A 53464-nucleotide genomic window follows, 5' to 3' on the forward strand; every position below is an offset into this window, starting at 1 on the left:
TCAGCCATATTAAAGGCTATGACTGCAAGTTCATAACATTCTTGTACTGAGGAGGGGGTCAAGGCGATGATCGGATGGTCGCCATGGGTGCCCCACCTGGCTTGCATAACGTCTGCTTGGGCAGGAGCTGTTGGTAGTCCCGTACTGGGTCCCCCTCTTTGTACGTTGACCACAACACAGGGAACTTCCGTAGCAATGGCATAGCCCAAATTCTCCTGTTTTAGGGAAAAGCCTGGCCCGCTGGTGGCTGTTAAGCTTTTAAGCCCTGTCAAGGAGGCTCCGATGATCGCTGCCATACTTGCTATCTCATCTTCCATCTGGATAAAGGTACCCCCGACCAAGGGCAATCTCTCAGCCATTATTTCGGCGATTTCCGTCGAGGGAGTGATTGGGTATCCTGCGTAAAATAGGACTCCGGCCGCTAAAGCCCCTTCAGCAACCGCTTCATTACCTTGCATTAATCTAGCTTTATTCATCCTTTGTCACCTCGATATTGATGGCAAAGTCAGGGCAAAGCCGTTCACAAATCTTACAGGCTATGCACTGTTCTGGCTTAGCAACTTTAACCCTCCCTACTTCGTCACTTTCCAGCACTTTTTTAGGACAAAATACTATACATATTCCACACTTCTTACACCAATCTTGATTGATTAAAACGGTAGCAGTCGGTATCGCTAGTACCAAAACCTAAACCTCTCCTTATGCTTGCTGGGCACAAATCCAAAATTAAATACTCTGAGCATTGTCACTTTTCTCAATACCAGCAATTACTAATAATAATGTTGCTTGCACAGCCTGAACACATTTCTTAGCACTATACCCTGCGGTATTGGGCCTTGCCCATTTCGTAAAGATTGTACCCCTGGCTGTCTATAATTATCATAGCCGGGAAATCCTTAACTCTAAGGCGGTAGACTGCTTCTGTCCCAAGTTCAGGGTAGGCGATAACTTCGGACGAAATAATGTGTTTGGACATTAATGCTCCTGCGCCGCCAACGGCTCCAAGGTAGACCGCTCCGTACTCTTTCATCGCTGCGATTGCTTCCGGCGAGCACTGCCCTTTACCGATCATTCCGGTCAAGCCTATGGCAAATAAAGCAGGGGAATACGCATCCATTCTGCCGCTGGTCGTTGGTCCGGCAGAACCGATAACTTGTCCGGGTTTAGAGGGAGTCGGCTCCACAAAATAAATGATCTGGTCTTTAACATTGAAAGGAAGTTCTTCTCCGGAGGCTAAAGCTTCCACCATTTTTTTATGCGCGGCGTCCTGTCCGGTATAAATAATACCGCAGATGAGAACACTGTCTCCCACTTTAAGTTGCATAATTTTTTCTTTGGTCAGCGGAGTTTCGATCCGAATAACATCTGCCATCATTCATTTCTCCCTTCTAAATCTTGCTTCTTTATGTCGGGTTGCATGGCAGCTGATGTTTACAGCTACGGGCAGGCTGGAAATCTGGGTGGGGTAGACTTTAAGGTTAACCGCCAAAGCCGTGGTAGTTCCTCCGAAACCTTTTGGAGCCACGGTTAATGCTTCTTCAATGCGAGCCTTCTTAAAACTGGCCATAATGTCTTCACCCAAGTCATAGTTAGCCTCGATGCAGAGTTTCTCTACTGTTTGAATAATTTCATCTACATGGATTTTTTCACCTTCCATCCCCCATTCTTTTAACTTTTATATTAGTTTAATCCCGTACGGACGCTGGATATTGCGTCTACCCCTTAAACCAGTTCCAATACTTAAATATCATGCAATTCTTGTGCCTGCGGCAGAATTTTTTCCTGGGATATCTGAAGAAAAAATTCAACTAAACTGTGTTCAATCCGAAAGTAAGAGATACCTCCCCAAAGTGAAGAGGTACCCAAAGAACCCTTGTCAATCGGCTTACTGTAGAAGCCTCCCTGTACCTAAAAATACCTATGCGCATCTCCCCGGGAATTCCTTACTGGCACATTAGACCTTTAATTTTCCTTTAAATCCCAAAAAAATCATGCAGTAGGCAGAAAAATCATCCGGCCCTGTTCTTCACAACAAACGGAACTCCTCCAACTTTCGATAGAGAGTACTTCGGGCAATTCCTAATTCCAAGGCAGCTCGCTTTCGGTTGCCACCGTGCTTCTGCATTATCTGGATAATCGCATTTATTTCGGCCTCTTTAATGGATGTCCCTGCAACAGGCGGTTCATTCCCACCCGTCCCATACATACCAGCCGGCAGGTGTTCCAGTTTAATAATTGTCCCCGTCAGCAAATTTAAAGCGCGTTCAATCGTATTTTGCAGCTCGCGCACATTCCCTGGCCAGGCATAGCTTTTCAACGCTTCCAAAGCCGGCTGATCAATGCTAACCTCGGTTTTTCCCAGAAATTTTCCCAGTCTCCCGGCAAAATATAAAGCTAAAATAGCAATATCGCTTTTCCGTTCTCGCAGAGATGGCAAACTTAAATTAATAACATTTAACCTATAGAATAAGTCTACCCGGAAATTCCCTTTCTCTACTTCACCCTGTAAATTTCGATTGGTCGCGGTTATAATGCGCACATCCACAGGAATAACATCTTGACCACCCAGTCTGGTAATCTTCTTTTCCTCGATCACCCGCAGTAAATGCGCCTGCAATTCTAAAGGCATATCGCCTATTTCATCAAGAAAAATAGTACCTCCGTCAGCTAATTCAAATTTCCCTGGGTTTCCGCCCCTGCGGGCACCCGTAAAGGCACCTTCAACATAGCCAAACAATTCACTGCCTATCAATTCGCGGGGAATGGCCGCGCAGTTAAGCGCAACAAAAGGAAAGCGCGCCCTGTAACTTTCGTTATGAATTGCTTGGGCGAACACCTCTTTTCCAGTACCACTCTCCCCTGTTAATAAAATATGGCTGGCGGAAAGCGCAACTTTTCTGGCTGTGTTAATCACTTTAGTTATACTCGGATGAGAACCTACTATATCTTTAAACGTTAATTGCGCCTTAGCGCCGCCAATCTGTTTAACCAGCCTGTTGACCCGTCCTGTTTCCGAAAAAGCGAGTACGCTCCCTCTTTGTCCGCTTTTTAAAACCCGTAAGGTACGGATCGTTAAAGTACATTTAACCCAATTTTGGTTAACCTTGAATTGGATCAATTCATCATTAACAGGTTGATATCTTTTGATTAAGGTAATAATTCTCTCGAATCCAGGAATCATTTTTTTTAATTTTTCCAAAGTAATTAAATTCCATTCGACTCCATCCAACCCCAAAAGCTTGACGGCTACCTGGTTCATGTGGGTTACCTTTTCAGTCTCATTAAGAACCATCACACCTTCTGATAACGACTCCATGATCGCTTCTTTGAAATTGCTTTCTTGCTGCAAACGGAACTGATTTTCAATCGTATTGGCCGCCGCAACCACCATCCCCAAGGTATGCGGATGAGCTTTCCGATAATCGCCGGTCATATTTAAACAACCTATAACCTGCCCAAGATAATCGCGAATAGGAGCTCCGGAACAAGTTGCATTATGAGCGGACAAACTCCAGTGCTGCGGGCCTATAATCTGAACTGGCTGACCAGTAGCCAATGGAGTGCCCACACCATTTGTTCCCAGCAACTCTTCTGCCCAACATGCTTCCACCGTAAAATTAGAAAGCTTGCCAAATTCAAAGGCAGAAGCATCCCCATGGGCTTCCAAAATGTAACCGTCCTTGTCGGCAAAAACCGCCATAAAATCAGACCCTTTCACTAGATAGGCAAGCTTCTCCATAACTTGGTTGGTAATTACCAGCAACTCTTCCTGTTTCTCTCTTCGCTCCCTTAATTCCTTAGCCGAAGCCAAGTAAGGATTAGTCTTTAGAAAAGGATTTACATTCTGCTCCCGACAGCGAAGCCACGATTCCTTAATTATGGGAGGCAGATCGTTCGCCAGTGTACCTGTCGTAACAGCCTGTTTCCATTGTTGGCGCAACTCCTGCCATTGTTTATCCATCATACCACTCCCTCAAACCCTAGAATTCCTACCGAAGTTTTCCCGGTCATAAAGACCTTAGCAAAAAATATCTGTTTTTAAAACATTTACTGCCATATGCTTAGCATACCAAATTCGCAAGTAATGCTTCACGATAGACCAAGTGGACTAAAGCTTCACCATAGGTAAATAACTTTTGTCCTACAGGGAATAAATCCCATGATTTATTAGGAATTGAAAGATTTCAATGGATTGGGGGGCAAGGGAATTTCAATCTGTTACAGATGTTTACGATATTTTATTCACCGAATAATAAGATAATTCTGCACTTTATCCACCTTTTTGTCAAGAAGCCACTCCCCATTTCTCGGACTAGTGAATTCCCTACCAACTCCTTTCTAAGAGCCACGTTCGTCCCCGCCCAATGGTTTTTGCTAAACGTGAGAGCCAGCTACTCCACGGAGTAGCTGGCTCTCACGTTTAGCGTGTTTAACCAATTTTCCACCCATAACACGCCCAATATTTCTTTATGATAATTTTTCTATTAAGTTGTATAGTCATCGATCTGCATCCCATTGCTCTCCCAAATTTGATCAATCCAAATCTATTTCCACAATGACCGCCATACCCATTCCCCCTCCGGAGCAAAGCGTAGCCAACCCTGTTCGCAATTTTCTTTTGGCCATTTCATGGAGCAAAGTCACCACAATTCTAATTCCACTGGCTCCTACTGGGTGGCCCAGCGCAATTCCGCTCCCATTAACATTGGTGATGTTGCGATCCAGCCCCAGTTCCTTTTCCACTGCCAAGTACTGGGCAGCAAAAGCTTCATTAACTTCCCATAAATCGATATCTTTCAAACTCAGACCGGCTTTTTGCAAAGCCTTGTGGGTTGCCGGCACGGGACCGATCCCCATGTAATCCGGATCAACCCCGGCTACCGCATAGGAAATCAGCTTAGCCAAGGGCTTGATTCCTAAGCTTTGCGCTTTGCTCCTTGACATTATCAGCACTCCAGCGGAACCATCATTTATTCCGGAAGAATTTCCAGCGGTTACCGTCCCTTCTTTTTGAAAAGCAGGCGACGCTTTGGCCAATTTCTCCAAGGTTACGTCTGCCCGCGGATGTTCATCCGTATCCACAACTACCCCGGCACTTTTGCGCTTTGGTACCGTAACAGCCACTATTTCGTCCTTGAACCTACCGTCCTTGATAGCGCTAACAGCACGTCTCTGGCTTAACAGGGCCAATTCGTCCTGCGCCTCCCGACTTATGTTGTATCTCTGAGCAACATTCTCGGCCGTTATACCCATTCCCGCCCCGGTTCCCAGTTGAGTAAGCCCATCCCACATAGCATCACGCATTTCAATATGTTTCATTTGGGCACCCCAGCGCACTTCATCAACTGTGAAAGGAACAGTGCTCATACTTTCTGTGCCCCCGACCAATATAACGTCAGCATCGCCGCACCTAATCGCCTGTGCTCCAAAGGCCAAGCCGGTCATAGCGGAAGTACAAGTCCGGTGGATTGTTACAGCCGGCACCTCGACCGGAATGCCTGCCTGGAGGGCTGCTACCCTGGCCAAATTCGTCTCATCTTTAGTTCGTTGATAACAACAGCCCCAGATCACATCATCTATGATCCCGGGATCAATCCCTGTCCGGCGAATTAATTCCTGCATAACCGGCACTGTCAGAGACGGTGCCCTCATTTCCTTAAAAGCCCCTCCGAAACTTCCGATCGGAGTACGCACGGCAGCTACAATCACGACATCATCCATGTCCGTTCCTCCTCGAATAATAAAATTAGTTCCTGCCCCACACACAATCGTCTAAGGCCTGCTCCCAATCAATTTGTACCACTGCTTCCCCTTCCAAACACCCCTGCCTCCTTGTTAACGCAAACGGACTTAAGCCTCAGACGCTTGGCAGCTGACATTTTTTCCACAACCTCAGCCACAACATTCTCCCCTAAAACACCGGAGCCTTAAAGTGAGTGAAATTTACCGTTTCTCTGGATCGTAAACCTCAATTTGCACACCATGCGCAGACTTAGGATGAATAAAATTCGCCGTACCAAAATTTCCAGCAGCCGGTTTGTCCAACACAAAGATTGCCCCAGCCTCAGTCATGCGTCCCATATCTTCCTGAACATTATCCGACTTCAAAGAAACCAAGAATACCCCTTCTCCTTTGGAGTTTAGAAATTTGGCGATTGCAGTACTATCCGTCAGCGAAGCAATTAAATGGATCAAGACGCCGCCAACATCAAAGACCACTCCTTTTAACCCAGGAAAGGCAAAATCTTCCTCGCCTAAAACTTTAACCGGTTTAGCGCCAAGCATACCTTCGTATTTTTTAACAGCGGCATCAAGATCTTTGACAGCAATATTCAAACCATAAACACTTTTAATCATCAGAATACCTCCCACATATCTTATATTTAATCCTTACTTAAACTTTTCGATCAAAATATTCACAACAACCCTACGTTCTAAATTCCTTTAAAGGTTGGCTTGCGTTTTTCTAAAAAAGCTGCAGTTCCTTCTTTAAAATCGGCGCTGCCGGCTAGCATTCCCAGCCCTTGTGCCTCAAGATGATACATCAGTTTTCCATCACAACTCGTCCCAGCTGTTAGAGCCTTAATTGTTTTGAGCACCAAAGGCGGTCTTTGAACCAACTTAGCAGCCCAAGAACGGGCTTCAGTCAAAACTTGCTCGAAAGGCAGGGCTTTATTAACCAAACCGATTACCTGTGCCTCCTGACCATTGACAGGGTCTCCAAAACACAACAACTCCTTAGCCTTAAGCGGATTAATCATTTGCGGCAACTTAACAGTACCGCCTCCGGCCGGAATAGCCCCGATCTTAACCTCGGGCAGGCCGATGAGAGCATTTTCAGCAACAATACGGAAATCACAAGCCAACATCAGCTCACATCCTCCACCCAAGGCATAGCCGCGTACAGCCGCAATTACCGGTTTGCTTAAATCTTCTAATTTTTCAAAGCATTTTTGATATTTTCGGCTAAAATTATACCCATCGAATGTCGAATTAACCTTGTTAACCTCGGTAATATCCGCTCCTGTGCAGAAATACTTTTCCCCTCCGCAAATGATCAAGCATTTAACCGACTCAGATTTTTCCGACTCAGCGATAACCAGATCCAGATCGTCCAACATCTGCTGGTTAATAGCATTCATTTGGGCGGTCCTGTTCAGAGTGATTTCCAAGACTCCCCCGTCCAACGAGGTAAGCAAAGTTTCATAGTTCATACTCTTTCTCCCCTTTCAACGGCTGATCCCTAATACTTATAAAAGCCCTGCCCGGTCTTGCGCCCCAGCTGACCAGCGTTAACCATTTGCTTAAGCAGAGGGGCAGCCTTAAACTTAGGCCCGAATTCCTCTTCCAGAATCCCTAAAACAAAGACAACAACATCAATACCCACCAAATCCATCAGGGCACAGGGGCCCAAGGGTACATTGGTGCTGTAGACCATGCCATCGTCCACGTCTTTGCAGTTATTACCGTCCTGAACAGTGTAGGCAGCTTCATTGAGATAAGCATTGAGAATCCTACTGCTAATAAATCCGGCATAATCCAAGGCCACAAACGGAACCTTCCCCAGGATCTTGATAAACTCTATAGACGCACTAATCGTTTCTTCCGAGGTAAGCCTACCCTTGATCAGTTCGACCCCTTTCATAACCGGAACAGGATTCATGAAATGCATCCCTATCACATTACGGGGACGCTTAGTGACCGCGGCAATAGCGGTAATAGGCAGTGAAGAGGTGTTGCTTGCCAAAATGGCTTGTTCAGGAGCCAGCCGATCTAAATCCCGGAAGATTTTCGCTTTCAGATCAAGCTGTTCCGGAACAGCCTCAATAACCAAGTCCGAATCAGAAACAACTTCCAGAGAACTGCCAAGGGTAATACGGGCGAGAACATTTTTCCCCTCGCCGGCACTAATGCTTCCTTTCTTCTCCAATCTGAGCAAGCTTTGCTCTATAACTTGACGGGCACGAGCAAGCACCGACTCGTTGACGTCCAGCAGGTTCACACTATGCCCGGTCTGCGCCGCAACCTGCGCAATTCCGGCACCCATTGTACCGGCACCCACCACGGCAACCCTTGTTATTGTCATAAAATGTCCCCCTTTTTCAATGTTCTGTTGGCTTATTTTCTTTCAATAATGAACTTTCACCTAATCGCAAAATTCAGAATTCTTGGTGCCTAATATTGTTTTAACAAAGCACTAGCTATGATTTGCCTCTGAATCTGGTTCGTACCCTCGTAAATCTGAGTAATTTTGGCATCTCGCATTAACTTTTCCATCGGGTAATCTTTCATATAACCATAGCCGCCGAAAATCTGAAGTGCATCTACCGTCACCTTCATAGCCGTATCACTGGCCATACATTTACAAGTGGCGCTCAAAAGACTGTCAACATTACCCTCATCAATTTTTACCGCCGCCTGCCAGACAAGCAACCTGGAAGCCATGATGGCCATAACCATGTCGACCAGCATGAATTGGATAGCCTGGTGCTCAGCAATCGGTTTGCCGAACTGGATCCGCTGCTTAGCATATTTTACGGCCTCATCCAACGCTCGTTGGGCAACCCCGACAGCACCGGCAGCAATTGTCGGCCGGGTGATGTCCAGAGTGTGCATAGCAATTTTGAAACCGTCTCCTTCATTACCCAAACGATTTTCGCTGGGAACCCGTACTTCTTCAAATAAAACTTCACCAATGTGGGAAGCCCGGTCACCCATCTTATTTTCCTTTTTCCCCATAGACAGCCCTGGAGTATCCCCCGGCACCATAAAAGCAGTCAGTCCTTTAATGCCCTGGGTTCTGTCCGTGCTGGCAAACACTGTATAAAGATCTGCTATCCCGCCGTGCGTGATAAAACACTTAGTCCCATCTATGACGTAGTCATCCCCTACTTTTTTAGCCCGGGTCGCAATCGCACTCGCGTCTGAGCCTGCGTTAGGCTCTGTTAAAGCGAAAGCCGCTAAATGAGCTGTTTGTGCAAAAGGAGGGAGCAGCCTTTGCTTCTGTTCTTCGCTGCCGCTTAGCAGGATAGGCGTAAGCGCCAGACTAGTTCCGCCAAAAGCTCCAAAAACTCCTAAACAGCCGTAGGCCAACTCCTCATACACTAAGTTCTCAGTGAAATGATCCAGTTCCTGACCACCATACTTTTCCGGTATATTCAAGTTCCATAAACCAATTTCCATAGCCTTTTTCACCACAGGCCACGGAAACTCGGCCTTCTCGTCATATTCCGCAGCAACAGGAATAATCTCGTTCTTAGCAAAATCCCGGGCCAGCTTTTGAATTTCTTTTTGTTCGTCACTAAGTTCAAACAACTCTTCCCCCCCTAATCAACACGCACAATAATTGCATCTCCTTGAGCCAACCCTCCACAAATGGCTAGCGCGCCATATCCACCTCCCCTTCGTCTGAGTTCGTGAACCATAGTCATGACCAACCGGGCACCGCTGGCTGTATTGGCGTGCCCAATGGCAATCGCCCCGCCATTGACATTCAACCTATCCCGAAGCTCCCGGAGTTTTCCCCGGTCACCGTCAGCCAAAATCTTGCTGCTGACGAGAGTCACGGCAGCAAAAGCCTCGTTGATTTCCAGCAACTTCATATCGTACAGTTTAAGCCCCGACTTAGTTAAAGCGGCCCTGATTGCTGCAGCGGGGGCCTCTGCCAGCAGGTGAGGTTCTAAGGCTATGCTTACACCAGTCACCACCGTGGCTAAAACTGGCAAACCCAAGCTCTGAGCTTTACTCTTACTCATCAGGAGCACCGCTGTCGCGCCATCGTTGAGACCGGGTGCATTGCCCGCCGTACAAGTGGGACTGCCATAAATCGTGCTGAGCTTGGCCAGCTTCTCCAAGGATACATCCGGTCTGTATTGCTCATCGATCTCTAATAAACCGTCAGCCCCCTTCTGCTTACTTGGCACTCTGACTGGAATCATTTCCGCTTGGAACTTTCCGGCGTTATAAGCTTGACCGTACAGCAGATGACTGCGCACCGCCCATTCGTCCTGTTCCTGACGACTCACCCCATGTAATAAGGCCACGTTTCCGGCATCCACGGCAACAGGCGCAAAATCCTTATACCCCAACTCAAAAAGAGGGTCTTCCATCACAACCGGCCCCATGCGATGACCCGCAAATCTCAGGTTTCGAACAATAAGCGGCATCTGGCTAAAAATTGTTACCCCGCCGGCAATCACCACCTCGGCTTCACCAGCCAAGATGGCCTGCAAACCCAAACGAATAGCCGTTGTCGCCGAAACACAAGCCTTATCCAGGGATAAGGACGACGTTTCAGGTGCCAAGTCGGCCTTCAAGAGGGTTTGCCGGGCAATCACCGGGGTGTAAACATCTTTGAACGACGCTGTATCCCCAACCCCCCAGAAAACATCATCTACCTGGCCGGTATAGTTCACCCGGCCGATCACTTCGCGCATGACTATCGCTCCCAGATCAACTGGGCTATAGTCTTTTAAACTACCGCCATATTTACCAAAAGGAGTTCTGACAGCACTGACAATCACAATTTCTTTCATCATCCCTCACCTTTCTTGTTCGTCAATGGATGCACCATCCTCCGTCGACACTCAGCACCTGGCCGTATACGTAATCGGAAGCGCCCGACGCTAAATAGACCACGGCACCTTTCAGATCCTCCTCGTTACCAAAACGTCCGGCAGGAATCATGTTTAGAAACAAATCACGGCGCATCTCAATAACTTTTTCCGCCATATGAGTCGGAAACCAACCTGGTGAGATAGCATTAACATTGATGCCATAAGGAGCCCACTTAACCGCCAAATCTCTGGTCAAATTGATAATTCCCCCTTTGCTGGCATTGTAAGCTACCGCATCCATGACTTCTTCCTTAGCGCCCACCTTGCCCATGACGGAAGCAAGATTAATGATTTTCCCCGCACCCTGGCCTTTCATCACCTGAAAAGCTTCCCTGGCGGCTATAAAGCTTCCAGTCAGGTTGACGTCAAGCACCTGCCGCCATTTAGCGGCGGGGTACTCTCCTGCGGTCGCTCCCCAAGTAACTCCCGCATTATTCACAAGTATGTCAAGGCGGCCGAAAACCTCCCGAGTCCGGTTTACCATGGCCACAATATCTTCTTCCCGTGAAACGTCGCAGGCTAAGGGAACGACTTTCACACCATACATCTCGCTGATTTCTGCAGCTGCCTTTTCACACCGTTCAAGTTTGCGCGCCGCTATAACCAGATTGGCTCCATATTCCGCCAAAGCACAGGCCATTTGTTTGCCCAATCCTTGAGAACCTCCGGTAACGATTGCCGTCTTGCCCTCAAGTCTAAATAAATCTTTTTTCTTCACTATCCTCACCCCTCTTTTTCTCTGACAAAGCAATGACGTTCCTTTTCAGCGTCCGGTAAATTGCGGTGGTCTCTTATCAAGAAACGCTTGCATCCCTTCTTTTTGGTCCAAGGTAGAAAAGCAATGAGCAAAACAATTAGCCTCAAACTCCAATCCCCCGCTGCTGTCCGGACCCACTGCCCGCCGAATTGAGCGTTTCGCCATGGCTATAGCTACTGGCGCCTGATGCGCAAGCCTTTGCGCCAGTTCCATAGCCGCACCCATTAACTGTTCTTGTTCCACAACCTTATTGAGCAGCCCTAGGGCTAGGGCTTCCTCAGCCGTAAGGATTTCTGCCAGCATAATCATCTCCTTGGCTTTACTCACTCCCACCAGTCCAGCTAGACGCTGAGTACCTCCGCTGCCTGGAATTATTCCCAGCTTAGTCTCCGGCAAGCCAAACTTGGCACTCCGCACGGCCACCCGGAAATCGCAGGTTAGAGCCAATTCAAACCCTCCACCCAAAGCAATCCCATTGACAGCGGCAATTACCGGTTTGGACATCGTCTCAATCAGCATAAGGGCTTCTTGAGCAATTGTCGCGAACTGCAGAGCCTGATCAGCAGTCATGGAACTCATGGCTGTAATGTCCGCTCCGGCCACAAAAGCTTTATTCCCTGCGCCGGTAATGATTACAACTTTAACTGTAGAATCCGCCGTCAAGGCCAACAAGCTCGAGGTAAGCTCATGATACACCGCAGGACTTAAAACATTAAGAATTTCCGGTCGGTTGATCGTGACCATCCCTATCCCATCTCTGACATCAGTCACTAAGTAAGCAAAATCCATCGTTTATAACATCTCACCTTCATGGTTAATGGTTTTCCCCCACCATTCAGCACTGACTCCATACATCATTGCAAGTTACATGCCAAATTCTCATCCAACCCAGTATGTAAGGATTGTTAGATAGTGTATTAAACAAGGACAGTTACCAAAAGGGGTAACTGTCCTAATATAAAACGTTTGACTCTAAGCTGTGTGTTTCGTTGTCTCACCTCTATACAACTGTCCGAATATAAAACACTTTCCGTGGGCCAATATTTTTTAATGCTCACAACTTACGCTCCTAGGCGAAAATTGTCATAGCAGATTATCAATGTTCTTTCTAGTCTTAGGCCATCATGATTTCTGTTTAATTATTTTATTGGCCTCTGCCAAGGAATTAAAGCCATATTGTTTCACCATAGAGTTAAGCGTAATTTCTGAACCATTTATATTTTCCGACTTTTGCCATAAAATATTTTTGTAGTACATTTCTAATGTCGTAAGCGAATAAGTGGCAAGTTCTCCCCGTAAATACGTTTCGATAGACGTTATAAACTGGCTGTCTTCTGTGCTATGAATGGGTCTGCCCCTTTTCACAAGACTAGGATACTCAACTGACAGTTCCTCCTCCCATTCCAGAACGATTTGAACAATATTCTCAATCACCTGCAGAGTTTCAGGTTCTAAAACTGGGAGCCGCTTCTCAAGACGATCATAATACTCCCATGGAGAAGTTGATTTCATCATACGGGCATATTTTTCCATTAACAGGTTTCTATTATTTTTCTGGGCCTCAGAAAGGTCAGTCAGATAGCTTTCCAGAGCATCCTCTGCCCAACTAACAGCTTGGCTGTATCTCATAATCTTAAAAGTTTTCGGATCTTCCTGACAGGACGCTTTGCCACCGATATTGGACAACATATGAAACATGTTCCACTCAAGATCAATGATCTTGGCAATTAAGGCTTCTTTTCTCACTATATGGCCTCCCCCCTCTGCTTATCCACCCAGCCGATTCGGTTTCAAACCGTTAGCTCTGAATATTTCTTCAATTGCCTCCTGTTTCTCAACAGGATACCACTCCCCGACAGTGAAAGGATAATCCAAACCGAGCAATCTGTAGCTCTGTCCGGCCCAAGGATGAAATGGCAGAATGTCAACTTCTATTAAGCCCAGCGCGCTGATAAATTGAGCAGTTTTTTGCATATTCTCAGCGGAATCATTGATTTCCGGAATTACCGGAACACGCACCCTCATTTCCACTCCGCCCCTTGCAATTATCCGCCTGGCATTCTCCCGAATCAAATCGTTTGAAACTCCGGTAAACTCCTTGTGGACCTTATGGTCCATATTTTTAAGATCAAAAAGCACGACGTCGGTGTAATTCAACATTTCATTCAAAATATCCCACCTAACATAGCCACACGTGTCTAAAGCGGTGTTAATCCCTTTTTCTTTGGCCGCCTTCAGCAGTGCCAGGCAAAACTCGGGCTGGGCCGTTGGCTCCCCTCCTGACAAGGTTAGGCCACCGCCATCAGAATTTTCATACATAAGCCGCTCTTGCGCCACTTTCTCAATCACCTCAGCGACGGTCATTATTTCTCCGGAAATAACGAACGCAGCTTGAATACATACTTCAACACATTGTCGGCAGCCAAGGCAAAGTCCTTTATCTATCCTGATCTTCCTAACCATTTTATCTCTGATCTTCACCGATATGCTTCCTGGAGCAGCTCCTGTCACGTCCTGCTCCAAGCACTCCACCACTTGCAGGGCGCCGGTAGGGCAGATGTCATCGCACTGACCACAGTCATTGCACTTAGACCACAAATGAAAAACCTCCGGATAATGTCTCACCCCTTCCGGGTTGTGACACCACCGACAGTTAAGCCGACAACCTTTGAGAAAAACAGTGGTTCTTACACCTGGTCCATCGAACATCGTAAAATACTGGATATTCGTAACTACTCCTGTAATCATATCCTTCTCCTTCTACTGAACGGAACGGTCAAGACCGATCCTAATACATGAACGGAACGGTTTTGACCGATCCCTACTGCCCTGAAAATACCAATTTTCATTCATCAGTGGTACCGCGCAGCGGCATGGGGCTCTGACTAGTGCCAGAAAAATTTACTTCAGTTTTTTGGTTTGCTGATTCTTCAAAAAGCACCCGGTCGACATCGACAGTCTGTCTCTTACCACACTCCTGGCACTCCCGCACGGAAAGAACCGGACCACAACACCTTCCTCCGCCAGCATAGTCTAGACCAGCAATTTTAAACTCGGCTAACCTTCCTTCATAGCCACATTGCGAGCATTTCATCTTTCCCATCTACCCCCCAATGGTAACCTCAAAACCTGAATTATTAAGTATTTTCTCGAATTCCGCCACACCCTCAGGAAACAGGGCTTCTACTCCGGCAAAAACATAAGTTCTGTCCAGCTGTTTGTATTTACCTTCAGCCCAGCTGTGGAAAGGTATAAGGTCAATCCCTTCCACGGCAGACCCCAATTCTTTAGTAAACCGTGCTGCTTCTTCAATAAAACTCATTTGATCATTGACGCCGGGGATTATCGGCAGCCGCACCCTCATCTTCTTTTTTATGGAGGCAATTTTTTGGGCATTACGCAGAATGAGTTCATTCGGCACGCCGGTTACCTCCTGATGTGTCTGGGAATCCAAGCACTTGATATCCAGCAGAACCAAGTCAGTATAGCGGAGTGCCTGCTCCACACCCTCCCAAGGAGCAAAGCCGCTGGTGTCCAAACAAGTATGAATTCCAGCGTCTTGCGCCCGTTTTAAGAGTCCGGCAGTGAATTCCGGATGATAAAGACACTCCCCGCCCGATACAGTTAACCCTCCCCCGGAATTATCATAGAAAGCTCGGTCAGATTCGATTTCCTTCATTAAGTCCTCAAAACTCCAAGCTTTGCCAATTACCTCCAAGGCAGCATAGGGACATTCATGCACACAGATCATACACCGAGTACATTTTTCTCGATCTCGTTTGGGAAACTCCCCCTCCTGATAATAAACTGCACCTTCAGGACAGACGCCCGCACAATGCCCACATTTCAAACATTTTATTTCCATATGATAAAATTCCTGATACGGATTAATACATTCAGGATTATGACACCAAGTACAGTGTAAGGGACAACCTTTCATGAAGACGGTAGTTCTGATCCCCGGACCATCATTAGTGGAAAATCTCTGCACATTGGTGATCAGCAAATTTTCATTCATTCATCCCTACCACCCTTTTTAGTTGCTTTCCTTTATGAAATCCTTATGGGATGGTTTTTTCTCGTAATACTCGCAGGCCTCATCACGCAGGTTGATCATCCTGCCCTGTACCATCATCGCGGCCGAACCAGTTGTTGACTCCTTTTCATCGGCCACCCTGCTCCCATAAATACAATACCCTTCCATCGGTTGGGTAAGACCCATCCGCCCATAGCGGCACTCTTTACACTTTGCCATTTTCATCACTCCGTTTCATTAAGAATTATTTGATAGATGGGATGAAGAATCAATTCCCCATCCCATCTTTTTCTTCTGCCAGGCTTATCCCAATTCCTGCGCGTTACGACCGATAATCGCATCTTGACCCATCTGGGACAAAGAGATAAACCGAGCACTGTAGCCAGCAATTCTGACGATCAAATGTTCCCATTTTTCCGGTTCCTTCTGAGCGGCACGCATATCCTCAGTTCGTACGACATTGAATTGCACATGGTCAATACCCAAATCATGCCAAGTCTTCATGTAGGCACTCCAGACATCAAAGCCCTTTTCGGACTCCCTCATCAGCTCCACCGGTAAACGTTGATTGAGCTGAATGCCTTTTAACCTAGTGTTGGGAAGTTTGCTGACACTTTTCAAGACTGCGGTTGGACCTTTTTTATCAAGGCCCATATAGGGGGAGCATCCGCCATCATGCGTCGGTTCTCCATGTCGGCGGCCAAACGGCTCTGCCCCAATCAAGGAACCTAAGGTAACAAACGCGGACACAGATTGCGGCACCAGTTGGGCTCCTTTTTCCCCCCCAACCATTTTAGCGTCCTGAAAAACATCACAGGACATATTCATAAACCAAGTGGCAATTTCATCGACATAATCATCATCATTGCCATATTTTGGGGCAGATAAAAATTCCAGCCTCATGTCCTCATATCCCTGCCAGTTAGCCTTAAGCGCCTCAAGCAACTGGGCCATCGTGTATTTCTTTTGGTCAAAAACCCAGTACTTAATAGCCGCTAGGTCATCAGCAATCCCCAACGGTCCGGGATAATAATCAGCCCAAGTGTTCGAGTAGGGCTTGTGCCGGGCAAAAGCTCCCACTCCCTCTTCAACATTCCAGTCATCCATCATGGCCAGGAACGGGCTTTCCAATCTCTTGCCTTCTGCGTAGCTGGTTATTTCCTTATTCATAAACATCAGATGGGAATTATGTTTGACCTGGGTTTCCACTGCTTTCAACAATTCTTCCCACGTAAACTTGCTGGCATCCCCTGTATGCGCCCCCACCTGCCGATGGCTGAACCAAGCATCAAAGCCATCGCTTAAAGCCATATTCCCTGGGGCAGGACCAACTATCCCCCCACCACCCTCGTTTCTGGAGTGCTGAGTCGATTTTCGACCTGTTACCCCGGGTGCCATGCACAGAACCAAGGCCCAGCGCGCCGCCACCTCAGGCGGCCAGCCGTGATGCTCAATACTGTGCCTTGTATTTTTCTCATGATTTTTGATCGATGGGAAACCATAACCCTGAGAGATACACTCAAAGACCAGTCGTCTCGTTTTCTCATTAATCTTCGGGGAATACTTAAAGGCGACCGAGGGCTCATTGGTATGAATATTCAAAGTTGCCTCGAGTATAGCGTCCGTAAGGTCAGTACACATGTCCTTGCCGTTCTCGTCCAACCCACCAAGGGTCAGAATGTGCAGGTCGTTAATTCCAGGGTGGATAAGCCGCATCCATCTCCCTTTGGTCACTCCACGCTCACATACTTTGAGCCGCTCACATTCAATCAGTTCGATCGCCTCATCGCGCGTCATCGGCTGCGCTGTTTTATCGATAACACTTGCCTTGTAATAAGGCCACAACAGATCATCCTCTAACTGAGCATAGCCGGAACAAAAACGCTCCATATTTTGGACGACCTCAAAGCAAAACCATTTGGACTGCATAGCGTCTTTAAAGCCCCGAGCCGGCTTGGCGGGAACATTGTAGCAAATTTCTGCGATTTCCAGCAATTCTTTCTTTCTTTGCTGCGCTCCGACCACACTATCACTCAAGTCAAACTCTTCGGCAATAGTCTTCGCCAGCCGGCTGTATCTTCTTGCCCAGCCAATAACCGCCTTGGCAGCAATAATCATCGCCGTCCAGTTGTCAATCTTTTCGAAAAGGGGGATGTTCTCCTCCCCTCTCCAAGGGTATTCCTTTAATTTATCCCTAACCTTTCTGAGGTTTTTCTCGCACCACTCAATCCTCTTTTCCAACCCGTCTTCAAGGACGGTCTGATAGGGTGGAACGGTACTCGTATAAAAATGGGTCCACACCGGAGGCTCACTAATTACTCCTGTGCTAAGCTTGGCAATGTCTTCCGGTTCCATATACCTTTCGCACATAGCTGAAAGCGACCATTGCTTCCAGTACTCAACCATTTCCACACCCTCATCATAGAGTTCCGGGGGGGTAAGCGAATCATCCTCCAGATAATCGAACATATTCGCAGCCCCACCCTCCGGATAAAGCTCCAGCTTATCCGGACGCTCATTGTGGATCCCAACGATGCTTTCCTCATCCTGAATATAGATGCTGCAGTTTTTAAGATAATGCTCCAGACATTTCGCTCTGAGAATTACCGGCACTTCACCGGCGTTTGCTTTATGTGCCTCGGTATATAAACGGGCCCGTTCCAGAGAAATCTTGATTTCTTCCCTCACATACTCCCCCCCGGCAGTATGTGCCCAGCGGCAGCGCTTGTAAAGATGCTTTGTCCTTGGCACGCTTCCTGGCCCTTCTTTAAGCTTTTTATCCCATAAAGCCTTCCCTAAGGGCTGACCTTTTTTTGCTTCCAGTTTCAGTTCCTGCTTTATTTCTGCCAACAATGTAGCATTCGCCATCGCTTGTTTCCCCCCTCAAATTTTTATTTTGACTGATCTCTTAGTCCGGGTTTAAATTCGGCACAATTTGACTTTTCCTTCACTTTCGCAGTATGCCAATATTTACCTTTATTATCTCGCATTGTCTTAACACAGTCTCCAGTCCCTCGCTCGTGATCCCACTCAGTGTCTGGGATAGGATGAAAACATTCACATTCTTTACACATCGCCACTTGTTAATTGCCCCCTTTCAAAATACTCTTAATTCACTTTGTTATACTTTTCGTTTCTCCGCGATTGCCCGATTTCGCTTACCGTCACCTCCTTGTATCATCGCCCGTACGCTCTCGAATTCTGCCACAGACATATCTAATTATTTTTATAATTATGAAAATTCTGCACTCAGCCTCTTCCAATTGCAAATTCTATGCCAATTTGCCCGTAGCCCAATATTAAGGGGTTGCCAAAAGTGCACTACAATAGGGCACTCGTTGCGAAGAATAATTGTCCTATCATAAAACACTTTGCTTTAAACATGCTTTAAACAATGTATCTGGAGCTTTATTCTTAAAAACTGTCCCTGAATGAGACATAATCAGGGTAAAACTCCTTAAGTCCACTCACCGACCAATCCTGCTGCAATCCTGTCTTCTTACCTAGCAAATATAGTTTTTCCGCCTGCCTGAAATAGTTCAGGGCAGAGTTAAACTCACCTTTTACATTCAAAATAAGTTACTACTCAGCTATTCCCAAACGACTCAAACTCTGTGCTACTGTTGTATTCTGACCACTTTAAAGCTACTTCTAATAATAAGGTCTGTATCACAAATAAGGGGATACCTTCCGGCATCCCCTCCAATTTAATCTGAATATTTTTCGTCTTCCGGTGTCTCGTAGCCACACTTTCTATTGGCTATGGCCCGTTTCTCAGGGTACACCTCTGGTCCTACAAACTTGAATTCTTTGGCTTCTAACTCCTTCATCCAACGGCGAGACGCCCACTTCTATAAGTGGGCGTTCCCCCGTTCTCCACTTCAGGTGGGGTAAACTCCCCACCTGAAGCCCCGATGTTCAGCTTTAGCTGAACAAGTTTACTCTGAGTGCTTGCTCTTGGGCTCGTTTCTCTTGTCGCATTTCTGCTCTAATCATCTGGATTCACCGTTTTGCAGGGCTTAATCCCTTTAAGGCAGTCTTTAAAGTCTTTTTGGAGGGGATACATATAGATAGCCTTACGAGATAGAGCATACTCATTTTTTCGATCCATCCGACCCCGACCTTGAGTTTCACCCAGATAGGTCCAGTTCGAGGCTTTATAACCAGCGGGTGTCGTCCATCCTAAAAATTCACAGACGGTTGACGCTAGTTCCTTCCTCGATAGTTGTGGATATCTTTTTCTTGTCCATTGGATAAGCTCTATCTCTTCAGATGTGAAATTTCTGCCATAGTAGATCATGATAATCTTGTCCATGGGAGCCCCACCTACCTATTCAAGACTATCATAACAGGTCTGTTTGTAGGAGTTCAGGGGCGTCTTGAGAAAAAATACTTTAAAATAACTTTACATCCCTGCTGTTAAGCGGAATGTAAAGTTATGCTTCCCAAGCCCTTGAACCGCCTTATTTCAGGACATTGCACTCAGCTTAATCTGACTTAATCTTCTTTAAGGTAAGCCTTCAGGATTTTCTTACTCTTAATTTCTTCCTGAATAAGCATTATAAATGCATCGATCGACATTTTTTCTCCAGAATTACCTTGACCATACCTTCGAACAGCAGCCATATTGGACTCAGCTTCCTGGTCCCCGACAACTAACGTATACGGAATCTTTTCCGTTTGAGCCTCTCGTATCTTATAGCTGATCTTTTCTTTGCGATCATCCGTTTCCACCCGGATATCCAGTTCATTGAGACGGGAAGCTAGGGATTTGGCATATTCATGGTGCCGCTCACTGATCGGCAGAATTCGAACCTGAGTCGGTGTCAGCCAGACAGGAAAGGCCCCTGCATAATGCTCTGTCAGAAGTGCAATAAAGCGTTCGATACTTCCATACACCACCCGGTGAATCATGACTGGGCGATGCTTTTGACCGTCTTCACCGATATAGGATAAGTCAAACTTCTCCGGCATTTGAAAATCAAGTTGAATCGTTCCACACTGCCAGGTCCGATCGAGGCAATCCTTGACATGAAAATCGATTTTAGGTCCATAGAAGGCTCCATCACCCGGATTAATCTTGTATTCAATTCCCTTATCTTCTAAGGCATCTTGAAGGGCCTTGGTGGCGGTTTCCCAATCCTCATCTGAGCCCATGGAATCCTCAGGCCGGGTCGACAATTCCACTTTATACTCAAAACCAAACACTTTATAGAAATAGTCAACGAGTTCTATAACCCCAATGAGTTCTTCATTGATTTGAGAAGGGAGCATGAAAATATGCGCATCATCCTGAGTAAAGTTTCGAACGCGTAGTAAGCCGTGGAGTGCACCCGAAAGTTCATGGCGGTGTACAAGTCCCAGTTCCCCGACACGAAGCGGGAGGTCACGATAACTGCGCATTTTTGTCTTATACATGATCATGCCACCTGGACAGTTCATGGGTTTTACGCAAAAATCCTGGTCGTCAATTTCTGTGAAATACATATTTTCCTTATAATGATTCCAATGACCGGATTGTTCCCACATCGAACGATTCAGAATAATTGGGGTCTTAATCTCCTGGTACCCGCGTCGACGGTGTTCCTGCCGCCAAAAATCCTCCAGCGCATTGCGTAAGATCATGCCTTTAGGATGGAAAAATGGAAAACCGGGGCCCTCTTCGTGTAGGCTAAAGAGATCGAGCTCCAGACCGAGCTTACGATGGTCACGTCGCTTAGCTTCTTCCAACTTGAACAAGTGGTCTTCCAGATCTGCTGGTTTAGCAAAGACGGTTCCATAGATCCTCTGCAGCATTTTATTCTTTTCGCTTCCGCGCCAATAAGCACCCGCTAAGCTCATCAGCTTAAAGGCCTTAATATTGGCCGTGGAGGGAAGATGGGGCCCTGCACAAAGGTCAGTGAAGTTCCCTTGAGTGTACATTGAAATCGTCGCATCCTCAGGAAGGCCCTCAATGAGTTCAACCTTATATTTCTCTCCCAATGCACCAAAGTGAGAAAGTGCCTCAGCTCGGGTGACTTCTCTCCGTTGGAAAGAATGCTTTTCCTTGATAAGACGGTTCATTTCCTTCTCTATACTTACCAGATCCTCGGGAGTAAACACATGTTCAGAGTCAAAGTCATAGTAATACCCCTTGGCAATCGAAGGTCCAATTCCAAATTTTGTCCCTGGAAAAAGATTTCCTACGGCCTCGGCCATTAAATGGGCTGTGGAATGCCTTAAAACATCTAACCCTTCGTCACTATCTATGGTTATGATCTCCACCGCCGCATCTTCCGTCAGTGGATAGGAAAGGTCCTTCGTCTTATCATTGACTTTCCCGGCTACCGCAACTTTCGCCAGTCCCCGAGAGATAGAAGACGCGAGTTCCACTATTGTCGTTCCTGGTTCAACCTCGCGAATTGAGCCGTCTTTTAAGGTGACCTTAAGCATTGATTTCACTCCTTAGTAAATTATTCTTAAAAATAAAAAACTCTCGTCCCTGACAGGGACGAGAGTTCTACTCCCGTGGTTCCACCCAATTGAAAGGTTTGATATCGCACCTCTCACTCGATTTCCCTTAACGCGGGGTACGGCAGAGCTTACTAAAGTTCAGCCCCACACTCAAGGGTGGTTTTCTCCTGTGCGTCCGTGAGGAAAGCTTACAGCCTAGGCATTCCATCTCTTACACGGTAGTTTCAGGATACTCTCCCTTTCAACGATTTTGACTAGATTTAAGGAATGACTTATTATAACAAGCCAATCTCATTTTTGTCAAAACTTTTCACATAGGGAACAACCTTTACAATCACAGACTCGATCTCCAAAAACACTCCGGATTGTTTGCAAGGTATCTTTGTAACCATCATAACGTATGTGCAGCGTAATTTGACGAGGTGCAACGACTATTAAGGCACTGACCAATAAATCTTCATACCCTAGCTCATGAATATTGTCAAGCTGATAGTCTTCAAGGAACTGATGGGTTACTTGAACTCCTTCATTGTTATAGAGATGAAATTTACCTTTTGGTGTCATTCCCACATGTAAAAATTCCAGACGAGGTCTTTGACTTTCTACGAAGTGCTTTAACAGCTGGATAAATTCTAAATACTCTTTTTCAATAACGTACTCATCAATAGCGTATTCCACTGCTTTGGATACTTCGTTTTTATACTCTTGTGCACGAAACCGTAAAAAACCCTCTATGTCAAAAACTGCGCTCTGATCTAAGCAACTTAAAATTTGGGTAACTAGGATGGTTTTACGGTTCACTCGATAACCACGAACTTGCCCTAGTCCTTGATTCAAATAGTCCACAGCTTTGTTGAGTATTATTTGCCAATTGGTTTCTTTTAAGTATTGCTTTTTTTTAAGTATTTGAACGATGTGGTCTCTTTCCCAATGCTGCAAAATCGTTTCTGCCAAGGCATTCGCTAAATAATAACGATGGATTTTTTGTACCATTCCCTCATTTTCAGTTTCATCCAACGAATTCTCTTGGAACTGACACTTAATGATCCAGCGTTTTCCCTGCTTATGTTCCACGATTTGAAAGGGGAGTTTTTCACGGTCGCGCAGTTCGCGTAAACTTGCACAGATACTCTCCCGGTAGTATTGCGTCCCTAATTGCACGGAATGTTCCACTGGCACCCCTCCATAGTAATGTATATGACCTTTTCTAAGGCATATTTCGGTTCGGCCAATCTATCAGCACTTTTTATTTTTGAAATACTTGGCACATTCCTTAATATTTCCAGAAACGCAATCTTTCATTCTTTTGTAATATCCACTCAACAACAAGCAAAGGGGTACCTTCTGGCACCCCTTTGCTTGTACTTTCTCCACTTAGCACAAAAGCCTCCCTGTTAAGGGAGACTTTCAGCTAATATATCATATATTTATTATTTACATTCTACATTTAGAAGCACAGACAGTCACCAAACCTTTTCACGACAATACCAATACTATCATTCCCCTGCATTTACCAGTAAATCTAATACGTAGTTAGGCAGAGCAAAGCTTCCTCTATGAATTTCAGTGTTATAATATTTTGTTTTCAGTCCAAGACTGTTCCAAGCCTGGGCGTCAAGATCTGTCAGTGGATCATAAGTTTTAGAGGCAAAACCAAACAGCCAGTGACCTGACGGGTAGGTCGGAATGTGCGCCTGATAAACCCTACAAACCGGGAAATAGTCCTGAATACGCTTGTGGGCTCTTTGCATGGACTTAGCATACTCATTATAATAGGGGCTTTCATGCTGGTTGACCAGGATGCCATCCTCTTTTAAAGCCTTAGAGCAGTTGCCGTAAAACTCTTTTGTAAACAGCCCTTCCCCTGGTCCAAAGGGATCGGTCGAATCAACGATAATTAAATCATACTCGTTTGCTTTGGAGCGAACAAATTTTAGTCCATCTTCAAAATACAAGTTTACTCTTGGGTCATCTAACTTGCAGGCGGTCTGGGGCAAATATTCTCTGCACACATCCACAACCATTTTATCGATTTCCACCATGTCAATATTTTCAATAGTACTATAGCGCGTCAGTTCTCTTACTGTTCCGCCATCGCCTGCGCCGATCACCAAGACATTCTTGATCTTAGGGTTGGTTGCCATAGGCACATGAACAATCATATCATGATAAATAAATTCGTCCTTTTCAGTAACCATCATCAAACCGTCCAGGGTAAAAAAAGTGCCAAATTCTTTAGAGATAAAGACGTCGATTCTTTGGAACTCGCTCTGACCTGTATATAGGGGCTTATCCACTTTGATGGAAAAACGAACGTTGTCTGTGTGCGGTTCTGTATACCATAATTCCATTGTTTATTCCTCCACTACTCTGATGTTTTCAATGTCCATATCCTCTGTTCCTGTGAGGAAACAGCCTTTGGCCTTGGCGTAGGCGATATAGTCAATGATTTCTTCAGTTATCCGTTCTCCTGGCGCTAAAATAGGAATACCTGGCGGGTAAGCCATAACAAACTCTCCACTTATACATCCTGTGCTGGCTTCGATAGACACTGAACGCTGATCGGTATAGAAGGCTCGCTGGGGAGCCATCACTACCTCTGGATTAATATATTCATGATCAAGCATTCCCGTTTTGTCCCTCATATATATTCTTCTTATTTCAGACAAAGAAGATACAAGACGTTCCAAGGCCAAGGCACGATCCCCAACGGAAATGATAGCTAAAATATTACCGATATCCCCAAATTCGATCTGAATTCCGTAATCATCACGAAGAATGTCATAAACCTCAATTCCTGCCAGGCCAATTTCTCGGGTATGGATAGAAAGTTTAGTTTGATCAAAATCAAACACCGAATTTCCATTAATAAGTTCTGTGGAAAAAGCATAGTATCCACCAATTTTATTGATCTCGTCTCGTGCATAGTTGGCAAGAGAAGAGGCTTTTGCGAAAATACTTTTACCATCTAGAGCTAGGTTGCGTCTCGAAATATCTAGAGAAGAAAGCAGCAGATATGAGCCGCTAGTGGTTTGGGTCAAGTTAATCGTTTGCCGCACATGACCTGTGCTAAGGCGAGCATTTTTTAACAAAAATGAGCTTTGAGTCAACGACCCACCTGTTTTATGCATGCTGACTGCAGACATATCGGCTCCTGCTGCCATTGCGCTAATCGGCATATCCGCTCCGAAGTAGAAATGGGTTCCATGCGCCTCATCCGCCAGAACATACATATTATGACGATGAGCAAGCTCAGTAATGGCCTTCAAGTCGGAACAAATACCGTAATAAGTAGGATTATTGACAAAGATTGCTTTGGCATCTGGATTTTTTTCGATGGCTCTTTTTACCTCGTCAATGGACATGCCTAATGGAATCCCTAACTCATTATTGACCCCGGGATTCACGTAAACAGGAATTGCGCCACTGATGATAAGGGCATTAATGGCACTTCTGTGAACATTACGTGGCATTATAATTTTGTCACCCTGTTTGCATACGCTCATTATCATCGCCTGAACAGCTGATGTAGTTCCATTGACCATAAAAAAGGCGTGATGTGCGCCAAAAGCATCTGCAGCCAGTTCTTCAGCTTCTTTGATTACGGAGACGGGATGGGCGAGATTATCTAACGGTTTCATAGAATTGACATCGACAGAAAGGCATTTCTCCCCCAAAAATTCTGTCAGCTCGGGGTTTCCTTTGCCTTGCTTATGTCCGGGCACATCAAACGGTACTACCCGCATGGATTTATATTTTAGCAGTGCTTCGTAAATTGGCGCCTTGCCTTGCCAAAGTGAATGCATAAGAACCACCCCTTCCATTACCACAAATCAAAGTCATTCTTTCCACTATATATTTCGATCATCTCCTAGCAGAGATCATCTATTAGTGCATTTCTCGAGAGTTTAGAGATTTCTATGTTTAGACACTTACTTTAGAAATTAACTAAAAACAACATAGTTAGTATATTAGACAATCGCAAAAATATCAACGAAATGGATCGCAACGGCTAAACGTCTCTTTTAACATGTAATCAGTATAACCTTTAGAGTATGAAAAAAGCTTCTCCGAAGAGAAGCTTCACGATTTCCGTTGGTGGGTTTGAGAGGACTCGAACCTCCGACCCCCGCGATGTCAACGCGGTACTCTAACCAGCTGAGCTACAAACCCATATTGGTGCCGATGACCGGAATCGAACCGGTACGGATGTTACTCCGCGGGATTTTAAGTCCCGTGCGTCTGCCAGTTACGCCACATCGGCAAATTGATTGGAGGCGGCACTCAGATTTGAACTGAGGAATAGAGGTTTTGCAGACCTCTGCCTTACCACTTGGCTATGCCGCCGAGGGAAATATTAGTGGAGCGGGTGACGAGATTCGGACTCGCGACTTTCACCTTGGCAAGGTGACACTCTACCACTGAGTTACACCCGCATGGTGCCTCAGGACGGAATCGAACCGCCGACACGAGGATTTTCAGTCCTCTGCTCTACCGACTGAGCTACCGAGGCATAATCGAGGTACGATGTTCGAAATTTGATATTCGAACTCCAGTATTCCTCTCTGGATTCTTTGTTCTCAGATTCGCCATTTTAAAGTTTTCTCTGTGAAGTTCTACCTTCACCTTTCGAACCTCGAATCACGATCTTCGAATAGCGATTTTGGCGACCCCGATCGGACTTGAACCGACGATCTCCTGCGTGACAGGCAGGCATGTTAACCACTACACCACGGGGCCATGATCGAGGTTCGATGTACGATGTTCGAAGTACGACACCGTTCTCTTACCTTTATAGTCCAAGCTTAAGCTCCACGGTTCTTTCGAACCTCGAGCCTCAAACTTCGAACATCGAGTTTGGTGGGCGATGACGGGCTCGAACCGCCGACATCCTGCTTGTAAGGCAGGCGCTCTACCAACTGAGCTAATCACCCGAGACTGACGATTATCAGTATACACAAAAACTGGCGTTGTGTCAAAGACTTTTTTATAACCATTCATTAAGACGACGATACTTTTTTTTGTTTTTCAATAACTTCTTCTATACTTATAGAGCGAGTGTGTTTAGTGTGAGACCATTGCTTGTCTTTACGATTGACAAATCCTAAAAAGACGATGGGAATCCAACTATAAATAAAGACTGGGTATAGAATAAGCCCCACATAGGCACGCCATGGTAAACGATCAAGCGCCAACGCTGCAATTGGGTATAAGTATTGGAAAGCGGATAAAATCTGCCATCCCGTCCAAGGCATTACTAAGGTAAACACTTGAGTATACTGATTCTGAAATACACTTATAAGGTTGGTAAGCATAAAGAAAGTTGCTATCATAACCAGTGCTGGTTGGAAAAGGTGAATAGCAGCATCTATATACATGAATTTTTGTTCTCGTACGCCCTTGATAATGAGAGGAAAAAAATAACGTCCAGCTACATCAACTTGTCCTTGTGCCCATCGTTTCCTTTGATACCAAGATTGCATAAACGTTAATGGCTTTTCATCATAAACCACTGCGTCATGCGCCCAAGTTGTCCTAATGCCGTGAGATAGCGCTTTCATGCTAAATTCTAAATCCTCGGTTAGGGAAGTCGCCCCCCAACCGAATTCCTTAAGAACACCCATGGAAATACACATGCCTGTCCCTCCCAAAACGTTCGAGAGCCGACCTGTATTATACCTTGCGAGCTGGAGCAAACGATTCGTTACCCAGAATGCAATAGAGAAGGTATTGGTAACCCAGGTATCAAATGGGTTTTTGGAATCAAGATAGCATTGGACAATTTTATGGCCTTGGCAAAGCTTACTATTCATCTCAAAGAGGAAATTTTCTTTGACAAGATTGTCTGCATCGAAAATGACAATCGCGTCGTATTGACGCTCTAGTTTAAATAAACGATGGAACATCCATTCTAAGGCATAACCCTTACCACGTTTCTCAGTATTAAATCTACGATGGACAATTGCTCCAGAATTCCGAGCAATTAAGGCTGTTTTATCCGTACAGTTATCAGCTACCACAAAGATATCATATAGTTTTTTGGGATAATCAAGTTGGAGTAAATTCTCCACTAAAGGTCCAATGACAGCTTCCTCGTTATGTGCAGCCACAACTATAGCAAAGCTCTTCTCTGGCTTAAGTATCTTCTCCTCTTGTTTCCTGTACAAACCAAACATAGAAAGGATAAAGTAATAGAAGGTTAAAAAAATGATAATAATTTGTATAGGAACCATAATGACATTAAATACTTGCGTACCTGTAATGCCAGACAATAAATCCACGAACTCAGCCCCTTTCTAACGCATTAAATTTTAACATAGGTATGAACCCTATGCAAGAATTATAAAGCGACAATATATACAGTTTGTCCATTATTTACTTTATATTGGATCTTTATTAAGCTTAGAACTAAAATACCATTTACCAAAGAAGTTTTTTATAAGCCATATGGGAGGTGTTTTTGACCAATGTCGAGTTTTATATTTCCGACACTACAATAATAATCATAATATGTATCATAAACATAATACTAATATTATGTTTATGATACATATTTACTCTCGCTGGCTGTTCCAGTACGTTCAATTAGATCAGCTATGTATCCAGAATCTGTATATGTACTAGTGTCGCTCGGAAATCTTATGGAGAAAAAAGATTATGAGTGAAGCGCTAAAAATTATAAATAGAAAGCTGGCTTTTATTCCAAAGCTAATCGAGTACCAATAGATCTCTCCGACTCTCGATCCGTTAACCCATGGAACTAATGACCTAAAGATACGAGCAAACCCGCTTCCTATTACAATAAACAATAATAGAGCTGATATGATTACTAGCATGCCCATAACACCTGTTGGAGTATCCAGTTTCCAGCGACGCACAAAATTACGTTTCATCCACTGAAATTCAACAAATAGACTCCTAGTCCATTTATTCCACATCTTCCTCACCTCATACCCATATTATGAAAAAGTTCAGAAAGAGACACAACGATCAAGAAAAAAGTATAAAAACCCTTATACTTGGTTAAAATCGTGTGCAAGGGGGTGGTATCTATGCCAATACAGGCACCTGATGGAAAGTTTGTCCATTGTTCTTTTTGTAACCAGAAGTTCCGCTTCGAATATGAAGCCAGTAAACATGAAAAAGAAAACCATGCTAATCAATAGTAATTAGATGAGAGGACAGGTTCTTGTGTCTAAATCTATAAATAATCGATAATCAAGTCCACGATGCTAACTATCCTAATATTTTCCAGCATTCGTTCGTGAGGACGGGATTTAAAAGCTAGGGGGTAGCCAAAGGGACGCCCTGTTTGCCTTCAAAACAATATGTTTACTACACAAAGAGACTACCTTAACGTGGTAGTCTCTTTGCTTCTTACCTGGCGATACGATAGTCACGATAGTCTCCGGTGGAGATTATCGCCGAGCCACCTACCCAAAAGAAACACTTCGTGGCGAAGGAAAGACTATCGCCACATGGCGACTCATAACGGCATTCGGTATCGCCTCAGCTTTTTTCAGACGGATTCATCTATCACTGCGCAGACTTTTAGATTGTTTTGCTAACATCGTATAAACCCATAGCACTATTTACTACTTCAGCCATAGCTGATTCTATGTCATGTGTTATCTGCGCCTGGTTCTGAGTAGTCGCAACATTTTGGCTGATCTGATTCTCTACATTATTGATGCTCTTCTGGCTACTTAGTATTGCCTGCCTAATGTTCTTCACTGCATCAACACTTTTCTGAGATAGCTTTTTCACTTCTTCAGCCACCACTGCGAACCCGCGCCCATGTTCACCAGCCCTGGCCGCCTCTATCGCTGCATTAAGCGCTAACAAATTGGTCTGTGAAGCAATGTTTTTAACAAGCTCGTTCATTTCTTCGATAATTTTTAGTCCATCTATTAATGCTTTAATAGCACTCTCTAAATCTGACATGGATTCCACACTCTTGTCCGCGTACACTGTCATTTCTTGCAAGGATGCAGCAATTTCCTCCGAACTGGCGGAGAGATTGTCCGCAATTTCGATGATCAATTCCGGCTTCTCTCTGCTTCTCGCTACCGCAATACAGCCAATAACTTTGCCATCTTCAATAGCAGGGAGAGCAATCGTTCGAAATGTAAACCCATACACCTCTTTCGGAACGAGTTTATCCACCGGTTTGCCTGTCACCACACATTGCTTACCACCGCTGCCCTCCACCAGTCTGTCACCTATTTTTGCCTTGTAGGTCACAAAACTTTTTGTGGTATACATCGAATCAAAGTTTTGCGTATTTGTCGTAAACAATACGGCATCTTCTCCTAAAAGGTAAGGAATGACTTCCTCCAAGGTTTTAAATGCTTCCAGTTGCGCTCTGGTGACATGATACATCAAGATTACGTCGCCTCCCTAAAGTAATAATGGTCTCGGCATTCGCCGAGTCAGATGGCACAAGGCTTTGCTTGAACCATTGATATTAATCTCCTCCCACCTTTTTGCTAGGAGGATTTCATTCTTTGGTCTCCAATAGGAAATTGACGAACTAAACTATTCTGGCGGAATCTTCGTCATCGTCAACGATGACTGGCCCCTGGTTGCGAAGCTTTGGATAACCGATCTGTCAGATGTGCTTTACCACAAACGTTGTTTGCTAGCTATGATCCTTTTGTTCTAATTGTTGGTAAGCTGCGTATTTGATAATATCGTAAATTTCTTTAAGCGGTATCTGTTGCTCTTCTGCTAATTTACGGCAATCCTCATATTCTGGAGCCACATTACGCAGGCTATCCTGATAACGGGCAACTTTCACCTTAGCTTGACCTAGCCTGGTCTGCACCGTCTTTATTTCATAAGGAAGCATATACTTGGTCACAGGGTAAACCCTAACCCCGATGGACGTTGTCTCGGAAAATATTTGCTGATAGAATGTTTCTAATTGATGGGTATGAATCAATAAACTTAATACTATGGCTGGGCGATTTTTTTTCATTTGGATTTTTCGCAAGAAAACATCCATCGCTCCAGCTTTAAGGAATTTGTTAATCAGGTAATCAAAAAACTCCGGGTTCATGTCATCTATATTGGCTTCCATCATCAGGGCTTCTCCTTGGTGGACATCACCCTTGCCGCCGTAACGAATATGCCCGTCGTGACTAACCTGATCCAGTTTCTCACCAATGGTTAAACGCAGCAAGTTTGGAATGACTAAATCATGTTCACCTGCCCCATAACCGATATTATTAACCCGCATCGGCGGCATACTGCCGAAATTTTGACAATATGCGGTAATAATTGCCGCTCCAGTTGGAGTAACTAATTCTTTTTCTACATCCCGGGAGTAAATGGGAACCCCTTGCAATAGTTCCAGAGTCGCTGGTGCTGGAACTGGCATTATCCCGTGGGCACATTTAGTAAAGCCTGTTCCGGTATGCACTGGTGAGGCATATACTTCCTCAATCCCCAGCCGCCACAAACCAATAACTGAACCAACGATATCAATGATGGCATCCATCGCTCCGACTTCATGAAAGTGAATACGGTCGATAGATGTTTGATGTACTTTTGCTTCGGCTTCAGCCAACCGAGTAAAAACCTGGATACTTTTTTCTTTAACAACGTCCGGCAGCGTACTATTACTAATTATTTCTTGAACATGCCGCAGATGCCGGTGTACATGGCCTTCTTCCGTTAAAACGTGTACCTTGGTCCCACTGATGCCTTGTTTAATCACTTTCTCCATTTGTAATTGATAACCACTTAAAGGAAGTTTGGCTAAATCTGATCGCAGTTGATCCCAGTCTAAACCGGCATCAACTAAAGCCCCTAAGGTCATATCTCCGCTTATCCCGGCAAAACAATGAAAGTAGGCGATTCTCATGCCCCAGCCTCCCCTAATTTATTGATTAAACTAGCCTGATAACCTGCACCGAAACCATTATCGATATTGACCACACTCACACCACTGGCACAACTATTCAACATAGCCAGCAAAGCGGCTAACCCGCCGAAACTGGCACCATAACCAACACTGGTGGGCACGGCAATCACCGGTTTGTCCACCAACCCTCCAACTACACTGACCAAGGCTCCTTCCATTCCAGCAACTACGATTATGACCCGTGCGGCCAAAAGCTTATCCGTTTGGCTTAATAAACGATGAATACCGGCTACCCCGGTGTCATAAAGCCGTTCCACCCGGTTCCCCATCACTTCAGCGGTAATAGCCGCTTCTTCTGCTACCGGTATGTCTGAGGTTCCCGCACTCACCACTAAGATGTGTCCTCGTCTTTCCTGTTTACCTCGTCGTATCACGATTAAGCGAGCAAGATCATAATACTCAGAGTCAGGAATTCGTGCGGCAACTGCTTTATAAACATCATAATTAGCCCTAGTGGCTAGAATGTTATTATCTGCCCTTTCAGCCAACTTTTCGACGATGGTAACGATCTGTTCAGTTGTTTTGCCTGCACTATAGATAACTTCGGGAAATCCCTGCCTGAGCTGGCGATGATGGTCGATTTTGGCAAAACCTAAATCTTCAAAGGGCAAATCTTTCAATTTTTCTAATCCTGTATCAACGCTAATTTCGTTATGCTTGATTCCTATGAGTAATTCACGTAGGCTTTTTTCGTTCATACTTTTTTGTCCTCTTCAGATAAAATTTCATTCATACTCCCCGTCCGGTAACCTTGCAGGTCCATGGTAACATAAATAAAACCACAAGCTTTAAGCTCTTCCACGACTTGGTCTACTTTTTCTACCATAAGCAAGAATTGATCTCGGCTGATCTCGATCCGGGCAATTTCACCATGGTGACGTAATCGAAACTGTTGAAAACCCAAGGAACGCAACAACATTTCTCCTCGATCTACTTGATTCAACTTTTCTTTCGTTATTCTAGAGCTATACGGAAAACGGGAACTAAGACAAGCAAAGGAAGGTTTATTCCAGGTAGATAAACCCATTTCCTTGGAAAAACAACGAATTTCCTCTTTTGTGATGCCTGCTTCTTTCAGTGGACTGCGTACGCCCAATTCTTTTGCTGCTTTCATTCCCGGTCTGTGGTCATTTAAGTCATCAAAGTTAGAACCATCAAGAACGTAATTTATTCCCTCATCCTTGGCGACTACTAACAATTTGGAGAATAGTTCATTTTTACAGAAATAACACCGGTTAGGCGGATTATCTGCAAAACCTTCAATCTCCAATTCTTCCGAAACGATTAGTTTATGTCTAGCCCCGAATTCGCGCGCCAGCTTTTGAGCTTCTGCCTGCTCCTGAGCAGGATATGTTGAGGAAGTAGCTGTGACTGCTAAGGCTTTGTCGCCTAGTACTTCTACCGCAACTTTAAGCAGAAAAGTACTGTCAACTCCACCTGAAAAAGCAATAACGACACTTTTCATATCTCTTAAATTTTTACGCAGTGTTTTCAACTTTTCCCTATTGACTAATTCCACAAGTTACCCTCCTTTATTTCCACGATAAAAGTATTTGAAACTTAGATAACGCGTGATACCAAATAATAGATTTCTCAGAACCGCCCCAACTGCCATTTCCATTCCCGCCCAACAATGAACAGCATGTCCAGGTTGGTTAGCACCCCCGTTACTTTACCATTACTTTTACCCGCCGTTACCTTTACCTAACCCAATTGCTGTATATTCTCGGCGCAAAACAACTCGCCTAATTTGACAAGTCGTAAGTCCAATTATGGTCTTGTTTAGGAAGTAGCGGGCGACAGTCGCCGCCCGCTAACATTTACCATAGATACTTTACTTAAAGGGACTGGAATACTGCCAGTCCCACGACTCCAAGGCGTTCTAAAAAGGCGCCCTGTAATTACTTTTTATGTTAAGACGCCTTCCCAACGCTTGTACAGAGTGTGTTCTATGCCCAACTGATCTAGTACGCGCCCGACAACATGCCTTACTAAATCGTCCATACTCTGGGGATGATGATAGAAACCTGGGGATGCAGGCAAAATAATGCCCCCAGCCCGAGCAAGCCGTAACATGTTCTCCAAGTGAATGATATTATAAGGCATCTCGCGCGGGACTACTACCAGCGGTCGCCTCTCTTTTAACATCACTTGGGCAGCCCGGGCAAGCAGATTATCCCCTATACCGTTGGCTAGTAAACCTAAAGTATTCATTGAACATGGAATAACCACCATTCCATCATTACGAAATGAACCACTAGCTAACGATGAAAAGAGGTCGTCTATGGCGTGAACATGAATTCCTGAAGAAAAGGCCTTTATCTCCACCCCACATTCATATGCCAGTACTTTCTCGCCTATCTGGGTTAAAATGACCTCCACATCCCAACCCATTGCGGCCAATGTTTCTATGAGGGTGTAGGCATAGATAGAGCCGCTTGCACCTGTAATTCCTACAACTATACGTTTCGTCACACTCTACCCCTCCTTAATGATTATTTCCCACCCAGTCTACTATCCACAATCCTTTTGGCGAATTTCTTTAGGAACAATAATCTTCGAGCTTAATTTTGTCTTCCCCTGGAATACGAATTCGCTCAAAGCGTCCTACTGGAGCATCTGAAGGCACGGTCGCATCAATACCCATTTTATCGCTTATCCCATCATCAGAAGAAGGATCCAGTTTATTGCCTAATGCCCTTTCAACGATAAAGACATCACGTCCGGCCTGACAACGAGTAGCTACAGCCCACTCCACATCTTCAGGATTGAAAATATCCACATCTTTGTCCACCACTACTACATGCTTAATTTCCTGACTACTGCCAAAAGCAGCAAACATCGCATTTTTGGCCTCACCCTCATTTTGTTTGTCGATAGAAATAGCCAGATGATAGCGGCAAGTACCTCCAGGAGTAAGGTGAACACTTCTGGTATTCGGCACTGCGTTTCTAATTATTTGTATCAAGCCTCCTTCTCGAGGAACTGATCCCAGAAGCAAGTGTTCCTTGGTTGCCGGTACAATGGTCTGGAAGATAGGGTCCATTCGAGAAGTCATTGCCGTCAGTTCAATAACCGGTTTCGGCGAAGCTGGGCCATAATATTTGGGATATTCGCCAAAAGGACCTTCCATTTCTCGGACAGCGGGCAGGAGATAGCCTTCTAAAACTATTTCAGCCTGGGCAGGTACTTCGAGGTCAACAGTCTCCCCTTTCACTAACTCTAGGGGTTGTCCATATAGAGCACTGGCAATAGTATACTCATCATAACCAGGCGATGTCAAAGCCTGGGAAGCTAACAATAATATGGGATCCAAACCAATAGCTATCGCTACTTCCAGGGGTTTTCCTTCTGCTTCAGCCATCCTGTGAAAATGGGAGAGATGACGGGGCAAGATCAAGATTCCCAAGCGATTAGGACCTAAAACATGGAGCCTGTGGATCGAGAGATTACTTACGCCAGTCTTTGGATCCTTGGCGATTAGCACTCCTGCGGTAATATATGGCCCGCCGTCTTTTTCGTGATGGACGGGAATTGGTAATGTGCCCAGGTCAACATCATGGGTAACCCTTTCCTTTACTGGCGCAGCCCCGGCTTCCACTATGGTGCATTCCATAGGATTGGCTTGAGCCCAGGCAAAATGCTCAGCCACCCTATCGACAGATACTCCCATGGCCCGTGCCAGGAGTTCCCTGCTGCCACCGATACCTGTTACCACGGGTACTTGCGAATCACCCGGCTTATCAAACTGTACCGCAAAGCGTCCATCCGCTTTTTTACCCACAGCTGCCAGTTCGTAAGAAAGATTCACTTTTTTATCAACATGTTTTAACATACCATCAGTATTCAAAACCTGTAACCACTGTCTTAAAGATCTAGCTCTCATTTGTCACCATCCTATTTATTATTAAGCTTCCACTTTTTTACTGGTTATACTAGAAATGAAAAGAACAGCATCTCTATTTAGGGCGTACTAATTCAATTCCTCTCTGCCGCAGCCATTTCGGCAATAAGATTTCATCGACTTTAGCGCTGACAGCGGGAGCTTTCTGCAACAGTTCCTCGGCCAAAGATTCGCTGACATTAATACCACCGACAGCCCCATCAAAAATAACGACCTTTCTCGTCCCTGTGGTCTTATAGGCAAATTCCATAGCCGACTCCGTGCTCTCAGCCACCATGGCATGGTCCATATAGGTAAGATTTTGCGGATCGCGATTAAAAAGTTCGGCTTGTTCCTGTCCGACAACAATCGTCGGAATGTGCTCACTAAAAAAAGCCGTCGGATAACCGGTCCAGGCATAATTTTGTACACACATTTTAATGGCCCGATTAACTGTGGGAATATCAGCAAGCAAAGGCCGACCCTGTTTACCGTAAAATGCCTCTGTATACCAGGTATAAGCTGGTAAAGGTAAGTCGAGATCATAAAGATCAGTGTTAGCGCCCACAACATTGGCATAGATGACACCCGCTGAGAAAACGTAAACGACTGGGCAAGGAAAATCTAAAGCACAAATATAGTCCTCAAGTTCTCCGAATAAGGTCATTATTTTGCCGTAATAACGTAAACCAGTTTGAGTTACCCTATCATTAAGGGCATACAGATCACTGTCGACATCCACCCCGATGATCCCGTTGGGTGCGACTGTAAGAAACGAAGCAAAGGCAAATTTACTTTGCACGAAGGTTGAATCGAAAATAGCGCGGGCCGTGAAGTTAGCCGCTCTCGGTCCGAGGTTTTGATGGTACGTAGAACGAGTCTCGATTCGGGCATAAGACATTCCGAAAGGCTTTACAGCCCGATCAACTTGGCGATGAAAATGAACCTCACGAACATCGCTGTTGTGAGCATGGATAATCCAGTCTGCATCGTAAACCTTTTTAAGTCCGAATAAGGTTCCTATCTCCGTCTCAATAGGAATCCCTTGATCAATCGGCGCTACCCCAATAGCTTTGCCATCGAAATAGACATCCAGGCCATGGCGTTTGATATACTCCTCCGTCTCGCGGAAGCGAAGTCCCACACCCGCCCGCAGGCGAACGTTGCGACAACCCGTGCGTGCCTCGACAACATCTTTAAGGGTCTTGAGCATTTCCGCATAGGGCTCACCACCCATTAGGGTAAAACCGTGATGGGAGGCAAGAATATTCACAGAGTGTTCTGGCTTAATTTTGCTCATATCGACGTTTTGCAAAGCGGCTTCAGCAGCTTGGCGAATCACTAACACTCCCGCATCACTGGGGAAAATCACTTCCGGAAGATCCGGGAAAAGATCGGTCAGCATGACCGAAGTCATTCCAGGCAGCTCACTGACACGGGTTTTAACTAAGTCTGGATCAATCCCATATTGGGATGAACGCGGCGGTACCGGCTTGATTGGAGGTCGCATTAAGATTCACTCCTTCCTTGCAGCGGGGCGGCAACTACTCGATCTAAAAGTTTGATGTCTTCATCAAAGTAAAATCCCCGGCTCGCATATTTTTGTTTTACTTCCTCTGAAATATCCCACACTGTCACTGTCTTACCATACCACTGCCATCCACCTTCTGGCGGTTGCGGTTCGACACCGGCTGCCTCGAGAAGACGTAACAAGGGTTGAATACATTCAACTTTACAGCCGGTACGAGCGCCCGTCAGTAAGGAAAGTTTTTCCGGAGAATCGGCCCCTAATATAATCGCAGCAGCAATTTCTTCCGCCCGAGTCGCTGTACAATAGCAAATCAACTGTTCGGGATGAAATTTAGCCTTCCGGCAGAGATCCTCAATCTTAGCATAATCTACACTACCGACATCAACCTTAACAACGACAGGTTGTTCCCTTTTTACCATATTTATCGCATAAACTGGGCAACGTTGCTCGCAAGCGTTACAACCGCGGCACATTTCACCGTCAACAATTGCTAACCGGTCCTCCATCTTGATGGCTAATACTGGACAAACCTTCACACACGTTTTACAGCCGATGCACTTCTCTTTGTCAATGACCGCCAGCAAATTTACGTTTTTCATGATACCCTCCTTTTTATTGTTTCGCCAACTGATACGCCACATCAACAATCATATCTTCCTGTCCGCCAACCATTCGTCTCTTGCCTAGTTCTGTCAAGATATCCCGGGGATCAAGGTTAAATCGTTCAGCCGCCCGGTAAGTGTGTAAGAGAAAACTTGAATACACACCGGCATAGCCCAGCATAAATGGGGCGTTGCGCACTACCTGCGGCCGGTGCATCATGGGCTCAACCAAATCTTCAGCAACATCCATGATTTTGTATAAATCCACGCCCGTCTGATAACCGACTTTATTCAAAACCCCCACGAGCGCTTCAATTTGGGTATTTCCCGCCCCGGCCCCCAAGCCTCGGCAAGTCCCATCCAGGAAGGTTGCCCCAACTTCCAAGGCTGCGAGGGAATTAGCTGTGGCCAAGGTCAAATTGTTGTGGGCGTGAAACCCGACGGGTATCCCAACTGCTTGGACTACAGCACCAACCCGGGCTCTAACATCGTCCGGCAGCATGGCCCCGGCCGAATCGGCCACATAGATGAAATCTGCGCCATACGACTCAAACAGTTTGGCCTGCTCAACGACTTTTTCCGGTGGAGCCATGTGGCTCATCATCAAGAAACCAAATGCCTGCATTCCCAGGCTCTTAGCCATCCGTATATGTTGCTCAGCAGTATCCGCCTCTGTCACATGGGTAGCAACCCGTACCGCCTTAGCTCCGCAAGCCTCAGCCCGTTTCAGATCCTCAATAGTGCCGATCCCGGGAATCAATAAAACAGTTAAAATTCCATTTTTGATGACCTCTGCTGCCGCTTTGATCAATTCCTCCTCATCCGTGGCAGACCTGCCATAATTAAACGAAGAGCCCGCTAAGCCGTCCCCGTGAGACACCTCGATATATTCAATTCCAGCCGCATCAAGTCCGCCGGCAACTGCCGCCACTTGTTCCACGCTGTACTGATGGCTTACTGCGTGACTGCCGTCTCGCAATGTTGTGTCCACCAGATGAATCTTACCCATGCTCATGCGATCACGTCCTTTCTAATTAATTTTTGGGCAAGCTTTTCCGCGAAGGATACGGCTGCCGAAGTGATGATATCAAGGTTTCCGGAATATTTGGGCAGAAAATCGCCGGCCCCTTCTACCTGAATGATGATGGTGACTTTGTGACCATCAATGATGGGCGGAACACGAAGTCTATAACCTGGCACGTATTTTTGAATCTCGTTCACCATCATTTGAACAGCGGCTGTAATAGCTTTTTCGTCAGGATTCTCCACTTCTACATAAATAGTGTTCGCCATCATCACAGGTGGTTCAGCAGGATTTAACACGATGATCGCCTTCCCTCGCTTGGCTCCCCCAACTTGTACCAAGGCCTTAGAGGTGGTTTCCGTAAATTCATCGATGTTTTGACGGGTTCCCGGACCAGCGCTTTTACTAGATAGACTGGCGACAATCTCCGCATAGGTAACGGAAGCTACCTTGTTAATGGCATAAACTATTGGAACCGTTGCCTGTCCTGCACACGTCACCATGTTAACATTAGGTTCATCCAGCAATTCTTCTAAATTAACACAGGGAACACAATAGGGCCCGATCGAGGCAGGTGTCAAATCAATCGCTATTTTACCCGCTTCCTTGAGTAGCGGAGCATGCCTAAGATGTGGCTTTGCCCCGGTTGCGTCAAAAACGATTTTAATATCCGGGTCTTGAAGCACTGCGTTAACCCCTTCAATCGAAGTGTTAATTCCCATTTTCCGAGCCCTTTGAATCCCTTCAGATTCCACAATACCAGTCAGCAGACCCATTTCCAGGTGCTGACTTTTGAGGATCTTAAACATCAAGTCGGTGCCAATATTTCCTGGTCCAATCACAGCTACCTTAATTTTATCCACCAATTACATCTCCCAATCGATATTTTTTAAATAAATTTTAAATTCAAACAGCCCAACCCGTCGAAAGACAGCGTGAAGACATCCCCCGACTCAGCAACTTCGGCCGCTGTCACTGCCCCTGATAAAATAATTTCTCCTGCTTCCAATGCGATATCAAATTCAGCTAGCTTATTGGCTAGCCATGCAACCGCAGCCGCAGGATGCCCCCATACCTCTGCACCAGCTCCACTGCTGACCATTTCTCCATTCTTCTCCAACACCATGCCGATTAGGCGCAAATCAAGATCTTGTACTGGAACCAAGCGGCTGCCTAAGACCAGGCGGGCACTGGAACCATTGTCGGCAATAGTGTCCGCTAGTTTTATCTTCCAATCACGGATCCGACTGTCAACTATCTCAAAGGCTGGCATGACTCCTTCTGTTGCACGGTATACGTCGGCTATAGTTACCCCAGGGCCCTTAAGGGTATCCTTTAAGACAAAAGCCAATTCCCCTTCCACCTTGGGCAAGAGAAGTTCCTGACGCTGGCATGGTTCCCCCTCTAAGAGCAACATATTGTCAAACAGGTGTCCGTAGTCTGGTTCATTAACTCCTAACAGTTTTTGCATACCCTTACTGGTTAAACCAATCTTCTTGCCAATCACCTTTCGACCCTGAGCTAACTTCATACTGATGCCCTCTAGTTGGATACGATAGGCATCCTCAACCGTTAACCCTGGGTATGTCTCTGTCAGGGTGTCAATGGGCACCCTTTCACTCTCCGCCTGTAATAATTTAGCGGCAATGTCCCTCTTATTCATGTTTATACCCTCCGTTTTTCATAGCTTGCCGCCAGCGCTCTCTTATTACTGCGGCGATTGACTCTGCTATCGACTCAGCATCCAGTCCCTGGGCTAGTCCCGTTAAAAGAGAATTACATCCTAAAATTGCCTCTTCATGCGGTCCAGGCAGGGCGACTATACGCGCAATGCCCATCTGTCCCACGGCTATGCGTACACCCTCCTTGTGATGGCGACGGTAGTCCGGGGTAAATTTCAAAATCCACGGTGTGAACGCTTGCGGATCCAAACGTAAGATAGCTTCTATACTATAGTCTTTATCTTCGGCCCCAACTCCGCCAGTTGTTATCACCAAACCAAAACCCGCTTCTAAAGCCTCCTCAATACGAGCGGACGCTAGCTTGGCATTGTCTTCCAATACCCCTCCAAACCGTGCGGTGAAGCCCTGTTTTTCTAGTTGCTGCATTATATACGGCGAATTTGTATCCTCAATCTTACCGGCTATTACTTCTGTACCGGAAGCAAAGACTATTGCTCTCCGAGCCACCGCCTCGCTGACCTGCCTAGCCTGATCTGCCGAAGTTCTAAGCACCTCTCCAACTTCTTTTGGATCCAGTGCAATAAATCCTAAAACACCTTCCGAATGTATAGCTGCATTCGGCCCCATCAGGACTCCCTGAAGACTTGCCAAACCTTGGAGAATAGATTCTCCTTTGCCAGCCACCGCCTCCGGTTTGACCTTTTTTTGCAAAATGTCAAAAGCCAATAATCCCGGTCGCACGTCAACAACCATCACTTCCTCCGGCAGCAATCCCAGCGCTTGGGCAGCAACCTCTGCAACCTGACCTAAGTTAGCATTGTCCAAGTCAATATCATCGATCCAAAAGGTTGTTTTCTCCAAAAGATCCCACTCCAACATTAACGATCCCCGCCTTCCACATCAAGACTAAAGTCAAGTAACGGAGCATCAAGAATGGCTCGACCAACATCAATAATGTCTGGCCCAAGTGCTACGATGTCGGCTAATTCTTCCGCAGACACCCCGCCTGCAAAGGCCAACTGTACACTTTTTCGCCAGCCATCGGCTATAGCGGTAGACATAACAGCCTTAAGATCTTCCAGAATACCGGTATCAACCATCAAAATGCCTGCCCCAGCCTGTACTGCAGATCTAGCCTCTTCAACAATACCTTGCCCCTCTCCTCGCAATTGGGCAACTACTAACCGATCCGGATCAAATAATTTTGCCTGAGCCACGGCTGCGGTAACTCCTCCAAACATCCGGATATAGTTTTTGTCTAAATAGACAAATGGTTGTTCGGACATCCGAAGTCCTGCCCCACCTGTAATAACCGCCTGGCGTAGTTCTCCCTTAGTAGCCTGACCTATCTTTTTCCAAGCACCGCAAACCACCTTAACCGGACTGGCCTTTTTTACTACGTCTGCAGCAGCAGTGGCTACTCCAGAGGGTTTTCCAATGGCTCCCATAAGGGTTTCCTCGGCCCTGGTAACCATCTCAGCATCGCCCCTCGCGGAAAATACCACCGCACCGGGAATTAGCAACGATCCTTCCTCAGCCAACGAAATAACTTCCAACCCGAGGTCAATAGCCAGTTCTTTTACCCTAGCTACTCCTGACAGTATTCCATTTTCCTGAGTTCTGATCGCGAACGAATAAGACCTATCTTTGAGTGGTTCAAACAGAAACTCTCGCAACTCCATTGCAATCACCTCCTTCATAATATCTCCCTTTCTTATGCCCTATATCCCAGACTTGCCGAGATCTCCCGTCCGATCCGAACCATCAAGTCCACGATGGATTCAAGCTGTTCTCCGTCAAACCGTGCCGACGGTCCAGATACGCTAATTGCGGCACAAACTTTACCAGTATGATCCCGCAACGGCACCGCTACACAACGCAAACTTTCCATGATCTCTTCATTATCCATTGCATAACCCTGTTGTCTGACTAGATTCAGCTCTTCTTCCAACCGTCTGAAGTCGGTAATCGTGTTTTTGGTATAGCGGGATAAACCCTTGGTGGCAATTATACGTCTTACCTCATCAATCGGAAGATTTGCCAAGAAAACCTTGCCTACACCAGTACAGTGAGCTGGCAACCGTGTACCGACTTGCGAGACAATTCTTAAAGATTTTGTACTCTCTCGCTTATCGATATATAAAACCTCACCTTTGTCTAAAACTACCAGGTGAACGGTTTCTCCCAGTTCATCGACCAAAGTCTGAATGAATGGAGTAGCTACTTTACGCACATCCCAGCTATTGGCAACGACATTGCCAACTTCAAAGAGTCGAATTCCTAGACGGTATTTACCATCCAAAGGGGACTGCTCTATATAACCAAAATCTCTTAACGTAGCCAACAGGCCGTAGGCTGTACTTTTAGCCAACTGCATCTCCTTAGCTATGTCACCCAGGGACATTTCCCGCTGGTGCTCAGCAAGCACATTCAGAATCATAAGTGCCTTAGCCACCGACCGAACTTGAGTACCCGCAATAACCGTCGGAAAATCTTCAGTCAATTTACCTTACCTCCTTTTGTTCCGTTCGTTTATTATTAACAAATAGTTACTTTCACTTTTTGGTCAGCCCTTCTAATTTTTTATACTAATTTCCAGTTCTTTTAATTTATCTGCTGTTGGGATACCTTGAGAATCCCATCCCCTAGCAATATAGTATTCATCCAACATTTCATTAAGGGGCGGTAAATTCTTTGCAGCCCCGCCGGTAGCCCGGGAGTTTTTCAAAATACGGTCTGGTAAGGTATCCATCCTACGATCCACACCATACTTGATGTTATAAAGACGCTTCAAATTGAAAATCCGTTCTCCAGTACGCATTAAGCTTTCGACATCCCACTCCGAACCGGTCGCCAAAGAGAGCCACTCAGCTAACACAGTTGGGGTAATTCCCCCGGTCATTAAAAACTTACAAACTGCAAGTGAATCAAATACCATCATTAAGTTCTGTGTCTTTGCAACTAGTGCTCCTTTACCTTGGCTGGAAAATCTATCGAATGATTTAGCAATTCCCAGATCAGGCATTGTTAAGTTGCGTTCGAATGCGTGACTAAATGCTTCTAAATGATCTGCTCCCCGGTTAGCCGTAGCATATCCTAATGCAAGGCTGTTATATGCCCTCGGGTCATGGGCGGGAAAACTTAAACCTTTGGCAGTCATACCAATTTCGTTGACAATTTCACCGTAGCGTTGGGCAAGGGCAGGAAATCCTTCTGCTAATACAGCACCGAATCCTGATCCTTCACCCATTTCTTGAATCAACCCAATCAATGCTTCAGCATCACCCCAGAGAATCTCTCTCCCGCCTGTATCCTGCTTGCCAATAACCCCTTTTTCATAAGCCTCCATACTGAATGCAACAAGATTGCCGACCTCAATAGTATCTATTCCATAGCGGTTACAAAGCTCATTGGCATAACAAATAGCTTCCAAATTATCTATAAGACAGGAGCCGCCAAATAAGCCTAACGTCTCATATTCAGGGCCGGCGCCACGCACGCTGTCATGAACTTCATTGTCAATAGCCACCCGTCGTCCACAACCTATTGGACAACTCGCACAATGATAGCGCCCAGTCAAATATGTCTCGGCAAGCCGGGGGCCGCTAATAGACTTAGCCCCTTCTTCCCATGACCCTCCGGTCCAATTCTTTACTGGGAAATCTCCTAACTGTTCACAAGGAAGTACTAGGACCGGGGTGCCGAAATTAGTTAAACCCTTGTTTTTTTCAGTGATCTCAGGGACTACTTCTTTAATTCGTTTTAGTAACTCATCCTTATAAGCTAGAACTGGGGGTTTATTGCCATATACAGCAATAGCCTTTACCTTCTTTGAGCCTGCAACTGCACCTAGCCCACAACGTGCGGCTGTTCGTCCTTCCCTCCCGTCTGTAAATAAACCGGCGATCTTAGCCATCCTTTCTCCAGCAGGACCTATTGAGCATACTTCAGCTTTCGGATCAGTCAGCTCCCGAACTGCTTCCTCTATCTCATAGGTATCCAAACCCCATAAAGAACCAGCCGGGCGAATCTCGACTTTCCCGTTATTAATCCACAAATAAACTGGTTCCGAAGCCTGTCCAGTAAGGATTAAAGCATCATACCCTGCTCGTTTAAGGGCTTTACCCCAAGTACCGCCTACACTAGCTTCCCCCCAAATGCCAGTTAGTGGAGATTTAGCTGCAATACAATGACGTCCCGACGACGGTATTACTGTTCCGGTTAAGGGACCGGTAAAGAAACCAAGGATATTTTCTGGACCCAGCGCATCAGCATCGGCTGGCACCCGATGAAAGAGTGTTTCTACCGCCCAACCGCTGCCCCCGATCCACTTTTTGGCCATTGTTTCAGAAACATTTTCGGTATGCCACTGCCGTTTAGTTAAATCTACCCACAAAATCTCACCCGCATAACCGCCTAGCACTTTATCCATCGTTTTTTTAACCTCCTGCCATTTGAATAAGAATTTTAACGGTTTGGCAAGCTTGTAAAACGTAATCATCGATAACCACATCATCATCAACGATAGCAAATACCGCCTGCTCGCTATAGTCGCCAAAAATTCTCCCGGTTTTTAATTCACCTAGTAGACCTCCAATAGTAAATCCGTCCTGAACTTTCATTTGTTTCCGTTCCGTACCATCCGGAAATCTTAAAGGAGGATATAAGTACACGGTAATAATCAAGTTCTCTCCTCCAGCTGCATTAGATTACCACTAAAATCTGTCTTTACCTTTTTGGCGGTGGAGATACCACCCGAACAATAGATTTTGTTAGATATTTTTTGGGGTAGTCTTTTTTATAAAAAAACCACCCCACGGATTCGTCATATAGACAACTTCAATCTAAAAGGCTTTTTTCAGTAATGCCAAAATATCTGATTCGTTTGCGCCGCGAGTATTAAATTTCAGTTGTACACTTTTTAATGCATCTCTGGCAACCACATGAAGTAAATCTTCTTTAGCGCCAATATCCCTTAGCCTATTCGGGATTCCAATGTCATTACACAATTCCTCAACAGCGGTAACCGCTTGACGTGCTAACGAGCGGGTATTTAGTTCTTTGTCATTTACGTCCATTAGACGTGCAACGACAGCTAATTTATCGGCAGCAGTAACGCTGTTGTATTCCATCACGTAAGGAAGCATAACAGCATTTGCTATGCCATGCGCAATATGGAAGTGGGCTCCTAACGGACTGGCGATAGCATGGCTCAAACCTAAAAAGGCGTTATTAAACGCGATACCGGCCAGTAATGAGGCTTGTAGCATATTGCCTCGCGCTTGAATGTTGTCGCCACGCCACACAGCAACCCGCAAATTCTTACTAATTAATTCTATAGCCTGCAAAGCTAAGCCATCTGTGGCCGGCTGTGCATTCGTTGATGTATAAGCTTCAATTGCATGGGTCAACGCATCCATACCTGTCGATGCCGTAATCCCACGAGGCAGTGTCAAAGTAAGGGCAGGATCGAGAACTGCTACTCTTGGTGCTATCAAGGGACTGGAAATGGTAAACTTCTCATTATTTGCTGAATCACTCATCACTGCAAAAATTGTAACTTCACTACCAGTACCAGCAGTTGTAGGAACTGCTATCACCGGAATTCCAGGATATTTCACCTTGTTTACTCCGGCAAAATCTTTCAAATTACCGCTATTAGTAACCAACAACGCTGCGGATTTGGCAGCATCCAGTACGCTGCCTCCCCCAATAGCTACTATCACGTCAGCACAAAATTCCTTCGCTAGTTCGGCTGCCTTGGCAGCAGTAGCAATACTTGGATCTGATTCAACCTCTGCAAATACTTGGACTTCTATTCTGGAACGGTTTAAGGACTCGATAATTCCTTTATGAAGTTCAGCCTTAACTACTCCAGGGTCGGTAATTACCAAGACTTTCTTTGCATTGAATTCTAATGCTTCTCGTCCCAATTCATTAATGGAACCTATCCCAAACAATATCTTCGTTGGTAATTGAAATACATGTGCCAATATAGTCACCGTCCATTGCTCTAAATTACCCTTTGTCGGGCTCAACATTTCGAAGATACATAATACAGTTTAATGTTTAAAAATCATGTTAGGTAAGAATGTCACCAAATCTGGAACATAAGTTATGACCATTAACACTGCAACAGCAGCGCCCACCCATACCCAGATAGGTTTGATCATCTTTTCCAAAGGTGTCTTGGTGACAATTGAAGTTGTAAACAAAGCTACACCAACAGGAGGGGTAATTAACCCAATTACTAAATTTATACTTACTACCATTCCAAAGTGTAATGGGTCAATTCCGACAGCTGTGATAATCGGTAAAAAAACCGGTACTAAGATAATGATGGCCGCTACCGTTTCCATCACCATACCTACAAGTAGAAGAAAAATGTTGATTAACAGCAAGAGCATATACTTATTAGTAGTCAAGGACAGCATAAACTCTGCTATTTTCTGAGGAACTTGGTCTAGAGCCATAGTCCAGCCCATAATATTGGCCATCGCTACAATAATCATAATTGAAGCGCTAATAACTCCGGTTCGTTCGAGTATAAACGGTATATCAGCCCATTTTAACTTTTTGTAGACTACCGTCCCCAAAATAACAGCCACTACAGAAGCTGATGCCGCTGCTTCTGTCGGGGTAGTAATCCCCCCTAAAATCCCCCCTAAAATAACTACCGGTACTAGCAATGCGGGAGACGCTTTAACAATACTTTTACCCACTTCAGACAGTTTAACTTTAGGTTGTACCTTCCAGTTTTCCCGTTTGCCTGTCGTCCATATAATAATAAAGTAGGATAGGGCAATTAACAGGCCAGGTACGATACCGGCCATGAACAATTCACCGATAGAGAGGTTGGCCGCTACACCATAAACAATGAAAATCATACTGGGCGGAATGATAGGTCCTAAAATTGAGGTCGCCGACGTTAAACAGGCGCTAAAAGAGGGATCATAACCGTCCTTAATCATTTCCGGATGCATTACTTTACCTAAAAGAGCGGCGGCAGCATTAGCTGATCCTAATAATGCCCCCAGGAAAACACCTACGATAACAGTAGAATAAGCCATGCCTCCTCTGATATGACCGATTAGCGCGCGGGCCATATCTGCTAACTTTTCGGTAACCCCACCAAACCCCATTAGTTCTCCTGCCAGAACGAAAAGAGGAATCGCCAACAGACTAAAGCTATCAGTCGCGGCGTACATTCTTTGTGGCAGCATTGCTAACAGCGTAGGGTCACCCATACTTAAAGCATGAATTACACCCGTTGCTCCCAAGGCAAAGGCGATTGGTAAGCCAATAACAATAGTGACAATGAATGTCAAACCCATAATTGCCATTTATTCACCTAACCTCCCCGCCAAAATTTTTTACGAGCTTTACAATTGACTGGACAAACATAATTCCAAGTCCCACTGGTACCCCCAAATAAACGTAATTCATAGGTATATTCATAGCTGGTGACTTTTGCATAGTTACACTGGGTAAACCAATTAGCAGTAAACCATAATACAACAAAAACCCGATTAATACAGTATTCGTGATATCCACAAGTATAAATACGTTTTTTTGCGCTTTAATGGGTAATTTACTTATAAACAAATCAACATAAGCTAATTCCTTTGCCCTCAAGGCCACGCCAGCACCGATAAAGGACATCCAGACTAAAGCGTAACGCGCCAGTTCTTCTGTCCAAATTAAGGGGTGCTGTAAAAAGTAACGCCATACTACTTGTGCTACAATAGCTAGAGTCATAACCGCTACACTAATTTGAACAATCCACCTAGCAAGCTTGTCCAAGCCCTTACTGATTGTTTCTAAATATCCCATGCCTTGTTCCACCTTCTTTTGGTTTGATTAAAACTCGGGAGGGCGTCGGAATACCGGCACCCCCAAAGCCTTACTGTCTATTTTGTACTGCGGGCCACCTTTACAAACTCAGCAATCAGGGGATCCATTGCTGTGTATTTTTGCTCTACATCTTTAGTTGCCTCAATAAATTTGGCCATATCCGCTTCTGAAAGCTCAGTTATCTTGGCTCCTTTAGCCTTCAATAGGTCAATAGCACTTTTTTCAATCACTTGAATATCCTTGATATTTTCATCGATGATTTCTTTAGCTGTTTCTTCAATAATCTTTTGATCTTCCTTCGACAGAGCATTAAACTTGGCAGTATTCATCATTAAAACTCCAGGCCATGTAAAATGTCTTGATATAGTAATATTTTTGGCAACCTCATAATGTTTCTCCATCAAAATGGCGCTAAAGTCCATTTCTAAACCGTCAATTACTTTATTTTGCAATCCACTGTAAATCTCACCGTAAGGCATTGGAGTAGGATTGGCTCCAAGACTTTTAAAAATATCCACATGCTGAGGCGTCTCAGCAGTCCGGAATTTCAGACCCTTCATGTCTGCCGGTGATTGAACTGGTTTGTTAACGGTAACTATTTGACGGAAGCCAGCGTTATACACTGCCAAACCCTTAACGTTATTCTTTTCCAAGCCCTTTAATAGGTTATCGGTAGCTGGACCTTTAATAACCTTAGCATATTGGTCCCAACTGTTGAATAGAAATGGCATCTGCAAGGCTGTCATCAGTGGAGTAGTACCACTCATCGGCGCGGCTGATATTTCAGCCATATCTAAAGAACCCTGCTGAACCTGTTCAAACAACTGGCGGTCATCGCCTAACTGCCTTGCCGGATAAACAGTAATTTTGATGCGTCCATTGCTCTTATCTAGCACCTTTTTAGCGAACTTTACTAAAGCTACATTCATAGGATGATCAGGCTGTACGACATCAGCTACTCTTAGGTTAATTGTGTCCTTTTTATCTACTTGGCCCGGCTGAGAAGTATTCTTACTGCCGCAACCTGCTAGAGATGTTAATAATAGTCCAACCATCAGAAATACAACTAATGACTTTCCGCTTTTTCTCTTGTTAAACATTTAGCATCCTCCCCAATTATCTTCTTTTTGTCTTACTCAGGCTTTCTCTTAACCACGAAATGGTCAATGACTAGGATTAACGCAGGGGCAACCGCAGCGATAAAGATGTTATCAATTGTTTTAAGCTGAATACCAGCCACCACAGCATTACCCAGTGGGCCGCTATTAATGAAAGCGAACCAAAAGATGGTAGCCAACGTGGACAGGATCAGACTCCACATGGCTCCCTTCTTGGAATTGTATCGTGGGGCGTAAAAGGCGAAGATTGCCACAACAGCTAGGATGGTACGTAGTGCCCGGGCGAAGAACACGACCTTTAACAAGGCGGGTACGAACAGGGCAAACGGCACAGCTGCCAAGCCAAGGACGACCGCCAAGCTACGGCTCCAATTCAGACTAGCCTTTTCGCTGGGCTTAACAAAGGGGATTACGAAGTCTTTCATGACAAGGGCGGTGGAACCCAGAGTGCAGGCCAAGACGGTCACGAAGGTCGCGGCTAGGATACCGGCTACTACCACGCCAGCCAACCACGGACTCATGTGGCCCAGGAACTCGGGAATAGCATTAACTGACTTAATCGTAGGAAATAAGACCTTGGCAGACATACCCGCATACGCTGCCAAAAAGCCGATGGGTACAATCGTCACGGCGGCGATCAGGCTAGCCTTCTTGGCCTCGGCTTCTGAGGTCAAGGACGAGATACTTTGGAGAACGTACTGAGTGGAGAACACTGCGCCAATGTTGGCCAGGGTCCAAGCTAAAAGGGTGGAGTAGCCTATATTTTTAGCCGTCCAGTATTTAGCTGGTAGCTGCGCCAGGGAAACGTTCGGGGTTCCTTTTAGAAGCCCATAAGCCACGAAAGCGACCACGATCAGACCAATGTACTTGAAGGAGGCGTGAATGAGGTTGGTGTAACCAACGCCGCGGATACCGCCCAGAGACACGATTATGACGGTAATCACCGCCAATAATAGGACAGCGGTAGGGATGGACACTCCCAGCAGCTTGGCCACGGTCGCGCCACCGCCGGTGTACATAGAGACGTTAACCAAAGTCAGGGCCAGAATCATCACGACAGAGGCGAAGATCCTTATGCCATCTCCGTAGGTTTTACTAAGCACGCCGGAGATAGTGTATTCACCTGACGCCTGGATCTTGGGCGCCAACAGGAAAGCGTAGAACAGGAAACCGATACCTAATGAAACCAGATTCCAAGCAGCCCAGATACCTTTCTCGAAACCGGTCTGAGCAGTACCCAGGGTAGACCCAGTGCCGATAAACTCAGACATTAGCAAGATTCCTATCACAGCCGGGCCCATCATCGCTTTGGCCGACATCATGTTGCTAGTGCTTTTAGTGTACTTTAGGGACCGAACGCCTACCAGGGTGGTAACGATAATATAAATGACAGCGATACCCAGAATAATTCCCATACCTTGAACCATAATACTTTTCCTCCCGTTATTAAAAATAGACTCTCGGCATTCACCGGGCAGTTGGGACAAGGGTTTCCTTGAAACAACCTTATAGCGGCTGTTTACAAAGACATCTCGCAACTCGGAAAAATGACCTTGATTTACAGGCGTCGCTCTTCCATCGAGCGTTCAAACAAGCGCGAAAAAATAGATTACAAGCTGGAATCAGGACGACATCGTTCAACAAAAATGTGTACGTACGTCTCTACGGCATCATGATGTGTCAACACATGGATGCTTGGTGTTCTCATCAAAAGGAGAGCTTTGCTGGTCTTGAATCGTTGATTTTCCCAAAGACAGCTTAACGATCTTTGTCTTTATAGGGAGACAGTGACGATTGTTAAGTGATTCAAACAGAAACTCTCGCAACTCCATTGCAATCACCTCCTTCATAAATCTTTATTTTTTTATGACCTATATCCCAGACTTACCGAGATTTCTTGTCCTATCCGAACCATCAAGTTCACGAACGATTCAAGCTGTTCTCCGTCAAACCGCGACGATGGTCCAGATACGCTAATCGCGGCACAAACTTTACCAGTATGATCCCGTAACGGCACCGCTACACAACGCAAGCTTTCCATAATCTCTTCATTATCCATTGCATAACCCTGTTGTCTGACTAGATTCAGCTCTTCTTCCAACCGACTGAAGTCGGTAATCGTGTTTTTGGTATAGCGGGATAAACCCTTGGTGGCAATTATACGCCTTACCTGATCAATCGGAAGATTTGCCAATAAAACCTTGCCTACGCCAGTACAGTGAGTTGGCAACCGTGTACCCACTTGCGAGACAATTCTTAAAGATTTTGTACTCTCTCGCTTATCGATATATAAAACCTCACCTTTGTCTAAAACTGCCAAGTGAACGGTTTCTCCCAGTCCATCTACCAGAGTCTGAATGAATGGTGCAGCTACTTGGCGCACATCCCAGCTATTGGCAACAACATTCCCAACTTCAAAGAGTCGAATTCCTAGACGGTATTTACCGTCCAAAGGGGACTGCTCTATATAACCAAAATCTCTTAAAGTAGCCAACAGGCCGTAGGCTGTACTTTTAGCCAACTGCATCTCCTTAGCTATGTCACCCAGAGACATTTCCCGCTGGTGCTCAGCAAGCACATTCAAAATCATAAGTGCCTTAGCCACCGACCGAACCTGAGTACTCGCAGTAATCGTTGGAAAATCTTCAGTCATTTTTAACCTACCTCCTTACTAAAACAATTATTTTTTATTATTTCCGCTTGTTAATGGAAAATCCAACTGACTTTCAACGCTTCGTTCGGTATTATCGAATGTCGTTTTGAATTTCTATAAGTATTAATTCGCTCTGCATTTCAAATTTCCTTCTAAGTCAGGTCTGAATTCGTTCGGCATAGCCGCAGGTTTTACGGGATCACCAATCCAAAGAGACAATGCTCATGTCGGGCGCACGACGCAAAAAACTACCTAATAAAGGTAGCCTTTTGCTGTTTACCTGACGTTGACCTATTTTTTCAGGGCCTGCGCCCCAAGTATTTTTAACCCTGAAGGTCTTAACTTCCTAGTTCGGTATACGTTAGTGACGTTAGTCTCCAGTGGTAAGCAACTACACGATAATAAGCTCTCTTGGGAATTCCGTCAAAATATGCGAGCCTTCTGGCGTAACATGTCACATCCGTAAGCCTGGGACCACCCATTCCTTTCTTATATATAGTCGCTAAAAGCAGATCGACAATCATATAGGCGGACGAGCCTATCGCCACACTGCGACTCATAACGCAGACTCCAGCAGTGTGGATCGAACGGGTGGAACCCCGTCGCTTCGATCTCGCACTACAAACTAACAAGCGAAAAGACTACCTCGTAAGAGATAGTCTTTTCGCTTGTTACCTGGCGACAACCTACTTTCCCAGGGGCTTGCGCCCCAAGTATCATCGGCCCTGGAGGTCTTAACTTCCGTGTTCGAGAAGGGAACGGGTGGAACCCCTCCGGCATGATCACCAGATGCGTACTCGAGGTTCGAGGCGCGATGCGCGAGGTTCGAACTCGAATTGTTTTCTGTAGAAAACAAGAGCTAAAGGATTTATCCCTCAACCGCTATTCTCTCAAAACTGCACAGAGTCTATTTTCTAGTAATTGTCTTAAGAACTTGAGCCACTTACCTAGCGTATTGATCCCGAAATCCTCCGTTTTCAGCCACTCCGCCCTTTCGAACCTCGCGCCTCGAACCTCGAACCTCGCCTTAGGTCAAGCCCTCGACCTATTAGTACCAGTCAGCTCCACACGTCACCGCGCTTCCACACCTGGCCTATCAACCTGATCATCTTTCAGGGGTCTTACCAGCTTACGCTGTGGGAAATCTCATCTTGAGGTCGGTTTCGCGCTTAGATGCTTTCAGCGCTTATCCGCTCCGAATATAGCTACCCAGCTGTGCCTCTGGCGAGACAACTGGTACACCAGGGATTCGTCCATCCCGGTCCTCTCGTACTAGGGACAGATCCTCTCAAATTTCCTGCGCCTGCGACGGATAGGGACCGAACTG

At 45.5% G+C, this 53464-nt stretch carries 49 protein-coding genes, 7 tRNA genes, 2 rRNA genes, 2 pseudogenes and 1 other annotated feature; all 60 genes and pseudogenes read right to left on the reverse strand.

The features are described 5' to 3' along the window. Positions 1-476, reverse strand: a pseudogene (locus JL57_RS20920) (2-oxoacid:acceptor oxidoreductase subunit alpha); the annotation flags it as partial. Beyond that, positions 469-684, reverse strand: coding sequence for a ferredoxin family protein (locus JL57_RS20925; protein WP_034143891.1), 216 nt, complete (start codon positions 682-684; stop codon positions 469-471). The gene JL57_RS20925 and the pseudogene JL57_RS20920, both read right to left, overlap by 8 nt. A 130-nt stretch (positions 685-814) precedes the next feature. Next, positions 815-1372 (reverse strand): Fe-S-containing hydro-lyase, encoded by a 558-nt coding sequence (locus JL57_RS20930; RefSeq protein ID WP_034143932.1) that lies wholly within the window; start codon positions 1370-1372, stop codon positions 815-817. 3 nt (positions 1373-1375) lie between these two features. Next, positions 1376-1531 (reverse strand): annotated as a pseudogene (locus tag JL57_RS35125) (fumarate hydratase); the annotation flags it as partial. 495 nt (positions 1532-2026) lie between these two features. Then, positions 2027-3964 (reverse strand): sigma-54-dependent Fis family transcriptional regulator, encoded by a 1938-nt coding sequence (locus JL57_RS20940; protein WP_034143893.1) that lies wholly within the window; start codon positions 3962-3964, stop codon positions 2027-2029. A gap of 569 nt (positions 3965-4533) precedes the next feature. Further along, positions 4534-5721 (reverse strand): thiolase family protein, encoded by a 1188-nt coding sequence (locus JL57_RS20945; RefSeq protein ID WP_034143894.1) that lies wholly within the window; start codon positions 5719-5721, stop codon positions 4534-4536. 222 nt (positions 5722-5943) lie between these two features. Further along, the gene (locus JL57_RS20950) at positions 5944-6357 is read right to left on the reverse strand and encodes a VOC family protein (RefSeq protein ID WP_291300373.1); all 414 of its coding nucleotides are present in this window, start codon (positions 6355-6357) and stop codon (positions 5944-5946) included. A gap of 77 nt (positions 6358-6434) precedes the next feature. Further along, the gene (locus tag JL57_RS20955) at positions 6435-7214 is read right to left on the reverse strand and encodes an enoyl-CoA hydratase/isomerase family protein (RefSeq protein ID WP_034143895.1); all 780 of its coding nucleotides are present in this window, start codon (positions 7212-7214) and stop codon (positions 6435-6437) included. A gap of 29 nt (positions 7215-7243) precedes the next feature. Next, a complete protein-coding gene (locus JL57_RS20960) occupies positions 7244-8086 on the reverse strand; it encodes a 3-hydroxyacyl-CoA dehydrogenase family protein (RefSeq protein WP_034143896.1) in 843 nt (280 codons plus the stop codon). An 89-nt stretch (positions 8087-8175) separates the two neighbouring features. Beyond that, positions 8176-9315, reverse strand: a complete 1140-nt coding sequence (locus JL57_RS20965; RefSeq protein WP_034143897.1) for an acyl-CoA dehydrogenase family protein — start codon at positions 9313-9315, stop codon at positions 8176-8178. Positions 9316-9326: 11 nt separating this feature from the next. Then, entirely contained in the window at positions 9327-10538 is a 1212-nt protein-coding gene (locus tag JL57_RS20970; protein ID WP_034143898.1) for a thiolase family protein, read from the reverse strand. 19 nt (positions 10539-10557) lie between these two features. Next, positions 10558-11334, reverse strand: a complete 777-nt coding sequence (locus JL57_RS20975) for a glucose 1-dehydrogenase (protein ID WP_034143899.1) — start codon at positions 11332-11334, stop codon at positions 10558-10560. Positions 11335-11379: 45 nt separating this feature from the next. Then, positions 11380-12162: an enoyl-CoA hydratase/isomerase family protein gene (locus JL57_RS20980; RefSeq protein WP_034143900.1), complete on the reverse strand. Its 783-nt coding sequence runs from the start codon at positions 12160-12162 to the stop codon at positions 11380-11382. A gap of 333 nt (positions 12163-12495) precedes the next feature. Then, a complete protein-coding gene (locus JL57_RS20985; protein ID WP_291300374.1) occupies positions 12496-13119 on the reverse strand; it encodes a DUF4125 family protein in 624 nt (207 codons plus the stop codon). A 21-nt stretch (positions 13120-13140) separates the two neighbouring features. Continuing rightward, positions 13141-14121 (reverse strand): glycyl-radical enzyme activating protein, encoded by a 981-nt coding sequence (locus JL57_RS20990; RefSeq protein ID WP_291300375.1) that lies wholly within the window; start codon positions 14119-14121, stop codon positions 13141-13143. A 97-nt stretch (positions 14122-14218) separates the two neighbouring features. Beyond that, complete coding sequence (locus tag JL57_RS20995; protein WP_034143902.1) at positions 14219-14476, reverse strand: hypothetical protein; 258 nt, start codon at positions 14474-14476, stop codon at positions 14219-14221. Beyond that, positions 14477-15391: a glycyl-radical enzyme activating protein gene (locus tag JL57_RS21000; protein WP_034143903.1), complete on the reverse strand. Its 915-nt coding sequence runs from the start codon at positions 15389-15391 to the stop codon at positions 14477-14479. It lies immediately after the preceding gene. Positions 15392-15409: 18 nt separating this feature from the next. After that, positions 15410-15628 carry a hypothetical protein gene (locus JL57_RS21005; RefSeq protein WP_034143904.1) on the reverse strand — a complete coding sequence of 73 codons (219 nt, stop codon included), beginning with the start codon at positions 15626-15628 and terminating at the stop codon, positions 15410-15412. 84 nt (positions 15629-15712) lie between these two features. Then, a complete protein-coding gene (locus tag JL57_RS21010) occupies positions 15713-18277 on the reverse strand; it encodes a pyruvate formate lyase family protein (RefSeq protein ID WP_291300376.1) in 2565 nt (854 codons plus the stop codon). A 23-nt stretch (positions 18278-18300) separates the two neighbouring features. Continuing rightward, on the reverse strand, positions 18301-18483 hold the full coding sequence (locus JL57_RS21015; protein WP_034143936.1) for a benzylsuccinate synthase gamma subunit family protein: 183 nt from the start codon (positions 18481-18483) through the stop codon (positions 18301-18303). A gap of 633 nt (positions 18484-19116) precedes the next feature. Next, positions 19117-19239, reverse strand: coding sequence for a hypothetical protein (locus tag JL57_RS35130; RefSeq protein ID WP_291300377.1), 123 nt, complete (start codon positions 19237-19239; stop codon positions 19117-19119). A gap of 158 nt (positions 19240-19397) precedes the next feature. Beyond that, positions 19398-19724, reverse strand: coding sequence for a Druantia anti-phage system protein DruA (locus JL57_RS21020; protein WP_034143905.1), 327 nt, complete (start codon positions 19722-19724; stop codon positions 19398-19400). 182 nt (positions 19725-19906) lie between these two features. Beyond that, positions 19907-21841 (reverse strand): threonine--tRNA ligase, encoded by a 1935-nt coding sequence (thrS, locus tag JL57_RS21025; RefSeq protein ID WP_034143906.1) that lies wholly within the window; start codon positions 21839-21841, stop codon positions 19907-19909. A gap of 51 nt (positions 21842-21892) precedes the next feature. Further along, positions 21893-22116, reverse strand: a binding site (T-box leader). Positions 22117-22162: 46 nt separating this feature from the next. Next, positions 22163-23035, reverse strand: a complete 873-nt coding sequence (locus tag JL57_RS21030) for a putative sporulation protein YtxC (protein WP_034143907.1) — start codon at positions 23033-23035, stop codon at positions 22163-22165. Positions 23036-23358: 323 nt separating this feature from the next. Then, entirely contained in the window at positions 23359-24213 is an 855-nt protein-coding gene (speE, locus tag JL57_RS21035) for a polyamine aminopropyltransferase (protein WP_034143908.1), read from the reverse strand. A 3-nt stretch (positions 24214-24216) separates the two neighbouring features. Next, positions 24217-25668 (reverse strand): aminotransferase class I/II-fold pyridoxal phosphate-dependent enzyme, encoded by a 1452-nt coding sequence (locus tag JL57_RS21040; RefSeq protein ID WP_034143909.1) that lies wholly within the window; start codon positions 25666-25668, stop codon positions 24217-24219. Positions 25669-25958: 290 nt separating this feature from the next. Continuing rightward, positions 25959-26035, reverse strand: a tRNA-Val gene (locus tag JL57_RS21045). Positions 26036-26039: 4 nt separating this feature from the next. Then, a tRNA-Leu gene (locus JL57_RS21050) sits at positions 26040-26126 on the reverse strand. Positions 26127-26134: 8 nt separating this feature from the next. Next, a tRNA-Cys gene (locus JL57_RS21055) sits at positions 26135-26209 on the reverse strand. A 14-nt stretch (positions 26210-26223) separates the two neighbouring features. Beyond that, a tRNA-Gly gene (locus tag JL57_RS21060) sits at positions 26224-26298 on the reverse strand. Position 26299: 1 nt separating this feature from the next. Further along, positions 26300-26375, reverse strand: a tRNA-Phe gene (locus tag JL57_RS21065). 151 nt (positions 26376-26526) lie between these two features. Further along, a tRNA-Asp gene (locus tag JL57_RS21070) sits at positions 26527-26602 on the reverse strand. Positions 26603-26720: 118 nt separating this feature from the next. Beyond that, positions 26721-26796: transfer RNA gene (locus tag JL57_RS21075), tRNA-Val, on the reverse strand. A gap of 66 nt (positions 26797-26862) precedes the next feature. Then, the gene (locus JL57_RS21080; protein WP_034143910.1) at positions 26863-28143 is read right to left on the reverse strand and encodes a glycosyltransferase family 2 protein; all 1281 of its coding nucleotides are present in this window, start codon (positions 28141-28143) and stop codon (positions 26863-26865) included. Positions 28144-29413: 1270 nt separating this feature from the next. Then, entirely contained in the window at positions 29414-30244 is an 831-nt protein-coding gene (locus JL57_RS21090; RefSeq protein WP_034143912.1) for a methyl-accepting chemotaxis protein, read from the reverse strand. A gap of 259 nt (positions 30245-30503) precedes the next feature. Beyond that, entirely contained in the window at positions 30504-31730 is a 1227-nt protein-coding gene (gene larC, locus JL57_RS21095) for a nickel pincer cofactor biosynthesis protein LarC (RefSeq protein WP_034143913.1), read from the reverse strand. Continuing rightward, entirely contained in the window at positions 31727-32488 is a 762-nt protein-coding gene (gene larB / locus JL57_RS21100) for a nickel pincer cofactor biosynthesis protein LarB (RefSeq protein WP_034143914.1), read from the reverse strand. Before larB ends, larC begins: the two co-directional genes overlap by 4 nt. Then, on the reverse strand, positions 32485-33309 hold the full coding sequence (larE, locus tag JL57_RS21105) for an ATP-dependent sacrificial sulfur transferase LarE (RefSeq protein WP_034143915.1): 825 nt from the start codon (positions 33307-33309) through the stop codon (positions 32485-32487). The genes larB and larE overlap by 4 nt, the downstream gene beginning before the upstream one ends. 389 nt (positions 33310-33698) lie before the next feature. Further along, positions 33699-34265 (reverse strand): UbiX family flavin prenyltransferase, encoded by a 567-nt coding sequence (locus JL57_RS21110; RefSeq protein WP_034143916.1) that lies wholly within the window; start codon positions 34263-34265, stop codon positions 33699-33701. A gap of 67 nt (positions 34266-34332) precedes the next feature. After that, the gene (locus tag JL57_RS21115) at positions 34333-35676 is read right to left on the reverse strand and encodes a UbiD family decarboxylase (RefSeq protein WP_034143917.1); all 1344 of its coding nucleotides are present in this window, start codon (positions 35674-35676) and stop codon (positions 34333-34335) included. Positions 35677-35749: 73 nt separating this feature from the next. Further along, complete coding sequence (locus tag JL57_RS21120; protein ID WP_034143918.1) at positions 35750-37183, reverse strand: hypothetical protein; 1434 nt, start codon at positions 37181-37183, stop codon at positions 35750-35752. After that, a complete protein-coding gene (locus tag JL57_RS21125) occupies positions 37183-37803 on the reverse strand; it encodes a 4Fe-4S binding protein (RefSeq protein WP_034143919.1) in 621 nt (206 codons plus the stop codon). The genes JL57_RS21120 and JL57_RS21125 overlap by 1 nt, the downstream gene beginning before the upstream one ends. Positions 37804-37816: 13 nt before the next feature. After that, a complete protein-coding gene (gene dmpG / locus JL57_RS21130; RefSeq protein ID WP_034143920.1) occupies positions 37817-38821 on the reverse strand; it encodes a 4-hydroxy-2-oxovalerate aldolase in 1005 nt (334 codons plus the stop codon). Continuing rightward, a complete protein-coding gene (locus tag JL57_RS21135; RefSeq protein ID WP_034143921.1) occupies positions 38818-39693 on the reverse strand; it encodes an acetaldehyde dehydrogenase (acetylating) in 876 nt (291 codons plus the stop codon). Before JL57_RS21135 ends, dmpG begins: the two co-directional genes overlap by 4 nt. A gap of 26 nt (positions 39694-39719) precedes the next feature. Then, positions 39720-40493, reverse strand: coding sequence for a 2-keto-4-pentenoate hydratase (locus tag JL57_RS21140; RefSeq protein WP_034143922.1), 774 nt, complete (start codon positions 40491-40493; stop codon positions 39720-39722). Then, positions 40486-41391 carry a molybdopterin-binding protein gene (locus JL57_RS21145; protein WP_291300378.1) on the reverse strand — a complete coding sequence of 302 codons (906 nt, stop codon included), beginning with the start codon at positions 41389-41391 and terminating at the stop codon, positions 40486-40488. Before JL57_RS21145 ends, JL57_RS21140 begins: the two co-directional genes overlap by 8 nt. After that, complete coding sequence (locus JL57_RS21150; protein WP_034143923.1) at positions 41391-42194, reverse strand: nicotinate-nucleotide pyrophosphorylase; 804 nt, start codon at positions 42192-42194, stop codon at positions 41391-41393. Before JL57_RS21150 ends, JL57_RS21145 begins: the two co-directional genes overlap by 1 nt. Positions 42195-42226: 32 nt before the next feature. Next, on the reverse strand, positions 42227-43015 hold the full coding sequence (locus JL57_RS21155) for an IclR family transcriptional regulator (protein ID WP_045691370.1): 789 nt from the start codon (positions 43013-43015) through the stop codon (positions 42227-42229). Between the two features lie 72 nt (positions 43016-43087). Next, positions 43088-44944, reverse strand: coding sequence for an aldehyde ferredoxin oxidoreductase family protein (locus tag JL57_RS21160; protein ID WP_034143924.1), 1857 nt, complete (start codon positions 44942-44944; stop codon positions 43088-43090). A 7-nt stretch (positions 44945-44951) separates the two neighbouring features. Beyond that, positions 44952-45197: a hypothetical protein gene (locus JL57_RS21165; RefSeq protein WP_034143925.1), complete on the reverse strand. Its 246-nt coding sequence runs from the start codon at positions 45195-45197 to the stop codon at positions 44952-44954. Between the two features lie 159 nt (positions 45198-45356). Then, positions 45357-46505, reverse strand: a complete 1149-nt coding sequence (locus JL57_RS21170; protein ID WP_291300379.1) for an iron-containing alcohol dehydrogenase — start codon at positions 46503-46505, stop codon at positions 45357-45359. A 69-nt stretch (positions 46506-46574) separates the two neighbouring features. Next, on the reverse strand, positions 46575-47855 hold the full coding sequence (locus tag JL57_RS21175) for a TRAP transporter large permease (protein ID WP_034143926.1): 1281 nt from the start codon (positions 47853-47855) through the stop codon (positions 46575-46577). A gap of 4 nt (positions 47856-47859) precedes the next feature. After that, the gene (locus JL57_RS21180; RefSeq protein WP_034143927.1) at positions 47860-48345 is read right to left on the reverse strand and encodes a TRAP transporter small permease; all 486 of its coding nucleotides are present in this window, start codon (positions 48343-48345) and stop codon (positions 47860-47862) included. A gap of 77 nt (positions 48346-48422) precedes the next feature. After that, positions 48423-49466, reverse strand: a complete 1044-nt coding sequence (locus JL57_RS21185) for a TRAP transporter substrate-binding protein (protein WP_034143928.1) — start codon at positions 49464-49466, stop codon at positions 48423-48425. Between the two features lie 32 nt (positions 49467-49498). Beyond that, on the reverse strand, positions 49499-50911 hold the full coding sequence (locus tag JL57_RS21190) for a sodium:solute symporter family protein (protein ID WP_034143929.1): 1413 nt from the start codon (positions 50909-50911) through the stop codon (positions 49499-49501). Between the two features lie 243 nt (positions 50912-51154). After that, complete coding sequence (locus JL57_RS35135; protein ID WP_291300380.1) at positions 51155-51316, reverse strand: hypothetical protein; 162 nt, start codon at positions 51314-51316, stop codon at positions 51155-51157. A 32-nt stretch (positions 51317-51348) separates the two neighbouring features. After that, positions 51349-52137 carry an IclR family transcriptional regulator gene (locus JL57_RS21195; RefSeq protein WP_034143930.1) on the reverse strand — a complete coding sequence of 263 codons (789 nt, stop codon included), beginning with the start codon at positions 52135-52137 and terminating at the stop codon, positions 51349-51351. A 338-nt stretch (positions 52138-52475) separates the two neighbouring features. Beyond that, positions 52476-52697, reverse strand: a complete 222-nt coding sequence (locus tag JL57_RS21200; RefSeq protein ID WP_034143931.1) for a hypothetical protein — start codon at positions 52695-52697, stop codon at positions 52476-52478. Positions 52698-52810: 113 nt separating this feature from the next. Beyond that, a 5S ribosomal RNA gene (rrf, locus tag JL57_RS21205) occupies positions 52811-52927 on the reverse strand. A gap of 238 nt (positions 52928-53165) precedes the next feature. Further along, a 23S ribosomal RNA gene (locus tag JL57_RS21210) occupies positions 53166-53464 on the reverse strand; the annotation flags it as partial.

This window comes from Desulfosporosinus sp. BICA1-9, from assembly GCF_000802135.1.

What these genes read in the sequence shown, in the direction of transcription:
- JL57_RS20960 (WP_034143896.1), bottom strand. Translation starts at nt 8,086, where the DNA reads ATGACAATAACAAGGGTTGCCGTGGTGGGTGCCGGTACAATGGGTGCC.
- JL57_RS21125 (WP_034143919.1), bottom strand. Translation starts at nt 37,803, where the DNA reads ATGAAAAACGTAAATTTGCTGGCGGTCATTGACAAAGAGAAGTGCATC.
- larB (WP_034143914.1), bottom strand. Translation starts at nt 32,488, where the DNA reads ATGAACGAAAAAAGCCTACGTGAATTACTCATAGGAATCAAGCATAAC.
- JL57_RS21040 (WP_034143909.1), bottom strand. Translation starts at nt 25,668, where the DNA reads ATGCATTCACTTTGGCAAGGCAAGGCGCCAATTTACGAAGCACTGCTA.
- JL57_RS20940 (WP_034143893.1), bottom strand. Translation starts at nt 3,964, where the DNA reads ATGATGGATAAACAATGGCAGGAGTTGCGCCAACAATGGAAACAGGCT.
- JL57_RS35135 (WP_291300380.1), bottom strand. Translation starts at nt 51,316, where the DNA reads ATGGAGTTGCGAGAGTTTCTGTTTGAATCACTTAACAATCGTCACTGT.
- JL57_RS21190 (WP_034143929.1), bottom strand. Translation starts at nt 50,911, where the DNA reads ATGGTTCAAGGTATGGGAATTATTCTGGGTATCGCTGTCATTTATATT.
- JL57_RS20930 (WP_034143932.1), bottom strand. Translation starts at nt 1,372, where the DNA reads ATGGCAGATGTTATTCGGATCGAAACTCCGCTGACCAAAGAAAAAATT.
- larC (WP_034143913.1), bottom strand. Translation starts at nt 31,730, where the DNA reads ATGAGAATCGCCTACTTTCATTGTTTTGCCGGGATAAGCGGAGATATG.
- JL57_RS21090 (WP_034143912.1), bottom strand. Translation starts at nt 30,244, where the DNA reads ATGTATCATGTCACCAGAGCGCAACTGGAAGCATTTAAAACCTTGGAG.
- JL57_RS20995 (WP_034143902.1), bottom strand. Translation starts at nt 14,476, where the DNA reads ATGGGAAAGATGAAATGCTCGCAATGTGGCTATGAAGGAAGGTTAGCC.
- JL57_RS21185 (WP_034143928.1), bottom strand. Translation starts at nt 49,466, where the DNA reads ATGTTTAACAAGAGAAAAAGCGGAAAGTCATTAGTTGTATTTCTGATG.
- JL57_RS21015 (WP_034143936.1), bottom strand. Translation starts at nt 18,483, where the DNA reads ATGTGTAAAGAATGTGAATGTTTTCATCCTATCCCAGACACTGAGTGG.
- JL57_RS20970 (WP_034143898.1), bottom strand. Translation starts at nt 10,538, where the DNA reads ATGATGAAAGAAATTGTGATTGTCAGTGCTGTCAGAACTCCTTTTGGT.
- JL57_RS21175 (WP_034143926.1), bottom strand. Translation starts at nt 47,855, where the DNA reads ATGGCAATTATGGGTTTGACATTCATTGTCACTATTGTTATTGGCTTA.
- JL57_RS20990 (WP_291300375.1), bottom strand. Translation starts at nt 14,121, where the DNA reads ATGATTACAGGAGTAGTTACGAATATCCAGTATTTTACGATGTTCGAT.
- JL57_RS21150 (WP_034143923.1), bottom strand. Translation starts at nt 42,194, where the DNA reads ATGGAGTTGCGAGAGTTTCTGTTTGAACCACTCAAAGATAGGTCTTAT.
- JL57_RS20950 (WP_291300373.1), bottom strand. Translation starts at nt 6,357, where the DNA reads ATGATTAAAAGTGTTTATGGTTTGAATATTGCTGTCAAAGATCTTGAT.
- JL57_RS21145 (WP_291300378.1), bottom strand. Translation starts at nt 41,391, where the DNA reads ATGTTGGAGTGGGATCTTTTGGAGAAAACAACCTTTTGGATCGATGAT.
- JL57_RS21200 (WP_034143931.1), bottom strand. Translation starts at nt 52,697, where the DNA reads ATGAGTCGCAGTGTGGCGATAGGCTCGTCCGCCTATATGATTGTCGAT.
- JL57_RS20945 (WP_034143894.1), bottom strand. Translation starts at nt 5,721, where the DNA reads ATGGATGATGTCGTGATTGTAGCTGCCGTGCGTACTCCGATCGGAAGT.
- JL57_RS21180 (WP_034143927.1), bottom strand. Translation starts at nt 48,345, where the DNA reads ATGGGATATTTAGAAACAATCAGTAAGGGCTTGGACAAGCTTGCTAGG.
- JL57_RS21120 (WP_034143918.1), bottom strand. Translation starts at nt 37,183, where the DNA reads ATGCGACCTCCAATCAAGCCGGTACCGCCGCGTTCATCCCAATATGGG.
- JL57_RS21010 (WP_291300376.1), bottom strand. Translation starts at nt 18,277, where the DNA reads ATGGCGAATGCTACATTGTTGGCAGAAATAAAGCAGGAACTGAAACTG.
- JL57_RS21160 (WP_034143924.1), bottom strand. Translation starts at nt 44,944, where the DNA reads ATGGATAAAGTGCTAGGCGGTTATGCGGGTGAGATTTTGTGGGTAGAT.
- thrS (WP_034143906.1), bottom strand. Translation starts at nt 21,841, where the DNA reads ATGCTTAAGGTCACCTTAAAAGACGGCTCAATTCGCGAGGTTGAACCA.
- speE (WP_034143908.1), bottom strand. Translation starts at nt 24,213, where the DNA reads ATGGAATTATGGTATACAGAACCGCACACAGACAACGTTCGTTTTTCC.
- JL57_RS21195 (WP_034143930.1), bottom strand. Translation starts at nt 52,137, where the DNA reads ATGACTGAAGATTTTCCAACGATTACTGCGAGTACTCAGGTTCGGTCG.
- JL57_RS35130 (WP_291300377.1), bottom strand. Translation starts at nt 19,239, where the DNA reads ATGAAGGAGTTAGAAGCCAAAGAATTCAAGTTTGTAGGACCAGAGGTG.
- JL57_RS21020 (WP_034143905.1), bottom strand. Translation starts at nt 19,724, where the DNA reads ATGGACAAGATTATCATGATCTACTATGGCAGAAATTTCACATCTGAA.
- JL57_RS20980 (WP_034143900.1), bottom strand. Translation starts at nt 12,162, where the DNA reads ATGGATTTTGCTTACTTAGTGACTGATGTCAGAGATGGGATAGGGATG.
- dmpG (WP_034143920.1), bottom strand. Translation starts at nt 38,821, where the DNA reads ATGAGCATGGGTAAGATTCATCTGGTGGACACAACATTGCGAGACGGC.
- JL57_RS21115 (WP_034143917.1), bottom strand. Translation starts at nt 35,676, where the DNA reads ATGAGAGCTAGATCTTTAAGACAGTGGTTACAGGTTTTGAATACTGAT.
- JL57_RS21005 (WP_034143904.1), bottom strand. Translation starts at nt 15,628, where the DNA reads ATGGCAAAGTGTAAAGAGTGCCGCTATGGGCGGATGGGTCTTACCCAA.
- JL57_RS20955 (WP_034143895.1), bottom strand. Translation starts at nt 7,214, where the DNA reads ATGAACTATGAAACTTTGCTTACCTCGTTGGACGGGGGAGTCTTGGAA.
- JL57_RS21000 (WP_034143903.1), bottom strand. Translation starts at nt 15,391, where the DNA reads ATGAATGAAAATTTGCTGATCACCAATGTGCAGAGATTTTCCACTAAT.
- JL57_RS21140 (WP_034143922.1), bottom strand. Translation starts at nt 40,493, where the DNA reads ATGAATAAGAGGGACATTGCCGCTAAATTATTACAGGCGGAGAGTGAA.